General features: G+C 42.7%; 44 protein-coding genes (1 of these 44 running past the window's edge). 15 read left to right on the top strand and 29 right to left on the bottom strand.

Annotation, left to right across the window (positions count from 1 at the left end; genetic code table 11):
* The 5 genes from epsC to guaA form a co-directional block, all read right to left on the bottom strand.
* Positions 1 to 177, bottom strand: the 5' portion of a protein-coding gene (epsC, locus tag HFD85_RS19345) for a serine O-acetyltransferase EpsC (protein WP_167613592.1). The gene continues 750 nt to the left of window position 1, outside the view; 177 of the gene's 927 nt are visible here — the first part of the coding sequence; its start codon is at positions 175 to 177; the stop codon falls past the left edge of the window.
* A gap of 80 nt (positions 178 to 257) precedes the next feature.
* Positions 258 to 785 carry an AAA family ATPase gene (locus HFD85_RS19340; protein WP_167613590.1) on the bottom strand — a complete coding sequence of 176 codons (528 nt, stop codon included), beginning with the start codon at positions 783 to 785 and terminating at the stop codon, positions 258 to 260.
* Positions 782 to 1,378 carry a nicotinamide riboside transporter PnuC gene (pnuC, locus tag HFD85_RS19335; protein ID WP_240925081.1) on the bottom strand — a complete coding sequence of 199 codons (597 nt, stop codon included), beginning with the start codon at positions 1,376 to 1,378 and terminating at the stop codon, positions 782 to 784. Before pnuC ends, HFD85_RS19340 begins: the two co-directional genes overlap by 4 nt.
* A gap of 3 nt (positions 1,379 to 1,381) precedes the next feature.
* Positions 1,382 to 3,013, bottom strand: coding sequence for a S41 family peptidase (locus HFD85_RS19330; RefSeq protein WP_167613588.1), 1,632 nt, complete (start codon positions 3,011 to 3,013; stop codon positions 1,382 to 1,384).
* A gap of 58 nt (positions 3,014 to 3,071) precedes the next feature.
* On the bottom strand, positions 3,072 to 4,601 hold the full coding sequence (gene guaA, locus HFD85_RS19325) for a glutamine-hydrolyzing GMP synthase (RefSeq protein WP_167613586.1): 1,530 nt from the start codon (positions 4,599 to 4,601) through the stop codon (positions 3,072 to 3,074).
* Between the two features lie 211 nt (positions 4,602 to 4,812).
* Here guaA and HFD85_RS19320 point away from each other — a divergent pair, with 211 nt between their 5' ends.
* Positions 4,813 to 7,254: a LysM peptidoglycan-binding domain-containing protein gene (locus HFD85_RS19320; protein ID WP_167613584.1), complete on the top strand. Its 2,442-nt coding sequence runs from the start codon at positions 4,813 to 4,815 to the stop codon at positions 7,252 to 7,254.
* Between the two features lie 31 nt (positions 7,255 to 7,285).
* Here the strand turns inward: HFD85_RS19320 and HFD85_RS19315 are convergent, their stop codons facing one another.
* The 6 genes from HFD85_RS19315 to HFD85_RS19290 form a co-directional block, all read right to left on the bottom strand.
* Positions 7,286 to 9,277, bottom strand: coding sequence for a glucosidase family protein (locus HFD85_RS19315; RefSeq protein WP_167613582.1), 1,992 nt, complete (start codon positions 9,275 to 9,277; stop codon positions 7,286 to 7,288).
* 51 nt (positions 9,278 to 9,328) lie between these two features.
* Positions 9,329 to 10,804: a sulfatase family protein gene (locus HFD85_RS19310; RefSeq protein WP_167613580.1), complete on the bottom strand. Its 1,476-nt coding sequence runs from the start codon at positions 10,802 to 10,804 to the stop codon at positions 9,329 to 9,331.
* A gap of 14 nt (positions 10,805 to 10,818) precedes the next feature.
* Positions 10,819 to 13,362, bottom strand: coding sequence for a M14 family metallopeptidase (locus HFD85_RS19305; RefSeq protein ID WP_167613578.1), 2,544 nt, complete (start codon positions 13,360 to 13,362; stop codon positions 10,819 to 10,821).
* A 134-nt stretch (positions 13,363 to 13,496) separates the two neighbouring features.
* Positions 13,497 to 14,501 (bottom strand): YeeE/YedE thiosulfate transporter family protein, encoded by a 1,005-nt coding sequence (locus tag HFD85_RS19300; protein WP_167613576.1) that lies wholly within the window; start codon positions 14,499 to 14,501, stop codon positions 13,497 to 13,499.
* A gap of 219 nt (positions 14,502 to 14,720) precedes the next feature.
* Entirely contained in the window at positions 14,721 to 15,605 is an 885-nt protein-coding gene (locus HFD85_RS19295) for a carbon-nitrogen hydrolase (protein ID WP_167613573.1), read from the bottom strand.
* 210 nt (positions 15,606 to 15,815) lie between these two features.
* On the bottom strand, positions 15,816 to 16,859 hold the full coding sequence (locus HFD85_RS19290) for an agmatine deiminase family protein (RefSeq protein ID WP_167613571.1): 1,044 nt from the start codon (positions 16,857 to 16,859) through the stop codon (positions 15,816 to 15,818).
* 222 nt (positions 16,860 to 17,081) lie between these two features.
* Here HFD85_RS19290 and HFD85_RS19285 point away from each other — a divergent pair, with 222 nt between their 5' ends.
* On the top strand, positions 17,082 to 17,360 hold the full coding sequence (locus tag HFD85_RS19285) for a hypothetical protein (RefSeq protein WP_167613569.1): 279 nt from the start codon (positions 17,082 to 17,084) through the stop codon (positions 17,358 to 17,360).
* Positions 17,361 to 17,531: 171 nt separating this feature from the next.
* On the opposite strand, the gene HFD85_RS19280 is transcribed toward HFD85_RS19285, so the two are convergent.
* The 10 genes from HFD85_RS19280 to HFD85_RS19235 all read right to left on the bottom strand — a co-directional run bounded on the left by HFD85_RS19280 (position 17,532) and on the right by HFD85_RS19235 (position 33,778).
* On the bottom strand, positions 17,532 to 18,641 hold the full coding sequence (locus tag HFD85_RS19280; RefSeq protein ID WP_167613568.1) for an energy transducer TonB: 1,110 nt from the start codon (positions 18,639 to 18,641) through the stop codon (positions 17,532 to 17,534).
* A gap of 264 nt (positions 18,642 to 18,905) precedes the next feature.
* Positions 18,906 to 19,436: a flavodoxin family protein gene (locus HFD85_RS19275; protein ID WP_167613567.1), complete on the bottom strand. Its 531-nt coding sequence runs from the start codon at positions 19,434 to 19,436 to the stop codon at positions 18,906 to 18,908.
* Between the two features lie 110 nt (positions 19,437 to 19,546).
* A complete protein-coding gene (locus HFD85_RS19270; RefSeq protein WP_167613566.1) occupies positions 19,547 to 21,460 on the bottom strand; it encodes a caspase, EACC1-associated type in 1,914 nt (637 codons plus the stop codon).
* A complete protein-coding gene (locus HFD85_RS19265; RefSeq protein ID WP_167613565.1) occupies positions 21,453 to 21,839 on the bottom strand; it encodes a hypothetical protein in 387 nt (128 codons plus the stop codon). Before HFD85_RS19265 ends, HFD85_RS19270 begins: the two co-directional genes overlap by 8 nt.
* Before the next feature lie 289 nt (positions 21,840 to 22,128).
* Entirely contained in the window at positions 22,129 to 23,352 is a 1,224-nt protein-coding gene (gene rocD, locus HFD85_RS19260) for an ornithine--oxo-acid transaminase (protein WP_167613563.1), read from the bottom strand.
* A 545-nt stretch (positions 23,353 to 23,897) separates the two neighbouring features.
* Positions 23,898 to 25,955: a BatA domain-containing protein gene (locus HFD85_RS19255; RefSeq protein ID WP_167613561.1), complete on the bottom strand. Its 2,058-nt coding sequence runs from the start codon at positions 25,953 to 25,955 to the stop codon at positions 23,898 to 23,900.
* Positions 25,956 to 26,006: 51 nt separating this feature from the next.
* On the bottom strand, positions 26,007 to 26,990 hold the full coding sequence (locus HFD85_RS19250) for an isoaspartyl peptidase/L-asparaginase family protein (RefSeq protein WP_167613559.1): 984 nt from the start codon (positions 26,988 to 26,990) through the stop codon (positions 26,007 to 26,009).
* Positions 26,991 to 27,707: 717 nt separating this feature from the next.
* Positions 27,708 to 28,541, bottom strand: coding sequence for a YybH family protein (locus tag HFD85_RS19245; RefSeq protein ID WP_167613557.1), 834 nt, complete (start codon positions 28,539 to 28,541; stop codon positions 27,708 to 27,710).
* A gap of 388 nt (positions 28,542 to 28,929) precedes the next feature.
* The gene (locus tag HFD85_RS19240; protein ID WP_167613555.1) at positions 28,930 to 29,436 is read right to left on the bottom strand and encodes a hypothetical protein; all 507 of its coding nucleotides are present in this window, start codon (positions 29,434 to 29,436) and stop codon (positions 28,930 to 28,932) included.
* Positions 29,437 to 29,563: 127 nt separating this feature from the next.
* On the bottom strand, positions 29,564 to 33,778 hold the full coding sequence (locus HFD85_RS19235) for an acyl-CoA dehydratase activase (protein WP_167613553.1): 4,215 nt from the start codon (positions 33,776 to 33,778) through the stop codon (positions 29,564 to 29,566).
* 506 nt (positions 33,779 to 34,284) lie between these two features.
* Here HFD85_RS19235 and HFD85_RS19230 point away from each other — a divergent pair.
* Positions 34,285 to 34,872 (top strand): porin family protein, encoded by a 588-nt coding sequence (locus tag HFD85_RS19230; protein ID WP_167613551.1) that lies wholly within the window; start codon positions 34,285 to 34,287, stop codon positions 34,870 to 34,872.
* On the opposite strand, the gene HFD85_RS19225 is transcribed toward HFD85_RS19230, so the two are convergent.
* The 5 genes from HFD85_RS19225 to dapB all read right to left on the bottom strand — a co-directional run bounded on the left by HFD85_RS19225 (position 34,869) and on the right by dapB (position 38,577).
* A complete protein-coding gene (locus HFD85_RS19225; protein ID WP_167613549.1) occupies positions 34,869 to 35,141 on the bottom strand; it encodes a transporter suffix domain-containing protein in 273 nt (90 codons plus the stop codon). The two genes, HFD85_RS19230 and HFD85_RS19225, sit on opposite strands and share 4 nt — an antisense overlap.
* Positions 35,138 to 35,785, bottom strand: coding sequence for a WbqC family protein (locus HFD85_RS19220; RefSeq protein WP_240925080.1), 648 nt, complete (start codon positions 35,783 to 35,785; stop codon positions 35,138 to 35,140). Before HFD85_RS19220 ends, HFD85_RS19225 begins: the two co-directional genes overlap by 4 nt.
* 259 nt (positions 35,786 to 36,044) lie before the next feature.
* Positions 36,045 to 36,395 carry a LapA family protein gene (locus tag HFD85_RS19215; RefSeq protein WP_167613547.1) on the bottom strand — a complete coding sequence of 117 codons (351 nt, stop codon included), beginning with the start codon at positions 36,393 to 36,395 and terminating at the stop codon, positions 36,045 to 36,047.
* Positions 36,396 to 36,508: 113 nt separating this feature from the next.
* The gene (gene lepB, locus HFD85_RS19210; protein WP_167613545.1) at positions 36,509 to 37,849 is read right to left on the bottom strand and encodes a signal peptidase I; all 1,341 of its coding nucleotides are present in this window, start codon (positions 37,847 to 37,849) and stop codon (positions 36,509 to 36,511) included.
* Between the two features lie 11 nt (positions 37,850 to 37,860).
* The gene (gene dapB / locus HFD85_RS19205; protein WP_167613543.1) at positions 37,861 to 38,577 is read right to left on the bottom strand and encodes a 4-hydroxy-tetrahydrodipicolinate reductase; all 717 of its coding nucleotides are present in this window, start codon (positions 38,575 to 38,577) and stop codon (positions 37,861 to 37,863) included.
* A gap of 305 nt (positions 38,578 to 38,882) precedes the next feature.
* Here dapB and HFD85_RS19200 point away from each other — a divergent pair, with 305 nt between their 5' ends.
* The 4 genes from HFD85_RS19200 (at position 38,883) to HFD85_RS19185 (ending at position 44,255) form a co-directional block, all read left to right on the top strand.
* Positions 38,883 to 39,716 (top strand): HAD-IIB family hydrolase, encoded by an 834-nt coding sequence (locus tag HFD85_RS19200; protein ID WP_167613541.1) that lies wholly within the window; start codon positions 38,883 to 38,885, stop codon positions 39,714 to 39,716.
* A 157-nt stretch (positions 39,717 to 39,873) separates the two neighbouring features.
* Positions 39,874 to 42,675: a M16 family metallopeptidase gene (locus HFD85_RS19195; protein ID WP_167613539.1), complete on the top strand. Its 2,802-nt coding sequence runs from the start codon at positions 39,874 to 39,876 to the stop codon at positions 42,673 to 42,675.
* Between the two features lie 93 nt (positions 42,676 to 42,768).
* On the top strand, positions 42,769 to 43,380 hold the full coding sequence (locus tag HFD85_RS19190; RefSeq protein WP_167613537.1) for a hypothetical protein: 612 nt from the start codon (positions 42,769 to 42,771) through the stop codon (positions 43,378 to 43,380).
* Entirely contained in the window at positions 43,377 to 44,255 is an 879-nt protein-coding gene (locus HFD85_RS19185) for a glycosyltransferase family protein (RefSeq protein ID WP_167613535.1), read from the top strand. The genes HFD85_RS19190 and HFD85_RS19185 overlap by 4 nt, the downstream gene beginning before the upstream one ends.
* A 241-nt stretch (positions 44,256 to 44,496) precedes the next feature.
* Here the strand turns inward: HFD85_RS19185 and HFD85_RS19180 are convergent, their stop codons facing one another.
* Positions 44,497 to 45,219: a nucleotidyltransferase family protein gene (locus HFD85_RS19180; RefSeq protein ID WP_167613533.1), complete on the bottom strand. Its 723-nt coding sequence runs from the start codon at positions 45,217 to 45,219 to the stop codon at positions 44,497 to 44,499.
* 37 nt (positions 45,220 to 45,256) lie between these two features.
* Complete coding sequence (locus HFD85_RS19175; protein WP_167613531.1) at positions 45,257 to 45,700, bottom strand: DUF4293 domain-containing protein; 444 nt, start codon at positions 45,698 to 45,700, stop codon at positions 45,257 to 45,259.
* A gap of 180 nt (positions 45,701 to 45,880) precedes the next feature.
* Between HFD85_RS19175 and HFD85_RS19170 the strand changes: the two genes are divergently transcribed.
* The 4 genes from HFD85_RS19170 (at position 45,881) to HFD85_RS19155 (ending at position 51,927) form a co-directional block, all read left to right on the top strand.
* Positions 45,881 to 48,613, top strand: coding sequence for a 2-oxoglutarate dehydrogenase E1 component (locus tag HFD85_RS19170; RefSeq protein WP_167613529.1), 2,733 nt, complete (start codon positions 45,881 to 45,883; stop codon positions 48,611 to 48,613).
* Between the two features lie 49 nt (positions 48,614 to 48,662).
* Positions 48,663 to 49,910: a 2-oxoglutarate dehydrogenase complex dihydrolipoyllysine-residue succinyltransferase gene (gene odhB, locus HFD85_RS19165; RefSeq protein WP_167613527.1), complete on the top strand. Its 1,248-nt coding sequence runs from the start codon at positions 48,663 to 48,665 to the stop codon at positions 49,908 to 49,910.
* A gap of 209 nt (positions 49,911 to 50,119) precedes the next feature.
* The gene (locus tag HFD85_RS19160) at positions 50,120 to 51,346 is read left to right on the top strand and encodes a transaldolase family protein (RefSeq protein WP_167613525.1); all 1,227 of its coding nucleotides are present in this window, start codon (positions 50,120 to 50,122) and stop codon (positions 51,344 to 51,346) included.
* A 242-nt stretch (positions 51,347 to 51,588) separates the two neighbouring features.
* The gene (locus HFD85_RS19155; RefSeq protein WP_167613523.1) at positions 51,589 to 51,927 is read left to right on the top strand and encodes a cupin domain-containing protein; all 339 of its coding nucleotides are present in this window, start codon (positions 51,589 to 51,591) and stop codon (positions 51,925 to 51,927) included.
* Between the two features lie 233 nt (positions 51,928 to 52,160).
* On the opposite strand, the gene HFD85_RS19150 is transcribed toward HFD85_RS19155, so the two are convergent.
* Positions 52,161 to 52,961, bottom strand: a complete 801-nt coding sequence (locus HFD85_RS19150; RefSeq protein WP_167613521.1) for a phosphatase PAP2 family protein — start codon at positions 52,959 to 52,961, stop codon at positions 52,161 to 52,163.
* 124 nt (positions 52,962 to 53,085) lie between these two features.
* Between HFD85_RS19150 and HFD85_RS19145 the strand changes: the two genes are divergently transcribed.
* The 4 genes from HFD85_RS19145 to HFD85_RS19130 all read left to right on the top strand — a co-directional run.
* Positions 53,086 to 53,772 carry a porin family protein gene (locus HFD85_RS19145; protein WP_167613519.1) on the top strand — a complete coding sequence of 229 codons (687 nt, stop codon included), beginning with the start codon at positions 53,086 to 53,088 and terminating at the stop codon, positions 53,770 to 53,772.
* An 18-nt stretch (positions 53,773 to 53,790) separates the two neighbouring features.
* Positions 53,791 to 54,669 (top strand): AraC family transcriptional regulator, encoded by an 879-nt coding sequence (locus HFD85_RS19140; RefSeq protein ID WP_167613517.1) that lies wholly within the window; start codon positions 53,791 to 53,793, stop codon positions 54,667 to 54,669.
* A gap of 234 nt (positions 54,670 to 54,903) precedes the next feature.
* Entirely contained in the window at positions 54,904 to 56,379 is a 1,476-nt protein-coding gene (gene ilvC, locus HFD85_RS19135; protein ID WP_167613515.1) for a ketol-acid reductoisomerase, read from the top strand.
* 293 nt (positions 56,380 to 56,672) lie between these two features.
* Positions 56,673 to 57,671: fasciclin domain-containing protein (locus tag HFD85_RS19130; protein ID WP_167613513.1), on the top strand; the 999-nt coding region annotated here is incomplete at its 3' end.

Below are 57,671 nucleotides of genomic sequence, written 5' to 3'. Positions count from 1 at the left end.
TGCAAAATAACCGGGGAACAAAATCTCCCGAACCAGTTCAATGATTCTCGAGATGTTTTTGTTCGAAGGTAGTGGCTCACCTTTCATATGCTCGTGACAAACCAGCTTATATGAATCGGGATTACTTAACTGTTCAATAGTTTTGATTATTCTGGTATCAAAATCTTTTGTGGTCATAGTAGTAATGTGTTGTGCAAAGCTAAATACAATTGCTCGACAATTTAACCTTAGAACGAAATTATTTCTCTTTTGTTGATTTAACCGATCAATTGGTTCAAAATATGGATGGCATTTTTGATACGCTTTTCTCCAACTCCACTAATAATTTTATACTGAAAATTGTATTTTTCAATTTCCTCAATGTACCTTTTTTGAAGTTTGGCCCTGTTTTCTCCTCCATTTTCACGTACATTATCAGCAATCCAGGGAAGGTCGGTATCGCACACCAGGAATAAATCGATGTTCAGTTTTTGTATTTCCTGTTCAATCCAGGCAGGTACTTTATTGTAAACCACTTCAAACCAGATTTTCGTAATTAACAGCCAGGTATCCAGAATTACGAAAGGATAATCCGAACGAATTAGACTGTTATACCCTTCAACCTGTTTTTTTGCGATGAATTCAACATCTTCAAAAGTATAAGGCCTGCCCAGCTCCAGTATATATTCGCGGGCAAATTCAGCTTCGAAAGGCACCTTGTAATGCTGCGCAAGTGCTTCGGTAAGTGAACTCTTTCCTGTTGATTCGGCTCCCGTTATTGCTATTATTTTGGGTGAAGTTCTCAATCGGTTTTTAAATCTTTTTTCCATTCAAGGTAACCCAGCACGGCCATCACAGTGTAAATTACAAATAAGATTACGGTTGGCCAAAGTCCTTTATAAACGTACAATCCGGCAGAGAATGCATCCACAAAAATCCAGATGAGCCAGTGCCCAATGTATTTTTTTGCCAGCATCCAGGTTGCCACAATGCTTAATGCAGTGGTCATTGCGTCCATATGCGGAACATCGGAATCGGTAAAGTTTATGAGAATGTAAAGGATAATAGCATACAAAACAACTGAGGCCAGAATCAGGATGTACCGAAGTCGTTTTGAACTGAGACGTACCGGAACCTGTTCTTGTTCCTGTGGTTTTTTCCCTTTCAGCCAGAAATACCAACCGTATAAACTGATGACGACATAATAGGCCTGCAGCCCCATGTCGGCATAAAGTTTGGCTTGAAAAAACACCACGACATACAATGCCGAGGTCAGCAATCCGGTAGGCCAGGTGAGGATGTTCTGCCTGATTGAAAAGTAAATGTATATAATACCAAGAATGGCTCCGAGTAATTCAATTTTGTTACTGAGGAGCCATTCCTGTATGATGTCGATCATTGATTAATATTCGGTTGTTACTAACAGGTTGTTGTATTCATTCTGGTTTTTCAAAACATCAAGGGCTTTGTTAATGGCATCGTCATCGCGGTTCAAAATTTTAAACATATCGTTTCGTGAATACATGTCTCGTGCAATGTATGCCTTTAATTCCTCTTTTAATTTCGAAATTCCCCATTCCAGGCTTTTCTCATCCTTTTCAACATCTTCTTTTTCTCCACGCGCCACTATTTCTTCAATGGCTTCATCCGAAACCTTAAATTTCGAATTGAATGCCTCAAAATCAGGATATTCTTTTTGAAGCGACTCACGGTTACTGTCAACATAATCGAGCACATAATTGTAAGTCACATTTTTTCTGCGCAATTTATTGAGGTAGGCGTAATGACTTGACGTATCGAGCGGAACAAAAATATCAGGCATAATACCACCGCCACCATAAACATTTCTGCCATTCACGAGTGTGTGGTGTTTTAGTTTATCGTCGAAATGAATGCTGTCGGCGCTAAACATTTCACCATTTGATAAACGGCTCGCATAATCTTTTCTGTATTCGCTTAATCCTTCTTCATAAGGTTTCTGAATGCAGCGGCCACTTGGTGTATAATAATGAGCTGTTGTTAAACGCACCATCGATCCATCGGTTAAAAAGAATGGTTTCTGAACCAGTCCTTTTCCAAACGAACGGCGACCAATAATTAATCCACGATCCCAGTCCTGAATAGCTCCTGAAACAATTTCACTGGCCGATGCCGAACCTTCATCCACCAGAACAATCAGGTTACCCTTTTCGAAATAACCTTTGGCTGTGGCCTTGTAATCCCTTTTAGGATCGTTTAGTCCATCGGTATACACAACCATCTGATCGTCTTTTAAAAACTGGTCAGAAAGCTCTATGGCCGTTCTCAGGTAACCTCCGCCATTTCCTCTCAAATCGAGAATAAGATTTTGAAGATTGTCTTGCTTCAGCTCTTTTATTGCTGTTTCGAATTCCTCGTTGGTAGTCGCCGCAAATTTATTCAGTTTGATGTAACCTGTAGATTCATTAATCATGTACGAAGCATCAAGACTGAAGATAGGTATCTTGTCTCGAATAATCTTAAAATCCAGTAACTCCGGTTCCGATTTGCGATACACTTTAAGGTTAACTTCAGTTCCCTTATCGCCACGGAGCATGTCAAAAACATCCGAATTTTTCAGTCCGATTCCGGCAATGTTTTTTTCGTCAACATCAACAATCCGGTCCCCGGCACGCAAACCAACTTTTTCCGACGGTCCTCCTGGAATGGTTGTGGTAACCATCAAAGTATCTTTGTAAATGGTGAATGAAATCCCGATCCCCTCGAAGTTACCTTTCAATGGTTCGTTCATTTTATCCACTTCTTCCTTCGAAATGTAGGTAGAGTGTGGGTCTAACTCACCCAAAAGATGAACGATGGCATCTTCAGTTAATTTGCTAACATTAGCCGAATCAACGTAGTAGCCGTCGATCAGGCGCAACAAACGCGCAAATTTGAGCTGGCTTTCCTGCACCGATTCCTGCGCGGAGGTATTTATGGTAGGAATTATCAGCACAAGCGCCAATAAAATATTTAATCCTGATCTTCTGAGTTGTCTTACTGTAATCTGTCTCATGATTCGTTTTTTTATGCTGAAGACTGCCACTTTACAGCCTGCGTGTAAATCGTAACAATTATTCCCACTCGATTGTTGCCGGCGGTTTCGAACTGATATCGTAAACTACGCGATTGATCCCGCGAACTTTATTGATAATTTCGTTCGACATTTTTGCCAGAAAATCATAAGGAAGGTGCACCCAGTCTGCAGTCATACCGTCAGTTGAAGTTACTGCACGCAAGGCAACGGTGTTTTCGTAAGTTCGTTCGTCGCCCATAACACCTACCGATTGAACCGGTAAAAGCATTACACCGGCTTGCCATACTTCGTCGTACAAGCCCCAGTTTTTTAGTCCGTTGATAAAAATAGCATCGGCTTCCTGCAGCATCGTCACTTTTTCAGGAGTGATATCACCCAAAATCCGGATACCCAAACCGGGACCGGGGAAAGGATGACGCCCCAGAAGTTCCTGCTTGATGTTCATGGCTTTACCAACACGACGTACTTCATCTTTAAATAAAAGTTTGAGTGGTTCCACCACTTTTAACTTCATTTTTTCAGGAAGACCACCAACGTTGTGGTGCGATTTAATGGTAGCCGACGGACCATTTACAGAAACCGACTCGATAACATCGGGATAAATTGTTCCCTGAGCCAGCCATTTAACGTCCTGTATTTTGTGCGCTTCTTCGTCGAAAACTTCAATGAAATTCCGGCCGATAATTTTTCTTTTTGTTTCAGGATCGGTAACACCGGCCAAATCGTCCCAGAATTTTTTCCGGGCGTCAACGCCAATTACATTCAGTCCCATGTCTTTGTAAGAATGCAGTACGTCTTCGAACTCATTTTTGCGGAGCAATCCGTTATCCACAAAAATACAGGTTAGGTTTTTGCCAATTGCCTTATTCAGCAAAACACCTGCAACCGATGAGTCAACACCGCCCGACAAGCCAAGTACCACTTTATCGTTACCCAATTGTGCTTTTAATTCGTTAACAGTAGTTTCTACAAACGAAGCGGGTGTCCAGTTTTGTTCGCAACCGCAAATGTCGGAAACAAAATTTTGCAGCAATTGCTTTCCTTCGGTGGTGTGGTAAACCTCGGGGTGGAACTGAATGGCCCAGGTAGCTTCGTCATCTACTTTATAAGCGGCATAATTCACGTCTTCGGTTGACGCGATCACCTTATAATTTTTTGGTAGACGAACGATGGTATCGCCATGCGACATCCAAACCTGCGAATGCAAACTAATATCCTTAAATAAAATGTTGTCGTGATCGATAAATCCAAGATTGGCGCGGCCATATTCACGGGTATTCGACGGAGCCACTTCACCTCCATAAAAATGAGCCATGTACTGTGCGCCGTAGCAAACTCCCAATACCGGCATTTTTCCTTTTATTGCGGTAAGGTCGGGGCGTGGTGCATCTTCATCGCGGACAGAGTACGGACTACCCGAAAGCACAACTCCTTTTACACTTTCGTCGATTTCCGGGTAATGGTTGAACGGATGAATTTCGCAATAAACATTTAACTCGCGGATTTTGCGTCCGATCAACTGAGTATATTGAGATCCAAAGTCAAGGATCAAAATCTTTTCTTGCATCTAAATTTCCTTTAAAGTGGTGAAACGACAAAAGTATAAATATAGTCTCAAAAAAGGTGCTTTTTAGTACAAAAAGAGGGCGTTATTAACGCGTAGCTAAGTTTTTTGGATGGCTTACGGTATTTGGCGAAATTAATTTCAAAATGGCTCGTTTACCTTTTGTGTTGGGTATTATTTGTTAATTTTGGCCAATTATTTAAGTACTTAGTTCATGAAGTTTATTCTTAGCGTCCTATTCGTTTCGTTACTCTTCGTCGGAATTGAACCGCTCTCCGGGCAAAACCTGCACGAAAACGAGATTGTAGTTATTAGTGGCGAAAAATTTATCCTGCACGAGGTAAAAACGGGTGAAACCATTTATTCGCTCTCCAAAAAATATAAGCTGGAACGTGCGGAGTTGGAAAAGTACAATCCGAAAGCGGCCGATGGTCTTAGCATTGGCGAGATTTTGAAAATTCCATTTAAAGAAGGTGCCGATCTTTCAGTGGATGAACCGCAGGTAAAAGGAGAGCCTGACGGATTTAAACCATACAAAATTCAATCGAAAAAAGAGACCGCCTATTTTATTGCTAGAGAAAATGGAATTACCGTAGAAGAATTATACGCCTACAATTCAGATAAAAAGAAATTTAAACGCGGCACCATTCTGAAAATTCCATATTGGAATAAACCGGTTGAAGCGGTAGCAGAAACCACCCCAAAAGATGAAACCCCGGAAGTAATAGCCCATCAGGTGGTTTCGGGTGAAACACTTTATTCCTTATCAAAAAAATACAAAGTTTCTGAAAGTGAGATACTGAGTTTAAATCCCAACGCCAATAATTTAAAGGCGGGGTCGGTGTTATATATTCCGAAAGCTAAGGAAGAAAACGTTAGTGACGCAATTACGCCGGCTACCAACGATTTTTCGGATAAATATTTTGAACACATCATCGAATCGGGCGAAACCTTGTGGGGAACCACCCGTCGCTATGGTGTTTCAGAAGAGCAGTTGAAAGCGCTCAACCCGATCCTGAATACCGGTTTCCCGGCAGGGGCGGTTATTAGAATTCCTGTCAGAGAAGAAGAAATAGCAGTTGTTAAGCCGGTTAACGAAGAGGCTTTCGACAAGCATTACGTGGAGAAAGGCGAAACTTTATACGGTTTGTCGCATAAATTTTCAGTAACGATTCTTGACCTGAAAAAATACAATCCGGTTTTGGAACAGCGTGGTTTGGTTGAAGGAGAAACGATTTTGATTCCGCATAAAGAAGAAGAACCACAAACCGAAAGTGATAATGTTGTGATTTCGGACCAGCCGGTGGTTGAAGCAAAACCTGCTGACGATTTCTATAAAGTGGACATGGTTCTGGAGATTCCGGAAGGTTGTCAGCCTGATCACAGCGGACTTTTCGATCAGCAAACCTATAATGTTGTGCTGTTTCTGCCATTATTCCTCGAAGCAAATGACACGCTGAACCAGGAAGCAGCCGTAGTGGATTCAACACTTCTTGCTGAAGGCAGCGATGTAATTCCTGAGAATCCGGACTTCCTGAATGATACTTCGTTGCAGGATACTACCATTGAGGTGGAGAAAATTGAAGTATTTAAAAAGTTTTATGGCAACACCGAGAATTTTGTTCAGTTTTACGAAGGAGTGTTGCTGGCGCTCGATCGTCTCCAACGCGAAGGAATGGATATAAAGTTGAAAGTGTTCGATACCCAGCATAACGCCGACTCTGTTCGTCAATATATTTATAATCCCGACTTCTTAAGTACCGACCTGATTATCGGCCCGATTTACCCTGATGTTCAGGCCGAAGTTTCTCAATTGTCGGCAAAAAACGGCATTCCGATGGTTTCGCCGCTGGCTTCTCAATCGGCACTTATTCAGTCGAATCCTTATTACTTTCAGGTAAATCCCTCGAGAGAATACCTGGCCGCTGAAACTGCGGAAATGGTTGCCGAGGAATATTACAACAGTAATTTTATTATTCTGAAAACGGAAGATTACAGCCGTACTCCCGAAGGACGTTTGGTAGAATTGTTACAGGAAAAATTTGTTAATGCTGGTTTGATGAGCCAGCGTGAAGGCGTGAATTTTACGATTTACGATTTCAAAGCAGAAGGCCCCTTTGGCTTACGTCGCATCATGTCGAAAGCCAAAGAAAATGTGGTTTATATTCCGTCTTCCGACGAAGGTAGTTTAAGCATTGCCATTTCAAACGTTAATAACCTGGCAAGCGATTATTCCATTACGCTCATCGGAACGCATCGTTTTCCGAATTATCAGAGTATTCAGATCGATCATTTTCATAACCTGAAATTGAAATACATTGCTCCATACTGGGTGGATTATTCAGCTCCTCCGACCATTAATTTTGTGGAAGATTTTAGAACCAACTTTGGCACCGAGCCTGATAATTTCGGATTTCAGGGTTACGATGTTTCCTTGTATTTTCTAAAAGCCATTTCAGGTTTTGGTAAGAACTTTACTGATTGCCTGTCCTATTTCCACATCGATCTGATACAGGGGAATTATCATTTCGAAAAATTCTCGCAATTTGGCGGATACATGAACCAGGGAGTTTCGGTGATCAGTTACACCCGCGATTACGAAGTAAAGCGCGAACGTGTAAAAGGTCAGCCCAAACTGATACTGGCCGGCAATTAAATTTTAGAGTTGAAATCCTTTTGTCCCCTGGCTAAAGTTTCACGGATATTGATTCACCATTTTCGATGAGTGACTCAATAAACACTTTTTCGCTGTTTGAAACTTTGACAGCCAGTTTGGATCCTTTCCTAATCACTTCAATGTTAAAATCCTGATTAAAGGCTTTTATATTTTTCAGTGCCATCGAATTCCAATCTTCAGGTAATTGTGGTGTCAGTTTAAACTCCGAGAATCCTGTTGGACGAATTCCAAAAACGCCTTCAGTAATAATACGGCAGTAAAGCGCACTTTCGGCCGATAAATGCCTCTGATTTCCTTCGGGATAAGCCTCAACCGGATAGGGAACATGTTCGCCAAGCAAACGACGCTTGGAATAGTAGCTCAGAAATGGCATCGCTTTTTTAGTTTCTCCGGCAGCAAATACTCCACGCAGCGCATACAAAGTAGCTCTGTCCCAGAATGTAGTGCTTCCCGAGGCCGAGGCCAGTCCATCATCGGTCCATAGTTTATCTGAAAAAAGTGCATCAATTGTTCCTTCACTTCGGTTGAAAATATCAACGGTTAAAGGCGTGCAAATCCAGGCACGTAGTACGTCGTTTTCCTTGTAGTAGCGGTAGGTTTCAAATCCGTCAAGCTTACTTCCGAAATAATTCTCTATGGCAACTTCAAGCCTTTCAGCCTGATTCGCGTATTCGTTTAATTGGTCTTCATCAATGTTCAATTCCTTCCCGAGTAAAACGGCTGATTTCAGTGCGTCGTAATACAACGATGAAGTATTCAGGTTGGCTTTCCCGGCAGGGAAGCGACCTTCAAGCTCGTCGCTGTCGGAGCTAACAACACCGTCGCTGTTAATCTTTCTCCTGCTATATTCGAGGCACCATTCAATAAGCGGCCACAATTCTTTTGCATCGGTTTTATTACCACATGCCAGCGCAAACCGGCCGGCGCCATAGGCGATCATCGCCATATCTCCGCGGTCGCCGGCACCGTTCCAGTAATCAGTACCTTCGGCAATTATTGAACTCGGAATTGGTTTGAAATCGTCATTTATGTAACGGGCAAAATGCCTGAATGAATTCATTGCCGACTCATTCCCGGCCAGGTTGCCTAAAAAGGGAAAGAAAGGATTGGCATATTCTGCCTGATCGTTTGCCCAAATGGCTGCATAATAACGTCCACCGCCCGGAGCATGCAATAAGCCGCCTTTGGTGTGGAAAATACTTTCCACGGCCCTTAATTTGGCAAAAGCAAAAGTTTGGTTCAATACCTTATCCGGAGATTCGAAATGCAAATCGGCAAAGGTTTCTTTGATCAGTTTTTCTCTTTTGTTCAACTCATATTCAGGTGAAATATAAATTTCCTCAAAGCCGGCTTTTCGGCCGGTGTAAACCAAAGCATAGTTCAACGATTCGTTCGGTTTTAACTGAAATTGACCACTTTTAGTCGACCGGACACTTATTTTATACGCTCCGTAAACACCCTTGTCTGCATCGGTAATATGCGAGTATTCAACCTTTGGTATTTCAACTGAAACAGCTTGAGCGCCTGAATTGCTGATCTCAATTTTATCCAGAAAAACAGCATCATCTGTTGAAGGGAACAGAACATGCTTGATCTCAATACCACCCGGTGTTTTTGAATGGTAGCCCAATAATCCATCGATATAGAAATGGTCGGGTTTTTCTTCAATACCCTGTCCGTTTATTTTTATCTGGCCCAGATTTTTATAATCGATTTCATGGGCAAGACTGGCATGCGTGTCATTTGGGATGGTGCGTAACATTGGAAATACCAGATGCACTTTTTGAGTCAACGATCCGTTTGTTACTCCGTAATGCACAATCGAGGATACATAGAATCCGCTCATTTCAATGTGGTCCATGTGTGAATCATTTGCTTCCACCTTCCACACGATTCCTCCATTGTCATTCAAGTTCCACCTCGGGGATTGTTGTGCTGTTGCCCGACCGAACCCGGCACTCAATATCGTAAGAATTAATAATCCGTTTAGAATCGTTCTCATTTTAACTGTCTTATTGTTTATTGTTTAGTCCTCTTGGATATGGTAATTTTTTTACTTGACTTCTTTTGTATTCAGCTTGTAAGATGCCCTGTAAGGGAATTTATCAAAATCGATCCCGTTATTCAGAATCCTTGGATCTTCTGTCCGCTTGAGTTCATTAATCAGCAGTGTTGCTAAACTGTCCTTAAGATTTTGGTAATCGGGATCAGCGGCCAGATTATGCATCTGATAGGGATCGGCAATTACATCGAATAATTCTTCCTGTGGCCTTTTCGCGAAACAAAGGTCATAATAAAGATGGTACTTTGGATTGCTGTAATTATCCATCAAAAACGATTTGGTTGGACCGTTGTCGCAGTCGGAAAAGTTGGTCATCGGATGGGTAGCTCCGTCAGCAACTCCGGCCGGCCAGCGATCTGGGAACAGATTAATGATGTAAAGAAACTCCTCTGTCCGGATTGCCCTGCCCGGGTAACCATCCATCGAAGGAATGGCCTGTGCCGGAGTGTGTCTTTCACGACCATACACCACAAACGAATCCTCCTGGTTATTTCGGTTTTGCTCCAACAATAAGGGTTTCAATGATTTTCCAGTCATTTCAGTTGGAACTTCCACTCCTGCAAAATCCAGAAAGGTTGGAGCGAGATCAACCAGTGTGACGGGTTGTTTAGCCACACCATGTTTGATGTGTTTCCCCCATCTTACCGCTAATGGAACGTGGGCCCCCATGTCGTAGAGGTTGGCCTTGCAACGCGGAAATGGAGTCCCGTTGTCACCGGTCATCACAATGATGGTATTCTCCAGTTCTCCAATGCTGTCGAGCAAGCGGATGGCCTCTGCAACATCAGCGTCAAAGCGTTGTACTTCGTAATAATAATCGGCAAAGTCACTTCGTATTTCATCCACATCAGGCAGAAAAGGAGGAACTGAAATGCTGTTCGGATCGATTCCCGATTCCCGGCCACTGTCTTTTTTGTAAGGCCGGTGCGGATCTGATGCTCCAAGCCAGAAGCAAAACGGACTGCCGGCGGGCCGGTCATCAAGAAAGGCTTTAAATCCTTTGTTGTATACTTTCCCTGCAGGGTGAATGGTATCGTAACCTCCGGCTGAAAGATCGCCGGGCCCCCATGATTTACGCCACGATCCTGTAAAATATCCGGCTTGCTGCAAAAGGAGCGGATAGACAGGTATATCTTTGTCGAGGGTTGACCATAAATTGGCGCCCTCATCCAACCTCCAGATGTGCTGTCCGGTCAGGATTGCATTTCTGCTGGGCGTGCACGACGGACTTGCCACAAAGGCATTCTCGAAAACCACTCCCTCATTGACCAGCCTGTCGAATGCCGGTGTTTTTACCACCTGGTCGCCGTAAAACGAGGCATGCGGCCAGCCCCAGTCGTCGGCAATACAGAAAAGGATATTTGGTCTTTCAGGTTCTTTTGTTTGATTACAGCTACTTAAAGTTGTGCCGGATAAAGCGACAAAACAAATTAAGCAGATCAGTTGGTTTAGTTTAGTAGTTTTCATTTTATTAGTTGAACTTATTCAATTAGATTTCCAAAGAAAACAGCGTTGGTAAACAACTTCGAGGTGCCCAACCAAATGCCCCGGAAATTCATGTTGTCCTCGTAGCTGATCAGTTTTCCACGTCCCAGCGACTCAACACTTACCACGGGTGCATCCTTTATACGTTCGATATTTGGTTCCGAAGCCCATCCGCTTTTATAAGGAGATGCGGTGTATTTAACCGGTTCTGCAAATTTCTTTTCGAGTGAATTGGCTACCGAGTTATCCGATTTGAAAATTGAAATTTCACCATCGGTATAACCGTAACACAGCGGATGTGTGATATCCATTTGGGCATTAAAGATCGCTCCGCTAACAAGATTTAAGGTGCGCTCTTTTCCGCGCTCGGCATAACTTTGGTATTTTGTTGTGTCGGGATCAACTTGTTTTTTATAGGTATTTTTTCCAAATCCACTTTTTGCAGCCCACTGTGCTCCGCTTTTGTAGCCAATTAAAGTACCACCCTGCTCTGCCCAGGTTTTTAGTTTCTGTTCTTCAGTATTATCCCACGAGCGGAAATTACCGGCCAAAATAATGGTAGTGTAGCGGTTTAAATTGGTACGCGATAAAATTCCTGATTCCACCAGTGTAACAGGAATATGGAACCTTTGATCGAAGAGGTGCCAGATCTCGCCGGCATCGCTGCTGCGCACATCACCGCCAACAAATAATAAAACTTCGGGCCTGGTCAACAGTGCAAAATTGTTACTTCCCGCATCTATTCCTTCCGGTGACAATCCGGTGGAAAGTCCGTAGAAATCAACTCCCGTATTTTTTGCAACACTTGTAATCAGCTTGAAAATATCGGCCTCGCTTAGTTTTTGGTCGCTGACAGGAACAAGGATGGAGCCGTAGGTAAAAGCTTCGTTCTTATTATCAATGTTGAATGAAAATTTCTCGGTAGCCACTCTCGTACGCAAACCGGCTGCCTGAAGCGAATACAAAGCAGTGGGGCAGGAGTATTCATTCCAGCGGAAAACATAAGCCAGCGAGCTTTTTCCTCCGATTACCTGACCTTCAATTTTTTCTGCCTCTACCGCATCGCCTTGCGCCATTTGTTTGGCATTGGTCAGTTTGGCATAGTTCAGGTCGAAAGCCAGTGGCATGGTCCAGGTAGAAACATCGTAAAATGTGGTATCGGAAAAGGAAGTAACTTCTTCAAATAGTGATAGGATCAAACGTGCCTGCTTTTGTTTTACCGGTACAATGTAGCTGCTTTCGCTTCTAAATTCTTTACCGTCACAAGTTAGATCCTTTTCGTTTTTATAAACTTCAATCTGGTGACGTCGTAAGAGATCAATAAACAGTTGGGTTTTTACTTTGTCGGTTTCACTGCCAAAAACATAGGCTTTTACCGTACTTGCATCAGCAACATCGGCTGCAGTAGCATAAAACTCTTTCTGCATATCGAGTAAATCATCGTGCAGATTCATGGCTGCTTCAAGTGTTGAGAGCGATGTTGTAAACTGGTTTTTAATACCAAAAGCCAACTTTCGCACACCGTTTTCCGTTTGCCTGATCCGTCCTCTGAAACCGGCTTGTTCAAAAAGAATACCGACTGAACCGTTTATGTCGGGATAGGAAGAGCCTTTTCCGAAGTAATAATCATCAAACGATTCCTCACTGAAATAGAATGAACCAATTTTATCGAGGAACTGTGCATGATATTTTGCAATCTCGTGCGTGAGCTCGTAGTTTTTTTCAGGGGTAAGCGGATTGTTCCGGCTTGGTACACCGGGTTGAAAGAAGAAAGATGAATTGGCACCCATTTCGTGATGATCGGTTACAATATTGGGTTTCCACTCATGAAACTTTTCTACACGACCCTTGCTTTCGGGATGTACCAACAGTAAATAGTCGCGGTTCAGGTCGAACCAGTAATGGTTGGTACGTCCGCCGGGCCACACTTCATCAAACTGGCGCGAATCGGGATTACCGTTGGCTGCTGCACTCTGGTGCATGTTTGCCCAGGTACTGTGGCGGGTAAATCCGTCGGGATTCAGACAAGGATCAACAATGATAATCGTGTTGGCTAAAAGCTTGTCGATTTTTTCGCCTTCAGCGGCTGCCAGGTAATACGCAGTGAGCACCGATGAGTTTGTACCGCTCGATTCGTTACCGTGCACACCGTACGTGAGACTTACCACCAGCGGAACACCATCTTTTGCAAGCTCGCTGCCGGGTTCCGAGTAGTCATAATGTTTTTTCTTCAGTTCATCGAGGTTTTGCTGATTTTCAACCGAAGTAAAAACCAGGTGCACCAGCGGCCGGTTTTCATAAGTTCGGGCATATTCGTACATGATGGCACGGTCCGACAATTCATTAATTGTTTTTATATAGTTCAGAACCTGGTCATGTGTGAGGTGCCATTCGCCCATTTGTTGATTAAAAAAGGCTTCAGGCGTTGGTATCTCCGGGTTGTAGCTAACATCGCCCGGTAGAAAATAATCCATTTTCTCCTGTGCCGAGCTCACAAAAAACAACAGTAATACAATCAGACTTGCAGTAATTTTTCTCATGCTTCAACTATTAATTTGAAAATTAGCAGGATCTCAGGTTTTATTGGTGCTCCTAATTTGGCAAATATTCAGGGATTAACAATAAAAATGGCTACGATTTTATTAAGTGAGTTATTCGAACTTCAGAAAATGGATTAGCTTTTATAGAATAATTTTCCGGTTAGTAAGAGGCTGCCAAAAACAACCACGGCAAAGAGCAAGCTGCTGACAGCCATTTGCATCCCGCCTGAAATCACGTGTCCGCTGGTACATCCTCCGGCCATGCGTGCACCAAAGATCAGGATAAAGCCGCCGATAAATGCCCAGATTGCACGTTGTACATTCGAGGCTCCGCGGTATTTTTCCCAGTTCTCGTACACCATTTTTAGTTTGAATGTTTTAGTGACCAGCGATCCGATCAATCCGGCCAGAAAAGCCCCCCCCAGGAAGATCAGTTCCCAGTGTCCCGGCTTTTGTATTTTGGCGAAATAATCGTTTTGGGTAAGTCCGGCCAGTACATCCGAGAGATAGGGATAAGTAGTGGAAGCGCCGATGGGGCGGTCGGAACCAAACTGTGAGAAAACGATGGTATTCAGAATGGCGAGTAGTGCACCGGCAATCAGCCAACGGTAGTTTTTTTGTTTTTCGAAACCGTGCAGCCAGAAAGCTGCGGCGATAAACACCACTCCAATAATGATCAATACAACGTAAAAAGCTACTTTCGAAGGAATCAGTGTTTGCAGTGAAATAGCTCCAAGATCGGGACCCAGAATACTTTTAATCGAAGGTAGTACCAGTGTAAAAACCAATCCCCCCAATAATCCGCCGATAATTCCGGCCAGTGCATCCAGCGATCCTTCTCCCAGCGAAATGGCAAGCGTACCGGGGCAGTAGCCTAAAATAGCCATTCCGGTACCAAACAGAATACCGCCTATCACTATTCCACCCAGAATCAACGGTTTTACATGAAATGAAGCAAAGCCGAGGCCAATTTCAATGTTGAGTAAAATGGCTCCCAAACCAATTGCAACGGCAATGGCTTTGGCAACTGTGAGGTCATCTAAAGTGGCCATGCCACCAATTGTATTGTACTTGTTCAGGCTGGCGTATTGCAAAATGAGCCCAAACAAAAATCCAAAAATCAGAATTGAAATAAACATACTAACTTAATTTACGGTTTATGGTTACGCTTCGGTAGCGTTGAGTTGGTTTGAGCCTAAAGTTAATAGCTATTCTTCTAAATTGTTATTTAGAATCCGCTTTTTTTCTGCAGACGTTTATTTAACCTGAAATCTTATTTTTTTCGTGACAATTAGTTGGGGTACAAAACAATTTTGCCATACTTTATTTATTTCATCGATGAACAGTGTGAAAAAGCCCTAATCGCGGTAACGTTTTAGCAGCTCGTCGTAGGCATCGATGCGGCGATCACGAAGGAAAGGCCAGATCCGGCGGACATCTTCCGTGCGTTTCCTGTCGATTTCAACTACCTCGATTTGCTCTTTGTCTGTATCAAATTTTTTGATGATCTCGCCCTGAGGCCCGGCAACAAAAGAGTTTCCCCAGAATTGTATTCCGGCAGAATGCCCCGAAGGATCGGCTTCAAAACCGATGCGGTTCACACTGATCACCGGCAAGCCATTGGCAACGGCATGACCGCGTTGAGAAATTGTCCAGGCATCCAATTGGCGGATTTGTTCATCTTCAGTATCGTTCGGGTCCCATCCAATAGCGGTAGGGTAGATCAGCATTTCAGCTCCGGCCAGTGCCATTAAACGGGCAGCTTCAGGATACCATTGGTCCCAGCAAACCAGCAGGCCAAGTTTACCGACAGAAGTCTCAATCGGCTCAAATCCCATGTCGCCGGGCGTGAAATAAAACTTTTCATAAAAACCGGGATCATCCGGAATGTGCATTTTCCGGTATTTCCCGGCCAGCGATCCGTCTTTTTCAAAAACTACGGCAGTGTTGTGGTACAAACCGGGAGCACGCTTTTCAAAAAGTGAGGTCACCAAAACAACACCTGCTTCTTTGGCCGCCCGGGCAAAAAAATCGGAATCAGGACCCGGAATCGGTTCAGCAAGATCGAACAACGAGGTATCTTCAATTTGGCAGAAATACAGGCTGGCATGCAGTTCCTGCAGTACCACCAACTCGGCTCCCTTAGAAGCTGCTTTAGCAATTGCTTCCAGACTTTTTTGCATGTTCTCAGCTTTGTTTGCTGAACGCTTTTGTTGTATGATTCCTACTTTTAGTTTGTCCATTTTGATACTGTTTTTGATAATTCAATCTTAGATGAATTTATCCTTTGCTCCGTTCTTTAGAGCGGTGTTGCTATCTTATCGAAGATAAGCCGTTTTTTAAGATTTTTGTAGTTTGGTAAATTACATAATTCTTAAAAAACACATTCTCCATGTTTGTTATGGTCACCGCCCTAAAGAACGGTGCAAAAATATTTTAAAAATTTCTTTTCCTTAACTTTTCAATTTTACAGCCTCAGGATACTGCATGGTCACACAATGCAGTGATCCGTGTTGCTCGATCAATACCCTGCAATTTACAGGTATTATTTTTCTTTCCGGGAAACAGCTTGCTAAAATTTCCAATGCATCTTCATCCTGCGACACCCCGTAAACAGGTACCAATACTGCTTTGTTGATGATGGTGAAATTGGCGTAAGTAGCCGGGAGCCGGTTTCCTTCGCTATCGAAACAAGCATCAGGGAAAGGCAGTTCCACCAAACGATAAGGTGTTCCGTCAGCCTTTTGGATTTGCTGCAATTCCTGTTTCATTTTATGGAGTGCGTGGTAATGCTCATCTTCAGGATGGTTACAGCCCACGTAAGCAATGGTATCCTCGTTGCACAAGCGTGCCAGTGTATCGATGTGTGAATCGGTATCATCGCCGACAAGGTATCCGTTATCGAGCCACAAAATACGTTCAGCGCCAAAATTGGTGAGCAGGATGTTTTCGATTTCCTGTTTCGAGTAGTGCGGATTTCGGTTTTTCTCCAGCAAACAATCAGAGGTGGTCAGGATCGTTCCTTTACCATCGCTTTCAATGGAGCCACCTTCCAGCACAAAATCGAAACTTTCAAGGCTGCAATTCTGCAACACCTTCTGTTCGAATAGTTGCGGAGTGATCTGGTTGTCGAGCCCGGCTTCAAATTTGTTTCCCCAACCGTTAAAAATATAATCCTGGACAATGGCTTTCCCGGCCTCCAAAACGGTGATGCCACCGTGATCGCGTGCCCAGGTGTCGTTTGAAGGGGCTTCAGTAAAATAGAGGTTTTCAGTAACGTTGAAAAAGGAACGTACACGCTTAATATCATCGCAAACCACCAGCACTTGCTGATAAGGTCGCGCAGCATTTATTATATCGACAAAACACCGGGTAGCTCCGTCGAGCATGTATTCCCAGTCGCTGTTGGCATGTGGAAAAGTGAGTTGCAAAAACGACTGCGGCTCCCATTCGGCAGGCAGACGGCGAGTAGCTTTTGCAGTTGAATCCTGTGTCATTTTCTTTTTTTGTTTTCGGCACAAAAATACAAGAAATGTGAGTGTTTTACATGAAGTTCGAAAAATTGATGATTTGCGATTCCCCGTTCTTTTAAAATTGTGTTCTTAGTTAGCGACACCTTCAAACTGATCTGCTGATCTTGCTCAAAATAAGTCACCTGAACATTGCATTGCTCCCGGGTGTTTAGTACTTGTACTTCACTAATAAGAAAGGAGACCGTTATGGCTAAAGTTATTGTTACAGCAAAGGTTAAGGATACAGCAGCGTGGGAAGCAGGATTTCGGTCCCTGACGGCCGTGTTAAGTTCTATTTTTGTCAGCCCGATAAATCTGGGAATAAACACCGGGGATAGCAGCTTTGCTTATTCAGCAGAGGTAAAAGATCTGGATCAGTTTCTGGCGACTATAAATTCAGAGCGGATTCAGCAACTACAAAAGGAAAATGGCGTCGTTGATGGGAGTGTCCGCGTTTATGTTTTGGATAAACCTGTTGAATTTTAGCTGTTCATCAAACGAAGCCGACACCTTAATTCAGACAGATTATTAGTTAGCGGACGATGTTACTTCTCCTTCTTCAATTCGTTTTACGTGGCAGAATAATAATTCTCTGCTGACAGATCGGGAGGCACGTGCGGGGAGAGCCAAACCCAGCCATGCCCTTGGGCAGGTGTTTTAACCGTAGTATTTTTCCCAATATTTGTTATTTCCGATTATTAACTTAAGTACAAAAGATTGTTTTGTCTTTTGTCTGGCTTGGGTTGCTGGTTTCCATTTCGGCATTTCGACAAAAATATTTCTTACAATGGTATCAATATCATAATTTAATGTCTTTGAAAGTACTATGTTTTTTAACGTTCCATCTTCAGCAATAGTAAATGAGATATCAACGGTATCAGTATAGTTATCTTCAGAAGCAGTTTTAGGCAATACAAATTCAAGTACAATATAATTGTCAAGACATTCATAACCACCATTGAAAACTGCCAACTCGGGAGCATAAAAATCTCCCATTCCAAGAATCATAAATTGATTTTGTTTCGTTTCGTGCCAACTTTCGAAACTGCAAGTGCTTTTCTTATATGGAAGTTTATTTGGGGAATATTTTGTTAAATCGACGGGTTCAAGTTCATATACAATATTTGTTAATTTAATCTGAAACGAACTTGCATTTTCAGGGGCACTAAAACTAAATGATTGATAATTTATATGAGAAATTTCTATTTCATCTTTTTCCTCACAATAAAATTCGACTTCTCCATATTGATTAGAAAAGTAGGAGCAATCATTGTATTTTGTTATTAACCGAACGTTTGAAACCGGAATTCCTGAGCTCTCATCTGTAATTTTACATTTAACCAATTCCCCCCTCACACCTTTAAAATTTATTGGGATATTCAATTTGTTATTTATCATTCTTACAGGAAGTATTGATTGAACAGTTACATTTTTAAAATTATGACGCGCTGGAATCCATTGAAGCTTGTTCAATTCATTTTCAAGTACATTATAAAACTGCGTCAATTCAGAATTTGTTGAAGTAATAACAGCTTCACCTTTGCATGTTATTTGGAAATTAACATTTGTGTTGTTATTCTTCAACAGGGAATTGGTTTCTGCGTCAATTTGATTAGATACATTCTCCAAAAATGTGTTGTAGTCACCAAGATATAATGGCATTTGTTCAACAACAAAATATACTACAGTATCACATCCCGTGTTTTCCTGACTATAAAGAGCATGTGAAATAAATAACAAAATTGTAATTGATATAATTTTACTCATAGTGGGTGTTTTTTCAAAATTGCAGCTTATGTATATGATTATTTCGTTTTTCGCAGCGCTTTTATTGTATATTAAACAAGTCTATTATCAGTGTGGTAGTTTGTAATTAATTGTATGCATGTAAAAACTGAATAAAACCTACAAATCCCAGGGTGAAAAATCATTCGCTGCTTTTCGTTTCGGGTGTCACCTAGATTAGTGCTTTAAAATTATATGTTAATCAGTAGAAAAACTAGTTCAGTGTGTAATTTGGAACCTGTTTAATTAAGCGATCTCCTCCATCAAAGCATCAAACTTCTCGAGAAACAGGCCATCGAAATTGGCTTCGCTCAGGCGGGTTTCCATCATGGCTTTTGTGTCTTCCTGCTGCTCGTCGGGCATGGTCATGGTAATGGGGAGCGCGGTACAGGTGATATTCAGATCGGGAAATGCCTCACGTACTTTTCTAAACACCATTTCGTGCCCGTATTTGTCTTCCTTCAATTTGTAACTGCTGCCGCAGCAGGTAACAAAAAGCCACTCTTTAACTTCGTTTTGGTGTTTTTCGATGAATTTCCGCAGTGGATAAATAAAGCTTCCCATCCACACCGGGCCGCAAAGAATTACCCGGTCGTAATCGGCCAGGTTCCTGGTTATGCTTTTGTTGCCGAAACCGATTCCTGATAAGAGCAGCAAATGCATGTTTAAAACAGGCTTAATTTCTTCGATCTCGCAGTTCAATCGTTTGGCGATCTCGTTTGCCAGGAAGCGGTTATTCCCGGTATTCGAGTAATAGGTAACCAGCGTTTTGGTCATGATATCAGGTTTTTTAGTTGGCTTGTTAAGTTACATTTTTCGGAATTTTTTTCAAAATGAATTTGAAGCGATTCGGAAACGAATGGACCTGAAACAGATTCAGCATCAGCTTACTGGCGGGACAGTATCATGTTCATTTGCTGGCCCAGAACAAAAAAGTAGCCACTCATCTGGTTGCCGGAATAAATAAATTCGCCCGACACCGGACCACTAAAAATATTCGAACCGTTAAAAAATACCCGGTTGTTGTCGAGCATCACATTTCCCTGGCCTACGGCAACTCCCATTAAGTTGAATTCCTGGTAGGTGTAGCCGCTTCCGAAGTTGCTGATCAGCAGGTAGCCCTGGTTCATGAGGTTCCAGTAGCCATTCAGGTCAACGGGTGGGGGAGCGGTTTTCTTTATCGGTTTGGGTTCAACCGTGCCTTTAATGTCGATGGTTTTGTCGCCGCCGTTACTTTTTATCACAACCGATCCGTGGTAGCTTCCCGGACGGGCATCGAGCGTGAGTTCAAGGCGGTTATTCTTTTTGTCGGTGTAAAAGAAAGCGCCCTGCTGTTCAAAATGCCAGATCAGGTCTGAACTTCCTTCGTTGCTGACATGAATCGTTTTAGTCAGGTTTTCGCCTTCGGTTACCGTTCCGAAATCGATCTGAGCGGGCTGAACACCCAGAATAGGCCCCTGCACAACTACTGCACTCAGGGGAATGTTTTCGTTTCCGCCGGCCGAACGAATAATAAGCTGGCCTTCGAGAACGGCTTCGCGGCTTACGTTTGGCAGCACCTCAACAAAATCGCCTGAACTTTGTACCTGGAAATCCGGGTTAGTACAGGAAATGTTGGCATTAAGTTGTCCATCGCCGGTATTGATCAGGCGGATCATTTTTTTCGGAACATCGGAGTTTACAACCAGCTGCCCGAAATCGATGCGGTATTCCGATAATTCAAGCCGCGGTTTTTCAATCTGCTCATTCATCTGAACCAAAACCTGGATGCGTTTGGTGCCGCCGCCATTTTGGTCGCGCACATAAATTCGGCCCCTGTTTTTGCCCGGTTTGGGCTCGAAATTTATTTTGAAGTAGGTGTTTGCTTTTTCAATTTTTATCCATTCGTCGCTGCACTCTACCAGCCAGTTCAGAATGCCGCCGCCCTGGTTGTACACATCGATGATCTCTTCGGGCAGCACCTCGTCAGGCGATACATCCTTTATTTCAATTTCGGATGATGAAATAGCCAGGATCGGTTTCTGAGCGCCCGGTTCCACTGAGCCGGGTGCAATGAGTTTCGAACCGGGTGCTGCTTCACTTGATCTTCCAATGGCCACTTCTCCGCCTGAACCGCTAAAGTTTCGTTTGGGCTTTTGTTTGGTTTCCTTTTCAAGTCTTGGAATAATATAATCGTACACTTCATTCAGCGAAATATAACCGTCCTTGTTGGTGTCAATTTCGTTCGACAGGAGCGCAAGAATCAGGTGCTTTGTGAATGCGCTGTAGCCGTCTTTTTCGTCGGCATCAACCGATAATTCTTTGGCGCGCGAACTGGTAATTACAAAACGGCCTTCACCCAAAAGGTGTTTCGGAATGTCCATGCTTCCCTTGAATTTACCGCTGTTACAGCAATCGAGGATAACAATCACGCGTTTACTGCTCGAGTTTTGGATGATGCTGTTGATCATGTAGTCGGGCACTGCTGTGCCGGTTAGCCGGTCGGTGTTCGAGTTTCGCGCACAGAGGTAGAGGTTGCCGTAGAGGTCGAGGTAGCCATGGCCGCTGTAATAAAACAACAACTGATCATCGGGAGTGGCGCTTAAAAAAAAGTCTTCCACTTTTTCAATGATCTCGGAGTGAGTGGCATTCAACAGCGTTGTAATGTCATCGGGATGATGCAGCCCAACCTGGGGATGTTTTAAGGCGTCTTCCATTCCCCGAATGTCGTTGGGCGGCCCTTTTAATTCGGGCAACTGATGCGGATCGACCTCGAAAACATTATTACCAATCAACAAAGCTTTATATTTGACTTCACCCATTTTTATCGGCTTGCATTTTCATGGCCATCATTAAATATTTTTCCAGTTCTTCTTTTTTATAGCCCTGGCCCGAAAGATCGAATTCAATCACTTCTTCGCCTTTTTTTACCTTAATGTTCAGGCTTCGTGTTTTATCCCTGAACAACCAGGTTTTGAACACATCGAAAGCCAGTTCGAGCGCTTTCGAAGAGCTGATCAACAGAAAAATCTCTTCAAACCCTCCTTTTTGTCCTTCAATTGCCGTTACTTCTTTGCGCACTTCGCCAACTTCGGCTTTACAATCTTCCAAAAGTTCATTTACCTGGTCCGACCATCGTTCGTCGTTCTCATCGAACCGGCTGCTTGCGGGTTCTATTATCAGGTCTAGTTTTTGTTCCATTGTTTAATTTTTATGTTGTGGTTTCATTTTTTATTTTGAAAAAATACTGTCTGCGTCCCGAATTAAGCGTTTAAAATGAGTGTGTTATAAGTAAATTTATGAACTTCAACAGACTTTGTCAAGCTAAAACAACAGATTTATTACTCTTTTTTTCGATGCACAATATCGAGTGACTTCTGGTTTGTACGGAAAACTTTGGAAAGGAGTTTGGTATGAAGATCACTTGCGGGCATAAAAAATGCCAGATGTTTTCACAAATGGCATTTATGTAAATACAAAACAAGGAGGTTTAAACCTCAAATTCTTTAATCGTCTTTTTGATGATATCAATTGCTTCCATCATTTGTTCTTCGGTGATCACCAGCGGCGGTGTAAAGCGGATAATGTGCTCGTGTGTGGGTTTGGCAATCAGTCCGTTTTCTTTTAGAGCCAGACAAACATCCCAGGCTGTTTTGCCATTGGTAGGGTTAATGGCCACGGCGTTCAACAGGCCTTTCCCACGTACGATCTCGATAAGTGGCGAATCGATCGCTTTCATTTCTTTCCGGAACAATTCACCCAGCCGCTCTGAATTTTCCACCAGCTTTTCTTCCTGCAAAACATCGAGGGCAGCAATGGCTACTTTTCCTGCAATCGGGTTTCCGCCATAGGTACTTCCGTGTTCACCGGGTTTAATGGTGAGCATGATCTCGTCGTCGGCAAGCACACACGACACCGGGTACATTCCGCCTGAAAGCGCTTTGCCCAACACCAATATATCAGGGCGAACTTCTTCGTGGTCGCAGGCCAGCATTTTGCCGGTGCGGGCCAAACCTGTTTGCACTTCGTCGGCAACAAACAACACATTGTATTTTTTGCACAGATCAGCAGCTTTTTTCAGGTAACCGTCTTCGGGAACATAAACACCTGCTTCGGCCTGAATCGGTTCGACCAGAAATCCTGCTACATTTTTATCCTGAAGTTCTTTTTCCAAACGATCGATATCGTTGTAGGGAATATTTACAAAACCCGGAGTGTACGGGCCGTAGTCGCTGTAAGCGTCAGGATCGGATGACATCGAAATAATGGTGATCGTGCGCCCGTGGAAATTACCGTCGCAGACTACTATTTTGGCCTGATTTTCAGGAATTCCTTTTACTTTGTAGGCCCATTTTCGAATGAGTTTTAAGGCTGTTTCATCGGCTTCGGCACCCGAATTCATCGGCAGCATTTTATCGTAACCAAACAGTTTGGTCATGTACTCTTCCCAATCGCCAAGCACGTTGTTGTAAAAGGCCCGCGACGTGAGGGTCAGCGTTGCAGCCTGATCGGTGAGCGCTTTTACTATTTTCGGGTGACAGTGTCCCTGGTTAACCGCAGAATAGGCAGCCAGAAAATCGAAATATTTTTTTCCTTCCACGTCCCAAACAAAAACACCTTCGCCCTTCGCCAGAACAACGGGTAGCGGATGGTAGTTATGTGCGCCAAACTGGTCCTCTTTGGCCATGAAATCCTTCGAAGTCAACTGTGTCATTTTTTCTGTTTTAAGTTTATGCAGAATTACAATTTTTAGGATGAAAAAACAACGGTGTTGTTAGTGTTAAAAAGCAGTGAGAAAGATCAGGGAAGTTAGTTCAGAGACCGCCTGAACGAATTCATTCGGGCAGGTTCAGAGTTTAGAGTTCAGAGATCAGTCGCAGTCACAGTTTGCAGTCGCAGTTTTCAGAAGCGATTTGAGCATTTTGGCATTAAAGTATTTACGCATTTTCGAATTCAGTCCTTCAATCCTTCAGTCCTTCAATTGGCAGTTGGCAAAGTTGCAGTTGGCAATCATGGTTGCAGTATTCGGTCTCAGTCTCAGTTTTTAGAATATCAGTATCGAGTATTAATAAAAGATTCCTCAGTCGTACCTCCTTCGGAATGACAGAAATATAATTCATCCGCGGCGCCAGGATGATTGTAATGCATAGGAGTATTATTCGGCGCCGCCAGATAAACCGATAAATTGTCATCCCGATCCGTCGACTGACGAAGAGGGATCTAATTCAAGTAACAAGGATCCAGCATCCAGAATCAAGTTCACTTCCAAAAACGTGCAATCAACACCTCACAAAGAATAAAGAACAATGCCAGCAGGAGCATCAGTTTCCAGAGTTGTTTGCCGTTTTGGAGTTCGTCCAGCACTTCTGAGAAGTTGCGTTCGATTCCGGAAACTACGGTGGCATTCTTTAGTTGCAGTTCCTCCAGTCGGTTTTTAAGTTCTTCTTCACTGAAATACCGAAGGTCGGATTCCTGACGGTTGTAATTAAAGGCCATCGATGCAATAACATTGCCGTCGTTTTCAATGAGGTAGTGTCCGTCGCTAACGATTTGTCCGGCAAAGTCGAGTCGGGTTTTTCGCCCTGCAGTGGTGTTATTCGGAACAATCTTTTCACCGGTTTTCAGGTTCTCAATTTCAAAATTAGCGCTGAGCCTGTAGTTGATATTTCCCGGAAGATCGTAAAAGTTGTTCTTACCCACAATAAATGAAATCTCCTGCTTGGGCAGACTGTTCAGCACAAAATTGTAAAGCGTGGGAACAAAGAGGACATCGTTGGCAAATGCCTCGTTGGCCGTGTTAAGCGGAAAGCTGAAGGTCCAGATCTTCCCGTCGCCAAAACTGAGCTGCGAAAGTGCCTTGTCGCCATTTTGAAAAGCCAGCAGCTTAGTTTCATCACTTCGCGTTGCAGTTTCAAAACGCAGGTGATTTTTTATTTCGGGCAGTATCGGATTTTGCTCCCGTTTTTTAAATACGTTTTTGTAGAAATCGTTGTCGTATTCTATTCCGGCAATTTTCTGGGTCGTGGAATCAATTCCGATCACACGATTTGCATTGAAACGTGAATAAAGATTATTGAGAAAGGATAAGTTGTTACCTGTTTCGGGGAAGATGACCACAGAAGTCCCTTCTTTTACAACCGTTTCCAGTTCATTCAGAAAACCGCTGGAGAAATTCTCGAGGTTCACCAGGAAAATGGTATTGTATTCGCTCAACCTGTTTACCTGCAGGTTCTGCTCGTTCATTTCGTCAAGCAAAACATAATCGTCGTTTTCGAACAAGGCGTCGATGTATTTCAGGCCTTCCTTCGAACTTTCGGAGTTGCTGTAAATGGCCAGCACTTTCAGGTTTTTATCCACTTTGTAGCTGATGTACCAGTTGTTGTCGTGTGTAAACGGGTAATCGGTAATTTCGAGCCGACCAAGTTGTAATCCGCTGGAATTGTTGTTGTATTTCAGTTCAGCCACAATATTTTTTTGAGCTTCCACCGAAAAGTTGGTGATTGATTTCAGCGAATCGTTCAGAAACATTTTAATGGGCAGGTTTTGGTAGTCCTGGTTCGAACTGTTCTTAATGCTCACATAAACCGTTTCTTCCTGACCAAGTCGGTGAGCCGGAACCTCCACCCAGCACGAATCGATATACAGATTCGCCACTTCGTTTGGAACCAGTGGCAGGTAGTAGCTAAAAATGTCGGCAGTCTCAAAATTATCGGGATCGGTAACGGCGCGTTGAAAATCGGAAATAAAGTACAGGTTTTTATCGGTGTTGTCGCCAATATCGGTTTGTCCGGCAAAACGGTTGTAGATGATCGAAAGCGGAACCACTGTGGGAGTCGCCTGTATTTCAGAGACCTGCTGAATAAACTGTTCCTTGTTCAGCTCATGCTGATGGATGGGTTTCAGGTCGTTGGTGAACAGCCGGAATTTTGTGCCAGCAGGGTAGGCCAGACAAATTTCAAGCGCTTTGTTTCGGGCCACTTCAAGCAATTGTCCCTGTTCCGACAGGGCGTTCATACTAAACGAATTATCAACATAAACCGCTACCAGTTGGTTGGCTTGCTTTTTTGTGTCGCTGTTGGTCGGAATGTAAGGCTGGGCAAAAGCGAAAACCAAAAATATGATGGTGAGAATTCGTGCGGCCAGAATGAGCAACTGTTTTAAGCGCGACTGTTTTTTCGATTCTTTTTTAATGTCTTTTAAAAACTCAACATTGCTAAAATACACGGTTTTATGCCGCTTGAAACTAAACAGGTGAATGATCACCGGAATGGCGATCGCAAAAAGTGCAAAAAGAAACGTTGGAAAAAGAAACTTCATAATGTTTTGTCTGAAGCTGGAAGTCCGAAGTCGGAAATCTTTCGCTATAAATTAGTTTTCGTCTTTAAAAATGGCAATATCTTTTTCGCCTGTTGATTTGATGTAGCCCCGGAACATTCCACTGGTGTTGAACTCCATGGCAATGTTTCCTTTTGCATCGAGCCCGATCACACCGCCGGTTCCGCCCATTTTCGAAAGTTTGTCGATTTCTGCGCGGCAGGCTTCATCAACACTCAGGTTTTTATATTCAACCAAAGCCGAAATATCGCGGGCAAAACCCAGCCGGATGTAATACTCGCCATGGCCCGTGCACGAAACTGCACAAGTTTTATTGTTGGCATAAGTTCCGGCGCCGATGATTGGAGAATCGCCGATTCGGCCATATTTTTTGTTGGTCATTCCTCCGGTGGATGTACCTGCACACAGGTTTCCTTTTGTATCGAGCACTACACAACCCACAGTTCCCATATTATCTTTTGATGTTCTTTCGCGTTCTTTTTTCAAAAGCTGTTGCAAGGATTCATACCTCCGCTCAGTATAAAAATATTTATTAGGAACAATTTCGAGGCCCTGAAGTTTTGCAAATTCCGAAGCACCGGTTCCGCTGAGCATCACATGCTCCGAATTTTCCATAACAGCACGCGCAGCACAAATCGGATTTTTGATGTCGCGAACACCTGAAACAGCTCCGGCGTTCAGGGTTTTTCCTTCCATGATCGATGCATCAAGTTCGTTAAATCCATCGTGCGTAAATACCGCACCTTTACCGGCATTAAACAGGGGAGAGTCTTCCATTACATTAATCACTTTTACAACCACCTCGGTAGCGTCGGCCCCGTCCTTTAAAAGCTGTTCGCCTAAAGTAAGCGCTTCATCGAGTTTGGCTTTGTATTCGGCCCGAAGTTCTTCATTCATTTTATCGCGCGACATTACACCCGCTCCACCGTGAATGACAATTACATACTTCTCCTGGGCAAATGTTGTGGTGGCAGTAAAAATCAATGCAAGAAAAAATAGTACGAGATTTTGTTTCATCGTGATAAAATTATTTCTACAAAAATGACATAATAATAGCGATAATAAAATAAAACGATCCGGAAATTAAGCGGAGAAACAGAAAGAAATGCTGAAATGAATAAGTATTACATTTCAGATAATGTGGAACGGGATTTATTCTCCTTTATCGATCTGGAAAACGTGAGCCTTTATAAGGAACAGCAGCAAAAGTAGTATTACACCGATTGACAGATAGATAATTGCCTTGTAAACTTCTTTGTTATCAAATGCCATCGGAAAAAATAAAACCGCAGTTACACACAATAGAATTATGGAAATAATGATCCAGATATTGTACCTCTGAGCTTTCATGATGTCAGTCCCCCCTCTACTCGTTTTTGTCCTCTAAACAATTTAAGGAATAAGTGGATACCAATCAATACATGGTAGTCAAATTGTTAATTAAAAAGTAGGTTATGAACAGGCAATTGACTCTGAATATGGATAACTGTTTTTGGTTCCTGTTGAAATGAAAAATAAAAGTCTGTATGATTGAGAATAACCTGAAAAGCAGAAGAATCGATGAAATTTAATTTGTACTTATATTTCTTTCGCAAAGCTATTTTTCGAAACGATCGGGAAGGAGTATTTGCCGTAAAACGTTGCAACCAACAAACCAGCGTGATGGTTTTAGGACGATCAACTGCTTTGTTGGCTGCTATTTTTATTTGCTTAATCTGACGCAAATCCTACACTTCAATCTAATCTTTCATATTTCTCGACAGAGTAATTATCTTCGTCATAGTTGCCCTGGTCGTCTGCCGGGTAAATTTGGGTAAGAATATTTCCCTGAACTTCTATCAACATTTTTACAGAAGTTCCAACCATTTGTTTCGCCGAATGATATTCAATGTTTTCTGAAAAGACATTTCCCGATTTCAGCGTGTAGCTTCCTCCACCATAATTATCGTTCAATTGATTATTCACGGTGTAGGTTCCGGAAAAAGCAAAATGACCGCTCGTCCAGATTTTAATCTGGTGCATTTCGAGTTGTCCATCAGGAAAATTATTAGCCACTGAACCGTTAGCGATGTTTTTGTAGCTAACGAGTTTCCAGGCTCCTTTCATTGGCGGCTCAGGTATGCTTGTATTCCAGATATCCTGGTGTAGTTTCCATTTTCCGTCAACCTTTGTCCAGTTTACCATATATTTTCCATGGTCAATCAATTGTCCGTTTTTGGCATACAGCTTATATTTTCCAATTTCTACAGCCATATTACCAATTGCATCGGCACTTTCGGTTTGCAGGTCGGCTTTTGCTATTCCCATTCCTAATGCACCGTTCCAAAAAGCTTCTATAGCTTCCTGACCTTCAATTGCTTCACTATTGGCTGGAAAGACTTTCCCATCAACAGTATAGCACATGGCCAAAGCGTGAGCATCGCCGTTGCTGTAGGCTTCCATAAAAGTAGCATTAGCTTGTTTAATTTGTTCGGTTACATCTTTTGGTTGCTGGTCACAGCTGCTTAAACAAAACATGGTCAACAACACAAGAGTTAGGATTCCGGATAAGTTTTTCACATTTTTCATAATATATGTTTTTTAGTACCTGATACATTTTTTTGTTGAGTGGTGACAGGGGATTCTTTAGTGTACTTTTCTGAATGTAGGATGTTCCGGTTTCGGTTCGCGATTTGCCTTTGGTATGCCTGCAAATCATCAATAAGATCAGAAAGACGGGAACATTTAGTTGATTTTCGTAATGGTGATCAATAAATCGGATGGTCCCGGGCAAATGCGATAAATTCTTGTTTCTTCATGATGTTGATTTTTTGATTTTTCTGCTCTGGTCATCACGAGAAACCGGGTTTTCGGCTGGTGGAGTTAATTAAAGTTATGAAAAAACGGCCTTAAAAGCAATGAATAAGGTCTTTAACAAGAGGTAAATAAAAGGTTTGTGAAGTAGTGCTCCGTTTCTTTAGTTATCATTTTCTCCAAGGATCGTCATGTTCGGTTTTAAGGAGATGCGTTTTATTTTTGTGGTGAAAATTTCCAGCATTTCATCGTCATCGCTTTGCGGAGTGTTACTGAAGTAGAGGTTGTAATTTGCATTCATTGGAACCAACACTTTGCATTCTTGCAAAGGAGGAATCCTGATGTCCATAAAATCACAGTAGTTCTCTTTATCCCAATACAGATCAGTTAACATGTTCACGTACATGGTATCCGCAGTAGGATTCACCAATTTGAGTTTTTTGAATTGTTGTTCACTCGGATAATATTCAACTTCGCCATCGAAGGCAGCTGCGACACAAACTGAAGATACTCCCATTAAGATTTCACCAAAAACATTTCCAGCCCGGGCGTTTTGCAAATCTTTCTGGCGTTCGAAACTGGAAGTGTCGTGGAAATATTGCGGAGATGAGCAGCTGAACAGCAGAAGCATCCCAACAATAAAAGCAGTATAGGTAAAATAAGGTTTCATGGCAATTCGTTTCAAAACTTTAAACAATTTTCATGCCTGAATTTTATCACACCAAGCCTTTTTTTCGCATTTAGAGTTTGTTGTAATATAAGCCAATAACTGAAATTGAGTACGTCAAATTTACGTATTAGTTCTGGTTTAGCTGCTTTTGCCTTTCGTGAAATTCTTTTACCTGAAACATAAAAGCCTCAAATCGGGTATCAACGCCAATGTTGTCGTTTCCGTCGTAGGCAAAATTCTCCCACGGAAGACCATGGTATTTTTGCCGGAGGTTTTGCGAAACGGTACAATTAATCGTTCCCGGCATGCAGGTAAATGGCAGAATATTTACAACACCCGAAATGCTTTTACCGGCCAGCAAAACTGCCGAACCAATGGCAAGTGGCGGATCACCGTCGTAATCCTTATGAATAAATTCGCCACAATTTTCGAGCATTTCTTCCACTTCCACTTCACGGGCCAGGTTGAAAATTCCACCCAAACTATCGGTGAGTTTTTTCTCCAGTGTTTTTTGAAAGAACAACTGGATTTTGGCTTTGATCAGGTTTTTCATGTTTCCTTTCCAGCGGCTGTCGCGAACAAAACGAATGGTGGAATAATTGATCCATTCGCCAAAAGGCGCCATCACGGTTTCTGCTCCGAGTTTTTCGAGGCGGTCGACCAGAAAGTTGGAACAATACGGATTATCGCGCATAAAAATCTCCCCAACAATGGCAACCAGCGGTTTACTCCCCGGATTATTGACAGGAATGGCTTTGAATGCTCTTGCTGCTTCTTCCAGTGTTTTGGTTAATCCATTACAGTTATTTTCAACCGAAGCAATGGCTTTCTGTAGGTATTTTTCATATACCCTATTGGTTTCACCTTTTTCAATTTCATAGGGACGGGTTTGTTCCTGCATTTTGCGCAGAAGATCGCCGGCTACGATTCCCTGCCAGGTATTTTTGCGCCAGCGGGTTGATTGTCCGGGTGCGATGCTGGCATAAGCATCTTCGTTACTCGGATGTACTATTTTTGCCTCAGTATATCCAAGTTTATCAAATACCTGCCGGTGTAGTTTATTGTATTCCCCAAAACGACAGGGACCGTTATGATCGGGCATGAAAAAGCTGCTTTTTGCCGGATCCAGGCCCGGTTGCTTCAGCTTTTTAAGAAAGCTTCCAAGTGTGCAGATAAATGGAAAACATTCCTGTCCATCGGTATATTTTCTTCCCAATTCCAGATCTTTTTTGTCGGCCATGGGGAGTACTTCGCTCGGAATATCGCAACTGCGACAGGCTGCCGATATAAAATGTACGGCATCCCGCGCATAAGGAAAGTAAATGGTTCGTTCGTTAAAGCTTACTTTTTTACTTGTGTCCTTCAGTTCCGACTGTTCTTCCACCGGCTTAGCTTCATTGTTTATTTTCCAGCCTTTCAAACTATCAACAAAAGCTTCAATTCGCGTGATCATTCCGGCATCGGCGCTGTGTTCGTCCACCTCGAGGTGCATAAATGGTTTCCCCTTCATTTCGTTTTTTACAAAGTGAAGGAGAAATGAATCGGGACCGCAACGGAAATTACTGAGGTAAATGGCAAACAGGTTTTTTGTACGGGCAATAATCCGGCTGGCCTGTAAAATTTTCTGTCCGTTTGGCCAGTACATCCCCGGATAATCTTCAAAAATGTTTTCTTCTTCCAAAGGCAGGAAATCCATAGGAATGGCCCGAACATTCATGTTCTGAAGCTTTTTAACCAGTCGAAGGTTTAACAGCGGATCGCCGGTGTTGTACGGCCGTCCGATGATGATAAAGTTCCAGGTGTTTTCATCCAGGTTACTGAGTACATCCCTGCCTTTTAATTTGATGTTCTTTTCGAATAATTTTTGCTTTTCATTTGCCTTATCAATTGCTTTGATTATTTTGGCTTTCGGAAGATCAAACTTTTCAGAAAAGAACTGCTGCAGTTCTTTTTTCAGCGCTCTTTCGAAATATCTGAAATGAAGCGATGGGATCAATAGTTTTTCCCTGATTTTTTCGTCGGTAAAAGCAGCTTTTACCAAATACGGATGCGATTGCACCCACGGGCAATTGCAATTATTGGTGGGATTATCCTGGTCGCCCTGCACATTCACAACAAAAGGCAGAAAAACGTAATCAACCTTTTTTTCTATCAGGTTCAACACATGCCCATGTACCATTTCCACAGGAAGACAGGTTTCGGAAACCATGGTTTCGAGCGCGTCAGTAATGATCTTTTTGTCAGATTCATCGGAAACGACTAGGTTAAAATTCAGTTCAGAGAAGAAGGTTTTCCAGAAGGCGAAAAGCTGGTAATAATTCATTAAGGCACGGGGGATTCCAATCGAGATCTTGTCAGTTTCCTTCTTATTTTGAAATCCTTCAGTGAGCAAAGCTTCGCGTTCTTCAAAATAATTAGGAAGGTCGGCGCCGGCTTTTTTACGTTCGTCAATTTCATATTTGTCGCAAATGCCGCCATAGAACAGCGGCTTTGTTTCTCCTTCAATTTTTACCCGTTTTATTTCGCAGTGATTGGCGCAGGATTTACAAACAAAATTGTCGGTTTCGTAGTTCGTTTTACTGATCTCGAATCCTTTGAAACGGCTGGCATCTCCGTTAATTGACTGGCGTGCCAGGATAGCAGCACCGATAGCACCGGTAATATCGAAGTGAGGTGGAACGTGGATCGCTTTCCCGGTAACTTCTTCGAAAGCCGCCAAAACAGCCTTGTTATTGGTTACGCCTCCCTGGAAAAAGATTTTATTCCCAACGGGCTTATCGCGAACAACACGGTTGAGGTAATTGTGAACGATGGAATAGGCCAACCCTGCAATCAGGTTGTCTTTTTGTGTGCCGTTTTGCTGATGCGAGTTCAGGTCGCTTTCCATAAACACGGTGCAACGTTCGCCCAGTTTTGCCGGGTGTTCGGCCGACAATCCTTTTTCTCCAAATTCATTAATGATATTAATTCCGAGTTTATCGGCCTGTTCTTCCAGAAAGGAACCCGTTCCGGCAGCGCAAACCTTATTCATTTCGAAATCGACAATTACACCGTTTGAAATGCTGATGTATTTTGAATCCTGTCCACCGATCTCGAAAATGGTATCAACTTCCGGGTCGATCTGAATGGCCGCAGTAGCCTGGGCCGTAATTTCATTCTGAATGGAATCGGCGCCTACAAAATCACCTGTCAGGTAGCGTCCTGATCCGGTTGTTCCCACGGCCCTGATCACTACTTTGCTTCCAATTTCTTCTCCAACTTCCGCTAATCCTCGTTTAATGGCTTCCAAAGGCCGGCTGGCAGTTGGCAGGTACCTGCGCGAAAGCACATTGTTGTTTTTATCGATAATCACAACATTTGTACTTAGCGAGCCTACATCGATTCCGAGATAAGCATCAATGTTTTTTTCGCCGTTTAGCGAGAAGGTATCTTTGATCAGTTCATGTTTTCTGTCGGCTAATTTCAGCAAGGTCTCCGAACCGTTTGAGCCGACTTCCAGGTAGTGTGTTAATTTCTGTAATGAAATTTTTCCTTGCGAAAAACTATTGGTTTCGAGGGCGAACAATACCGCGCCAATTGCACCCATCGATGCAAAATGTTTTGGGATAATCAGCTCACCGGGCTGAAGGTTGTAAGTTTCGGTAAATGCCCGAATCATGCCCTGATTGGCAGCAACTCCTCCCTGAAAAATGATTGGTTTTACAAGCGGTTTTCCTTTTCCAAGTGTGCTTTTGAAATTCCGGGCCACTGCAAAACACAGTCCGGCAACAATGTCGTGAACAGGTGTGGCAACTTGCTGCAGGTGGATCATATCACTTTTTGCAAACACCGAACAGCGTCCGGCAATACGAGGTGGTTTTTCCGATTGAAGTGCCATTTCGCCAAATTCCTTCTCGATAGAAACACCAATGCGTTTGGCCTGCTGATCGAGGAAAGAGCCCGTTCCTGCAGCACACAAACTGTTCATCGTAAAATCGGAAAGTTTCATTCCTTCCTTCACCTCATTCTTTTCAAGAAAAATCAGCTTCGAGTCTTCGCCGCCCATTTCTATCACGGTTCTTACTTCGGGGTAAAGTTCCATCACTGCTTTCGATTGGGCCACAATTTCGTTTACAGCAATACCGTTGAGCAGTTCCGAAGCCACTTTACTACCTGTGCCTGTCAGCGCAATTGTTCCTGAAATGTCGTCGTGTTTCTCCAGAATTTCCGACAGGCGGTTTTTCAATGTATTGAATGGACGACCACGACTGTAATCGTAAAATTCTTCAATTATTTCTTTGTTTTCATTGACTAGAACAGTGTTAACCGAGATGGAGCCGATATCAGAACCGAGGTACTTCATAATCGCTGAATTTTAGGTTAGTTATGCAATGAGGCGTATAAAATGGTTGTAGAAGGATCTTATCAGTTAATTGAGCTATTCGTATTTATTTACTAGAAGTTAAGAATAAAATAGGAAAGGTCATAGATTGAACAGCGCCCTTCAGGCCACGTGAACGCCTGAAGCAGCATTCAAAGTAAATCGGTGAACTCAGAATTGAAACGCTGAACTTCTTCGAAGAATGGTTAAGATATGTGTCTAACAGATAGATAATTAATGTTTTATGTGAAGTAGGATTCAGGGATTTGGCTTACTTCGGTATTTTGATTCAGTCAAAATAAAAATTGCGGGTTTAGCTTAAAAAAATCGAATGACGGGGTTTTGAGTTCAAAAATCCTGTCAATGTTGCGTAAATTGATACTCAAAATTTAAAATTGACGTTTATAACAAACAGGACTATGAAACGAGTCCCGGAAGTTTGGAACGTATTATATGCGAAATCATTGAAAACAATTTATTTAAATGGTATGAAACGGATTATTCTTATTGCAGTTTTAGGCTTTTTCGCACTTACTTCGAAAGCACAACTTATTTTCGATCTGGGATTGAAAGGCGGAGTAAACTTCTCGAAAGTGAGTCTGGACCTTGAAGATTACAACGAGGATGCAATCACGAAAATGCATATTGGTGCCTTTGGGCGAATAGGAGTGAGTAAGGTTTTTGTACAGCCCGAAGTGTATTTCACAAAAAAGGGTGGTGACTTTTCATATAATCCACTTAGCTTTGCCGGTGAGTTCGATTACAGCGCGGTTGATGTTCCGCTGCTTTTGGGCGTTCGTTTATTTGATGCGAAATTAATTGAAATGCACCTGCTGGCCGGACCGGTTTTCGGTTTTGTAACCGATAAAACTCTAAAAGGCGATATCGACGACGCACAGTTCAACAAGGAATATTTTAACGACCATTATGTTGGTTTGCAATATGGCGCCGGTATCGATGTTTTATTTATGACCGTGGATTTTAAGATGGAACATGCCAATAAAATCTACGAGGCACCAACTTTCAGTGGCAAAAATGCAACGTTCATGGTGTCGGTCGGATTTCGTATTCTTTAATCTGAAGTTGATTCTGTATCGTTTTTCTTTTTGAACCAGTTTCGCGGATCCAGCTTTTGTTTGTAGCGGGTAAATAATTCTTTTCCTACCAGCAATCCGCCCAGCCAGAAAACAACTTCCATTAAAATGAAACTGGTGGTTGAAGCAACTACCTTGGTTTTTGCAGGCAAATCGAAAAACGGAATGATGATAGTGGCAGCAAAGAACACTCCCGAGAAAACCATCAGAAAAATACCCAGCTTTATTTGTTTGTTGTCCCGATTTTTCATTTGATGTTACTGTTAATGCTCTGAATGAGCAAGGTAAATGCATTCGGCCCTTCGTTAAACAGCAGATCGAGAATACTTAAATCAGGCAGAAAGCCAAATTTATCGCTAAATACCTGCGTGTAAGTTTTGGGTTGAAATCCGGGATCCGGATTATCCTTAACTTTAGGTGAAATTCCTTCACGTAAATTGAACGTGTTTATAGGCACGGCTTCAAAATCATTGGTGAGTATCACTTTATTTTCAATATCCAGGGCATCGCAAATGGTGGCGTGGATTTTCTGGTTGTAATCGAGTAAGAACTGTGTTTTTTGCTGAAAAAACGGAACCAGATCATCCTGGTAATATTCGAAATAAGGCGACGAATTATAGGCGGAAACGATGGTTTGCCAGTGGTTTCGCTGCCATTCGGTATCATACGAAATCTGCAGGTCTTTCATCAGCACTTTCGGGCCACGACCTTTTACCACCGGAACCACCAGCGAAATGGGGCCGTTTCCTCCCGAAATGACGCAGCGGTTGCGATAGGTTTGTTTCGGAAAATGCTCGAATTGTTCAATGTAAACCGGCTCGTGCTGCAAATAACGCGCATAAAAATGAACAGGGGCAAAATAGGCCGTGCTTAAAAGTAATGGATTCAAATTCATTCAATAAAAATAACCGATTCAAAATTATTAAATGTACAAGAGCTACAATTATGCTGTAGCTTTTTTTTGCATCTTCTGAAATGAAGGGTTCAAATTGACTAACTCTGGCATTTATGCCCAGGATTTGGAAGTTAAGATATATCCGGGCTTTAGCCCTAATAAATTTGACAATTAAGGACTAAAGTCCAATAATCACAGAGATGGTAAGACCCCCCGGCATAAATGCCGTAGTTATTCACAGACTTGTGGTCTGGAAGTTTTAATCTTTAAAAAAAGAATCATCATCGTCGTCGTCATCGAATTCCATTCCTTCCGGGTCGATAATTTCATCTTTAGGTTTTTCCGGGTGATCAAGATCATGCAGCTTTTTTAGTTCGTCGTTAAAACGGATCAGTTTTTTGTAGTCCTTTTTCACTTTCCATATTCTGGGAAGGAAATAAATAGTGGCCAAAATGTAACCCAACAGAATGCAGGCCAGCAAAACCAAAACCAGCGGCGCTTCCTTTATTTCCCAAAAAAAGACCTGAATGGTAAGGTCGGTCTGATTTTGAAGCGTAAAGATAACCAGCAATACCGCAAGGATAAGAAGAAGGATGACGATGGCCTGCATAATTACATGTTTTTACAAATATAAGTAAAGGATAACAGTTGCCTATTATCCTTTAAACGAAGATCTTACAAGCCAATTGTGAGGCCTGCTTATTTTCTTAATGTCTTTTTTACTTATTTCACGCCACTGAACATTCTCCGCAGACGAATATTCGATGGGAAGCTTTTGTCTTTATCGAGTGATAGCCAAATAAATTTGGCTTTTCCAACCACGTGGTCTTCAGGAACAAAACCCCAGTAACGCGAGTCGGCCGAATTGTGGCGGTTGTCACCCATCATCCAGTAGTAATCCATTTTGAAGGTGTAGCTGGTGGCTACTTCTCCGTTAATTTTAATAACATCGCCGTCAACTTCAAGGTCGTTGTCTTCATAGATATCGATGACGCGGCGGTACAGTGGAAGATTGTCGACTGTGAGGTCAATCCTGGCTCCCTTGGCAGGAATCGTGATAGGCCCAAAATTATCGACATTCCAGGGGAAACGTTTGTCTGAAGGGAAAATATCAGGTTCCCATGCTTCGGGTTCTTCCAGAATTTTGGTAACCGATTTTACGTTCGCAAAACCACGCAGCGTTTCAGCAGCTTCGTCGGTAAGCGGGAACATGTAGCGTTCGCTGGAGAAAACTCCGCGGTCGGCCTCCGAGATATGGAGTTTATCAAGTGCTTTCGGATTAATCGAAGTTCCGTTGGTTTCAACAATGTAATTATACTGCATACCGTCGAAATGCTGCTGTGGTTTGTCGTTAACGAAAACCTGGCCTTTTTTGATCTCGATTTTATCTCCTGCAATCCCGATGCAGCGTTTAATGTAGTTTTCGCGTTTATCTACCGGGCGTGAAATAATGTCACCAAAATTTCGTGTGTCCGAGGTTACCCGTGCTTTTCCGTAATGACGCACTAACTGGTAGTAGCTTTGTGTTGGCATTCCCAGGGCAACAGTATCACCTTCGGGAAAATGAAATACCACCACATCGTTGTTCTTCACATGAGTAAAACCTGCCAACCGATGATATGGCCTTTCAATGGCTTCGGAATACGATTTTCCGCCAATTATCGGCATGGTATTGTGCACAAACGGAAACGAAAGCGGAGTATTTGGTGTTTTCGGGCCATAGGCCGTTTTGCTTACAAACAGATAGTCGCCAACCAACATCGATTTTTCCATCGATGAGGTAGGGATGGTATAAGCTTCGATAAAAAACATGCGGATGAATGTGGCTGCGATAACCGCAAAAATAATGGCATCCACCCATTCCACAACTTTGGTTTGTTTACCGTTTGGCGGGTTTTTCTTTTTCCAAAAAGCCCAATGTACTTTTCCGGTGATGTAAATATCAAAAATAACAGCAAGGCCCAGAAACCAAAGGTAGCTGCCCAGCCAGATCACCCACAAAGCATAAAGTGTTCCAACGGTAATAAACTTGAACCACTTGTTTGAAATTACAGAACGTATCATTTACTCTGATTTTAAATTTTAAGTAAGTCTTTCATACTAAGAATACCCTTGTTTTCTTTACTGAATTCGGCGGCCAGAACTGCCCCAAATGCAAAACCTTTCCGGCTTTTTGCACTGTGGGTAATTTCTATGTAATCCACATCCGATTCGTACTTAACGGTATGTATTCCCGGAACCTGTCCTTCGCGTTCCGATTTAATATTCAATTCGTTTTCAGCCGGAGTTATGTCGTTTACCCAGGCATTTTTCGAAGGCAACACTTCCAAAATATCGTCAGCAAGGCTGATTGCTGTTCCGCTTGGTGCATCCAGCTTTTGCGTGTGATGTACTTCGGTCATCTCAACGCCGTATTCACTGCGCCCGGCCATTAAGGTGGCCAGTTTTCGGTTCAGTTCGAAAAACAGGTTTACACCTACCGAGAAATTACTGGCGTAGAAAAAAGTGCCATCTTTCGCGAGGCAGCTGTTGTAAACTTCTTCTTTCCGGTCGAGCCAGCCGGTTGTTCCGCTAACTACAGGCACACCGGCTTCGAAACACAAATTATAGTTGTTAATAGCTGATGTTGGAATCGTAAATTCGATGGCCACATCACATTTTTTTAAGTTTTCCAGGGTAAGATCCGACTGATTGTCGACATCGATTTTTAAGCTGATCTCATGGCCGCGGTCGAGGGCGATTTTTTCGATTTCCTTTCCCATTCTTCCGTAACCAATTAGTGCAATTTTCATTTTAAATTCTGATTGTGAGTTGTGAGTACAGCGTATTGAGAAGAATAACGGTGCTATCTGTCCGTCCACTTTTTCCTGTCACTTCGAATTTTTGTCTCAATACCTGATACTAATAATCTCTTGTCTTTTTTAAAAATAAGTCACAAAGATATAATAATACACAAATCTAAGAACCTCGGTTTCAAACTTAAAAAGATTTCGATAAACACAGCGTTTTTTCTGTCAAACACCTTAACTCTAAATTTATCCAATACGCATTCAGAATGGTTGTAAAAAAGCTATTTTTGCAGCGAATTCAGACAGACATGGAAAACGTTAAACTGGTAGCAACCGATTTGGACGGTACTTTTCTGCGCGACGACCGTAGTGTTAGCAAGGCAAATTTACTCGCTTTGGAACAACTCGGTGAACAACAAATAATACGGGTAGCAGCAACCGGAAGAAACCTTAAAAAGGTAATGGATGTCTTGAATCCGGAGGTACCTTTCGATTACATCGTTTTTTCATCAGGAGCCGGAGTTTATAATTGGCAAAAACAGGAACACATTTACAGCCAGAATATCATTGAATCATCGGCCACTAAATTGCTTAACTATTTCGTTCAGGAGCAGTTGAATTTTCACGCTTTTTACCCTGTACCTGATAACCACAAGCATTTTTATTTCAGGGGTGCACAGCCTTGTGAAGAATTCGAACGTTATTTCGAGTTTAATAAGGCCCATGCCACCGAACTGGAAGTGAACACTTTGCCCAACGGACAATTGTGCCAGTTTCTGGTAATTCTGAAAGAGAATGAAGATCATTTCCGGCAACTAAAAAGCAATATTGAAGCGCTTTGTCCCGAGATCCGGGTGATTCGCGCTTCATCGCCCATCACAAAAGGCTACATCTGGCTCGAAGTTTTTCATCGTTCAGTTTCAAAAGGGAATGGTGTTTTGGAAATTTGCCGGCGTCATGGCATTACTTCGGAGCAAACTTTGGGAGTTGGGAACGACTACAACGATTTCGATCTGCTCGAAACAACACGCCATTCGTTTCTTACCGCCAATTCGCCCGAAGAAATAAAAGACCGTTATCCGTTGGTTCCGAGTAACCAAAAGGATGCATTTGCAATACTAGTTCAATCATTACTAAAATAAATTGTAACTTTCGATAAGAATTCAGACACATTATTAAATTTCAATAGAACCATCTACAATGAAAAGTGTTTGTGAATTAAAACTCACATTATGTCGTAAGATTTTATTCTCAATCGGTTTTCACATTACACAATACAAAATTTACAATTATAGAAACATGAAATTTTTATTTAGCACATTTTTACTGCTGAGTTCGCTGATGCTGGCTGCTCAGCCTGATTTTAAATTAAGTGACAAGCTGCCTGAAGATCCGGCAGTTAGTACAGGTGTTCTTGACAATGGGATGACCTATTATGTTCGTGCCAACAGCGAACCGGAAAACCGCGCAGAGCTGATGCTGGTGGTTAAGGCCGGTTCGGTAGATGAAGATGACGACCAGCAGGGACTGGCGCACTTTTGCGAGCACATGTCGTTTAATGGTACAAAAAACTTCCCGAAACATGAGTTGATCAACTATTTCGAATCGATCGGAATGGAATTTGGTCCGGAAATTAATGCTTACACCAGTTTCGACGAAACGGTTTACATGCTGAAAGTGCCTCTCGACGAGCCTGAATATATTGAAAAGGGACTGCAGGTTTTGTATGATTGGTCCTGTCAGGTAACTGATTCAGATGAAGAAATTAACGCCGAACGCGGTGTTATTATAGAAGAAGAACGTTTGGGAAGAGGTGCGAACGACCGAATGCGTAAAGAATGGTTGCCCGTATTTCTGAAAGATTCGAAATATGCCAACCGTTTACCCATTGGTCAGCTTGATATTCTTAAAAACTTTGAGCCTGAAGTTTTAAGAAGGTTCAGAAACGATTGGTATCGTCCGGATTTGCAGGCGTTGATCGTGGTTGGTGATTTCGACCAGGAAGCTATGGTAGCTGAAATAAAGGAAAAGTTTTCGGCAATTCCTCCAAAAGAAAATCCAAGGCAAAAGAAATATTTTGACATTCCGGGTAATGAAGAAGATTTGGTAAGCATTGTTACCGATAAAGAAGCACAGTATCCGATTGCCTATGTGTATTATAAACACAAGCTTGAAACTGCAAGTACCCTGGCTGATTATCGTAAACGAATCATGGAGAACCTTTATACAGGCATGATTAACAATCGACTGGCGGAAAAAACACAGCAGGCAGATCCTCCATTTTTGGCCGGACAGTCGGCCTATTCACATCAGATTGGCCCATTGAGCACCTATACTTCGGTTGCTGTAACACAAGGCGATAAAATTACTACCGGCATAAAAGAAGTTTTACTTGAAAACGAGCGCGTGAAAAAATTCGGATTTACCGAAACAGAGCTTGAGCGTCAGAAAACGGCCGTTTTGAATAATATTGAAAAAGCCTATAACGAGCGTAACAATACCAAATCGATTAGTTATGCCAACGAATATTTGCGCAATTTCCTGATGACCAAAGAATATTTTCCGGGCATGGAAAATGAGTATGCCTATTACAAGGAATTTGTTCCGGGCATTACAGTTGAAGAGATCAATCAACTGGCAAAAGACTGGGTAACCAAGGACAATCGGGTGGTGGTTATCACTGCTCCTGATAACGAAAAAACAATTGTTCCGACTAAAGAAGAGGTTCTTGCCTTACTCGATGAAGTTGAAAATACAGCGGTTGAGCCTTATGTTGATGCAGTTGCCAATGTTCCGTTGTTATCCGACGAGCCATTTGGAAGTAAAGTTACAGCTGAGAACAAACTGGATAAGGTGGATGCTGTTGAATGGAAACTGGAAAATGGTGCAACAATCGTTGTAAAAACCACCGATTTTAAAGACGACGAAATTCTGTTCAACGCCTGGAGTTTGGGTGGAAGTTCCTTGTATCCGAACAATGATGTTGTATCGGTTGATTTTACCACCGATGTGATGGGTGAGAGTGGAATTGCCGATTTCGATGAGATCACACTGAATAAAATGCTTTCGGATAAAGTGTTCAGTTTGTCGCCCTATATCAGCGAATTGCGCGAAGGATTTAACGGTTCATCTTCAGTAAAAGATGCCGAAACGCTTTTGCAGATGTTGTACCTTTACTTTACAGAACCACGTTTCGACGATGTGAGCTTTCAATCATTGATGACACAATATGCTACTGTTCTTGAGAACAAATCCATGTCGCCTGAAGCCAATTTCCGCGACACCTTAAATGTGGTTATGTCAAACTACAACGAACGGGAAAAACCGTTATCGGTTGAACGTTTGGATGAAGTATCGTTCGATCGTATCAAGCAAATTGGTAAAGAGCGTTTTAAGAATGCATCCGATTTTAAATTCTTCTTCGTAGGAAATATCGATTTGGAAACTTTTAAACCGCTGGTTGAAAAATACATCGGAGGAATTCCAACATTGAATACGCAGGAGAACTGGGTGGATCTTGGAATCGAAAAACCTGAAGGAGTTGTAAACAAAGTAGTTCACAAAGGGCAGGAAGACAAAGGTATTCAGTATATCATATTTCATGGCGATTTCGATTACAATGCTCAGAACCAGATTCAATTGAATGCAGTGAATAAAATTATGGAAGCCAAATTGAATGAAGTAATTCGGGAAGAAATGAGTAGCGTTTATAGTCCTGGAGCATCGGCTTCAACTGCAAAATTCCCTGATTCAGAATATACTTTCTCGATCTTTTATGGAACTGCTCCCGATAGGTTAGATGAAGTAAAGCAGGCGGTATTCAAAATCATCCAAGATTATGCTAAAAACGGGCCTACTGAAAAGGAAATTGCCACGGCTAAGGAAAAATTACTTCGCGAGCGTGAAGTGCAATTACGCGAGAACAGGTTTTGGATGAATATTTTAAGTAACACCTATTACATAAAGAATGGTGATTTTTCGCAATTTGGAAACTATAATCAACTCGTTGAAAATTTAAGTGTTGAGTCGACAATAAAAGCGTTTAACGAGTATTTCGATTTTAAAAACGTTATCAGTGTTGCACTGGCACCTGCTGAGTAAAATAGTTTGAAAGATAGTAAAGCCGGAGAATTCAGGTTCTCCGGCTTTTTTTGTGCTATAAAAATTATAATTTAGGTGCTCGAAATCGAACATATGAAGATCTATTCACCATTTTTTGTTGTCTTACGAATTCTCGTTTACGGACTTCTTTTGTATGGCATGGCACAAGGAATTTATTTCGATGCCATCCATCCCATGGAAGAAGGTTTCTTCGGCGAACTTACTTTTACCGAGATCGGGCAGGAAACCTTACTATTCCTGCTTTTCGTGATTTATATTTTTATTGGTTATAAATGGACCGAGATTCGCGTGACCAGCAATTTTGTATCCCTGTTTTTTCTGATGGCTTTTATCCGCGAATTCAACTTTCTTATCGATAAATGGATCTATCCGGTATTAATGGTGCTGGTAATTTTTGTCCTCTTGTTTATTCGCGATTTCAAAAAGATAAAGCAGTCGTGTATCGCTTTTTTCAGGAACCCGGCGGCACATTGGTTTTTATCGGGATTACTGATAACACTGGTCTTTAGTCGTTTGATGGGGCGTTCCAAATTCTGGCGCATTTTGTACAACGACGAAAATTACCGCCTGGCAAAAGCTGCTACCGAAGAAGGACTCGAACTTTTGGGCGATACCCTGATGTTTATTTCCGCCATCGAGTTTCTTCTCTACTATTATTTAGTGAAGAAAAAAGCGCAAGCATGAAGGTCTGTGGATTTACTTTTATAAGAAATGCCGTTAAATTTGATTTCCCGGTTGTGGAAGCCATTTCATCGGTGCTTCCTGTGTGCGACCATTTTGTGGTGGCTGTTGGTAAATCCGACGATGAAACCCGCCAGCTGATTGGGTCGATTGCTCCCGAAAAAATTTCGATTGTTGATACTATTTGGGATGAAACTTTAAAAGAAGGCGGCCGTGTTTATGCCGACGAAACCAACAAGGCTCTGGACGCAATCCCTGCTGAATACGACTGGTGTTTTTACATTCAGGGCGATGAAGTTCTGCATGAAAAATACCTGCCCGCTGTACAAAAAGCCATGGAGGATAACCTGGGGCGAAATGAAGTGGAAGGACTGCTTTTTGATTACCGTCACTTCTTTGGCTCGTATGATTATGTTGGCGATTGCCGGCACTGGTACAGAAAAGAAATTCGCGTGATCAGAAATGATAAAACCATTCGTTCATATAAAGATGCCCAGGGATTTCGAAAAGCAGGTGAGAAACTGAGTGTTGTTCAGGTGCCTGCCGAAATTTACCACTATGGTTGGGTACGCCATCCGCGAGAAATGCAACAAAAAGTAGCAGCAGTTAAGGCATTCTACGATGGTATTTCGGAGGAAGAAGCCCGTAAAAAAGCGGCCGAGCAGGAATTTGATTACGGAGCTGAATACGATGCATTGGCGCGCTTCGAAGGCGCACATCCTGAAATCATGCAAGAACGTATTAAGCGTTTAAACTGGGACTTTCAACCCGAACTCAGTAAAATAAATATGAAATTGAAATACCGGATTTTATACCGCATTGAAAAGTGGTTTGGAGTGCGCTTGTTTGAGTACAGGAATTACAGATTGATTGACTGAGGGATTGACGGTTTGAGTGCTAGAATGCGTAAATGCTGTATTGCCGCAATGCTTAACTCCCTTCTGCCAACTGTGACTGAAAACTGCGACTGCGATTGCCAACTGCAACTTTGCCAACTGCCAACTGAAGGACTGACGGATTGAAGGACTGAATGCGAAAATGCTTTAACGCTTAAATCGATTCTGTCAGCTGCGACTGCAAACTATGACTGCAACTGTGACTGCGACTGATCACTGAACTCTAAACGCTAAACAACCTTCTCGCTGCCTCCAGCTCTGCTGGTTTACCAACGTCCATCCACAGTTTCGATTGGTCGAAATAACCTTTAATCGTTTTGGTTTTTGCCAGTTCCAGGTACCAGTCAATAATTGAAAAACGCTCTTCCTGGGGGATGTAATTAAAAATTTCGGGCTGCACAATGTGGATACCACTAAATGCCAGTTCTCTTGATGCTGAAAAAGCTTCTGGCCTTGAAACTTTGGTTTCTCCGCTTTTTTTATTGATCCAACCCGACAATTGCATTTCATCGTCGAATTTCAGGTAGCGGCTGGTTTCCCGTTCCCTGACCACTAAAGTAGCCAGTGACTCATTTTCCAGATGCGTTTTCAGAACCTGCTTCAAATCCAGATCGCTCAGGATGTCCACATTATAAATCAGTATGGGATCATTCCCCGAAAAAAGCGGAGCTGCTTTTTTCAGTCCGCCACCGGTTTCCAGTAAACGTCCGGTTTCGTCCGATATCAAAACCTCAACCCCAAAATCCTCACTTTTCAGGTAGTCGCTCACCAATTCCGCAAAATGGTGCACATTCACCACAATTTTTGTTGCCCCGGCATTCACCACTTTTTCTATGGCATGCCTGATCAACGGTTTTCCACCTACTTCAACCAGCGCTTTGGGCTTATCGGAAGTCTCGCTTTGTAAGCGGGTGCCAAGTCCTGCAGCAAAAATCATGGCTTCCATGGTGTAGGTTTTAATGAGTTGAAATTTCGAATCCGGATTATCGAATGCGGTTAAGGCTTCTGATCAATGCTTCGTCTTTACCAATTGCGCGGATGGCCATCCAATCGAGGACAACTGCTACCAGCGGAAATGCCACCGGAATCTTAAAAGCTACTTTGGGGCTGTCGAAACCCGTATAGGTAAAGTAAAAGAACATCCCAAATAGTCCGAGTAAAAGAATAATAGTGAATACCAGTATCCTGATTTGCAGAATTCTTTTTTTGTATAGAAACAGCACGGCCAGGTGCAGAACAGTAATAAGTGCGATAAATATCAGGATGGGGAGGCCACTGAATACAATTTCCTCTCCTTTTGTAATGCCTTTCGCGAAAAACTGCATGAGCTCGTCATTCACTGAAATATCTGCCAATTTCAATTTTAAAAGTGTAGCTACCAGGATGCCGGCAAGCAAAATATAAACAGTTTGAATTCTTTGTATCATGTTTTCAAATTTTGAGCAAAAATAGCCAATCCAAATCTTTCTCAAAACCAAATAATATGCCGATTAGAAAAAAAGCGAATAAACCGCTATTTTAGCTGTAAAATTTGATTATTCGGCTAAACAATAAAAACCAAGCTTTGTTTTTCTCAATATCAATCAAATGTTAATTGAAAATCAATAATGGATAAATTTTCTTCTTTGGGAAATCAGGAATTAGAGGCGGTCGAGGACCTTTACCAATCGTATTTGGCAGACCCGAATTCGGTTGACATTAGCTGGCAGCATTTTTTCCAAGGCTTTGAACTCGCCCGTAAAAATTATCCCGAAAAACCTACCGCAGTAAAACTCGATAATATCGACAAAGAATTTGCAATTCTTAATCTGATACTTGGTTACCGTCAACGCGGGCACCTGTTTACCAAAACAAACCCTGTTCGTGCGCGAAGGCAATACCTGCCAACGCTGGCAATTGAGAACTTTGGCCTCGAAGAAAAGGATTTGGAAACCACTTTTCAGGCAGGTAACGAGATTGGCATTGGTCCGGCTAAATTGAAAGATATTCTAGCGCATCTCGAAGAAACCTATTGTGAATCGGTGGGTGTGGAGTACGTTTACATGCGTCACCCCGAAGTGGTTCAGTGGTTGCGCGAAAAGATGGAGAGCACCAAAAATAAGGAATCGTATACCGACGAAAAGCGGAAGCACTTTTTTTACCACCTGAAACTGGCTGTTGGGTTCGAGAACTTCATTCATAAAAAGTTTGTGGGACAAAAACGATTTTCGCTCGAAGGTGCCGAAGCACTGATTCCTGCTCTTGATTCGGTGATCGAACGTGGTTCGGAACTTGGAATTGAAGAGTTTGTGATCGGGATGGCTCACCGTGGCCGCTTAAATGTACTGGCCAATATTCTGGAAAAACCTTACGAGAATATTTTTAAGGAATTCTATGGAAAAGAATTTGAAGACGATATCGCTCAGGGCGATGTGAAATACCATTTGGGCTACGAAAATGTGGTTACCACCGACTTTAAAAAACAGGTGAAACTGAAAATGTTGCCCAATCCGTCGCACCTCGAAACTGTTGGCCCGATTGTGGAAGGCATGGTGCGTTCGCAGATTGAAGCCACTTTTAAAGGAGATTACGATAAGGCAGCGGCCATCATCATTCATGGCGATGCTGCAATTGCTGCGCAGGGAGTGGTTTACGAAACCATCCAAATGTCGCAGCTACCGGGCTACAAAACCGGAGGAACAATTCACCTGGTGATTAACAACCAGGTTGGATTTACCACGCCCTACCTCGAAGCACGATCGAGTACCTATTGTACCGACGTTGCCAAAGTTACCCGTTCACCCGTTTTTCATGTGAACGGCGACGATGTGGAAGCCCTGGTTTTCACGATAAAACTGGCCATGGAATTCCGTCAGAAGTTTCATTCTGATGTATTTATCGATATTTTATGTTACCGTAAATACGGACACAACGAAGGCGACGAGCCCCGTTTCACACAACCCATGTTGTACAAAGCCATCGCAAAGCATAAAAATCCGCGTGATATTTATGCCGATAAACTCGCAAAAATGGGTGTGATGACACAGGAAGAATCGAAGCAAAAAGTAAAAGAATTCGATCAGTTTCTGGAAGAAAAATACAAGGCTTCTGAAAAGATCGATAAATTGAAAATTCGACAATTCCTTGTCAGCGAATATGATAAATATCAAATGCCATCAAAGGCATTATTTGCTGAAACGATTGAAACAGGTGTCGATAAAAAGTTCCTGAAAGCCATCGCAGAGAAGATTTATACCCTGCCGAATGATCTGCCTTTCTTTAAAAAAGTAGACCGCATAATTTCCGATCGTAAAATGATGATCCACGATGATCGGCTGGATTGGGCAATGGGTGAGTTGCTGGCTTACGGAACGCTGGTAGCCGAGGGTCATCCGGTTCGTGTGAGCGGGCAGGATAGCGAACGTGGTACTTTTGCACACCGGCACGCAGCATTTGTAATTGAAGGAACCGAAGAAAAATATTATCCGTTAAAACATGTTTCCGAAGATCAGGCAGCTTTTAATGTTTACAATTCGCTGCTTTCGGAATATGGTGTGATGGGCTTTGAATATGGTTATGCACTGGCACAGCCAAACGGTTTAACCATTTGGGAGGCACAGTTTGGCGATTTCCACAATGTGGCGCAGGTAATTATCGACCAGTACATCACTTCGGCTTTCGAAAAGTGGGGACTGATGAACGGGCTGACTTTGTTCCTGCCACATGGTTACGAAGGACAGGGACCTGAGCACTCGAGTGCACGAATTGAACGTTTCCTCGAACTTTCCACCAATACAAATATCCAGGTGGTAGTGCCTTCTACACCGGCAAATATGTTCCACCTGCTGCGCCGCCAGGTAAAAATGGATGTGCGTTTGCCACTGGTTGTATTCACCCCAAAAAGTTTGTTGCGACACCCGATGGTGGTTTCAAAACTCAGTGAATTTGCCGAAGGTGGTTTCCGCCAGGTGATAGATGATGCTACTGCTGAACCCGATTTGGTTGAAAAGGTTGTGTTTACCAGTGGCCGCTTGTATTACGATCTGGCCAAACATCAAACCGAAAATGCGATAAATAATATTGCCATTGTGCGAATTGAGCAGATCAATCCGGTTCCGGTTACAGAGATTGAAAATATCCTGAAAAAATACAAGAAAGCCGATGAGTTGATATGGGCGCAGGACGAACCACAAAATATGGGAGCCTGGCCGTTTATCAACAGAAAACTTCCGGAGCTTGGTTTAAAAGTGGTTTCCCGACCTGAAAGTGCCAGTCCGGCAGCAGGTTTAATGGAAAAACACAAACAAAGCCTGGATAAAATCATCGAAAGCATTTTTATTCCAAAGGAAGTCGTTATTTAATCGAGCTCAGTTTTTTAGACAAAAACGCTTATAGCGAAAAAATAAAACCATGATCGTTGAAATTAAAGTTCCCAGTCCGGGAGAATCAATAACCGAAGTAGAAATAGGCAGCTGGCTTGTTGAAGACGGTGCTGTTGTTAGAAAAGACCAGGAAATTGCCGAGGTTGAATCGGATAAGGCCACACTTACCATTGTTGCCAGCGAAGCCGGAAAAATTGCTCACAAAGCGGCCGAAGGCGAGAGTGTTGAAGTAGGTGCCGTTGTTTGTACCATCGATACCAGCGTTGCTCCGGCACCTAAAAAGGAAGCGGCACAGGCTGAGGCGAAGGCTGAGGAAGAGGCACAGCCAGAGGAAAAGAAAGAAGTTGCACCTGCAACTGAAGTAAAAGCTTCGGAAGAGTTTGACAAAGTGAAAGTCACTTCAGTGGCCAAAGAAATGATGAAGGAGCACGGTCTTTCGGTCGACGATGTGATCAGTGGCCTGAAACGTTTGGGTAAGAAAGAGGTGGAAGCTGCGATGGAAGCACCAAAATCGGCTGAAACTTTTATGCCGAAGAAAGTGGCGAGCCGCGATGAAGACCGTGAACGGATGTCGAGCCTGCGAAGGAAACTGAGTGCCCGTTTGGTTTCGGTGAAGAATGAAACAGCGATGCTCACAACCTTCAACGAAATCGATATGAGTTTTGTGATGGACATGCGCAAAACCTATCAGCAGAAATTCATCGATAAGCACGGTTTCAAACTCGGTTTTATGTCTTTCTTTACCAAAGCCGTTGCTGTTGCTGCTGAATTTCACCCGATGGTAAATGCACAGATCGATGGCGACGAAATTGTAATGCCGCAGTTTGTTGACGTTGGTATCGCGGTTTCTACACCAAAAGGATTAATGGTGCCGATCGTTCGTAATGCCGAAAGTAAATCGATTCCGGAAATTGAACTTGAAATAAAAGAACTGGCTGAAAAAGCCCGAACAAAAAAAATATCAGTGGACGAATTGTCTGGCGGAACATTTACCATCACAAACGGTGGCGTGTTTGGTTCGCTGCTTTCAACTCCAATTATCAACCCGCCGCAATCCGCTATTTTGGGCATGCACAACATTGTTGAGCGCCCGGTAGCCGTAAACGGCCAGGTGGTCATCCGCCCGATGATGTACGTGGCACTTTCTTACGATCACCGCATTATCGATGGTAAAGATTCGGTAGGCTTCCTGGTAAAAGTGAAGGAAATGATCGAAAACCCGGAACGCATGTTTACCAACGGAAAAGATGCCGGCGAGTTGTTGCTTGGAATTTAAAACTATTCTGACATAATATTAGAGAACCGTTCCTTTCCCAGGGAACGGTTCTTTTTTTTGGATGGCATCCATATGAGTTGATTCAATTACAGATGCCATCCTTTTTCAATGCTTACGATGAATTTAAGTTCCGTGCTATAAAATTCTCATCCTTTCTTGGAGTAGCATTTTGAATTCAGTAAATTCAAAAGAAATTAAAAACAGGCATCATGAACGATTCGTTGAAACAAAAAATCAAACAATTTGTGCTGACCGGAATTAATGAAGAGAAAGCAGCTGCTGTGCCTGATCCGTTTTGGCAGGGACTTCGCAATGCAGGTACCGAACTCTGGCTCGATACCGGAGATATGGACGAAGCAGAGAAAAACTGGTCGGTTGAAATGACGGCGTTGACAACGAATAATACGCTCGTTAACAAAGAAATCCAAAAAGGTATTTACGACGATTTTATTGAGAAGGCGAAAGTCATCGTAAGTGAATTGCCACTGGAAGAACAGATCGTTGAAATTGCTTTTATCCTGAATGCGCGCCACGGAATGCGGCTGGCAAAGAAATTTGGAGGCAAGGTTAGCGTGGAGTTGCACACCAATACTGCCCATAATTTTGATGCGATCATCGATTATGGCCTGCGGTATCACGATATTAATCCGGAGCAATTTATTGTGAAGGTGCCTTACACCGCAGTTGGATTGCTGGGAGCGCGCCGTTTGCGCGAACTGGGTGTAAAAATCAATTTTACGCTCGAATTTTCAGCGCGGCAAAATGTGATGGTGGCGGCGATAACCAAACCCAATTACTGCAATGTTTTTCTTGGGAGGATCGGAGCCTACATAAAAGATAATAGCCTTGGAAGTGGTGAAGGCGGTGGTGAACGTGCCGTAATCTCATCACAACGTTATATTACCGAATTAACCAAAACGAACGCCGAACCTACAAAACTGATCGCAGCAAGTTTGCGCAATTTCGATCAGCTGGATGCCCTGGCCGGAACCGATGTTTTTACTATGCCAACAAAAGTGGCATCGGAAGGTAAATTGAATCTCAGCGGTAAGTTTTCGTCAAAGGTGGGTGTGGTTTACCCGGTTGATTTAACAGATGAGGCAGTGGTTTATGCTCCCGAAAAGATATGGAATGTGACTGACAAGGAACTTGAACTGGCTAAAAGTCTGGACAAGGATTGTCCTAAATCAGGCAATGAACTCATCGATCGGGTTCATCAGGCTGGATGCGGCGACATGTTCCCGTATCTTAGCGAGCGCGACTTGAAGTTTATTGCCGATGATGGTAAAATACCAAAACACGAACGCTGGGCACACCGGATAGAAAGTGGTGAACTGGCGATTGATACATTGCTGAACTTAGCCGGACTGGCAAGTTTTACTGCCGATCAGGCTGAACTGGATGAACGGATCAGAAAAATAATTACCACTTCTTAGACAATATCATTGCATCGGTTTTAACAAGATTGTAAAGAATTGTTTTAATAAGGTTGGATTCATTTCTTTTTAGCATTACTAAGGTTTTCTTTGAAAATAAGGTTTTGTGAAGGATGCTTCAAAACCTTATTTTTCCTTTTAACCTTAGTAGAATTTCTTTACTGCTAACACCAACCTTATTTAAATGGCTTTGAAGATTTAGATTCCCTTCCATTTTCATATTTTAGCCGAAAACAACAAATATGTCGATTTTGAAATTTGATGAAGTACCCTACGAACACGTGAACGAGCGGGTTAAACGCAAGCTTATTCACACCGAAAATTTAATGACGGTGATCGTAGATTTTGAAGGTGGACCATGGCCTGATGCCGATCCGCCACATAATCATCCGCACGAACAAACCAGTTACATTGCCGAAGGTGAAATCGTTTTTTATTGCGAAGGTGAGCCCGATCAAGCTATGAAAGCCGGCGATATGTTTGCGGTTCCTCCCTATAAAATGCACAGCATTAAGTTGCTGAGCAAAACCGCGCGTTTGGTTGATAGTTTTAATCCTGTCCGCGAAGATTTTTTGAAGTAGCGGTAAAGGCACAGTTTTAAAAAAGGATTGAGGGATTGAAGGATTGAATGCTTTAATGCAAGAATGCTTAAATCGCTTTTGCCTACTGCAATTTTGCCTACTGCCAACTTCTAACTGAAAGATTGATTTTGCAAGAAAACATCTGCAATCAAAAATTCCTGCCCGTGCGTTCATGCGAGCTTATTCATCATTCATCATCCACCTGCTAGAAGCTCGTGGCTAATAGCTCGCGGCTAAAAATTATAAACCACCGTCAATCCTTTTTGCGGCCCAACTGAAAACGGGAAAATATCGAACTGTTTTATGTGTGCCCAGTCCCATTTGTACTGATGGGTGAGGTAAACGAGTTCGGTTGATAACATGCCGATTCCGGCACCTGCCAGCACGTCTGACGCCCAGTGGGCACCTTTGGCAATTCGCATTACGCCAACAGTTGCGGCACAGGAATAAGCACCAACGCTGTACCAGACACTCTGTTCGCCATATTCGTGATGCATAATCTGCGCAAAAGCAAATACCACCGAAGTGTGTCCTGACGGGAAGGAGTGTGTCCCTCCTGATGGTCGCTCCTCATTTACTGCCTTTTTCAAACTGTACACGATCAGGTCATTCAATACAAAACTTTTTATTGAAATTGCCGTCAGGTTACCAAAATTATTTTTCCCTTTTACTCCGACTGCATTCAACGAATAAACCGCAGCCAGCGGTGCAAAACGCAGGTAATCATCCAAACTACCCTCGTAGCGAAAGTTTTCCTGCACCCAGTCGTTAAACTGGTACTTGGCATCTGAAAAATGAAGAGCCGTTCCACTTGCAATCAAAACGGTGGGAGCAATGTATGGCTTAAATCCCCGCTTTCGGTCGGTGTATTTGAAATTCAGGTTATGAATAGAATCGTTATGAAACAAACTCACTTTTTCCAGCGAACAATTCAAGGCAGGATCCAGCGTTCGAAGCGGATTCCCGGCGTACGTGGATAGGCTGAAAATCATCGAAAATATGGTGATTGTAACAAATCCGGTTTTTTGTTTCATGCATCAAAAATAAGAAAATAGAGCTATGCCGCTACCCGTAATTTTCTTGCCCGTTTTTTTCGGTAAAGATTAAATTTTACAAATTATGATTATCTTGGCTGAACAACTAAAAATATGACCAACAATGCAAATCCAATTCAAACTCCTCACTGTTATTTTGTTACTTTTATTCTCAGGAACCATTTTCGCACAAAGTTTAAGTATTGTAGGTGGTGGTAATTACACCGAAGTCGATTACAAACAGGGCAGCGTAGCTTCGGCAGCCGAAGATACTTATTCAGGTAAATTTGGTTTTCATGTAGGCGCTTACCTCGATTATGTGCTTTCGAAAGACAAAAGCAATGAACTTGTTGTTGAAACCGGCCTGCTTTTCGACACGAAAGGCGCAAAACAGGAAGTTGCGGTATCAACACTTTCGGTAGAAAACAACATTAATTTGTATTACGCTGATATTCCATTATACCTGAAATACCGTTACCGTTTTCGCTCTTTGAATAAGGTTTACATTGGTGTAGGGCCTTTTGTTGGAGTCGGACTTTTCGGTAACAGGACAACGATGCAAACCATCGAAGGCGCTTCTGCTGAAGAAAAAGCTAAAATCAGATGGGGAAGCGACGAAACTCAACACGATATGAAACGACTGGATTACGGCTTAACCGGCCGGCTTGGTTTCTTGTCGCCTGGAGGACTTGACATCTCAGTTTCATACGATTACGGTATTCCAAACATCGCGTCAATGGGCGATAACATTGAAATGAAAAGCCGCGTGATGCGTTTATCGGTTGGCTACCACTTTAGTTTAGTGGATTAGACCTCACCACAAAGTAGAATGAAATCAGCTGAGAACATACCGGTTTACAGCCTTCGCAGCTTTAGCAGCGGCGATCGCGAAAGCCAGCAGTTCCAGGTTGAAGTTTTTGATGCTAACCGGCATTTTGCTGTGCAGTATCCGCACCGTCACGATTTTTTTGAAGTCTTGTACCTGGCGCGCGGTTCGGGTTTTCATGTAATCGACGGAAATAAATACGAGATTAAACCGCCGTGTGTGTTTTTTATGTCGCCGGGGCAGGCACATAAAATAGAGGTTTCGCACGATATCGAAGGTTTCATTTTTATATTTACTCCCGAGTTTTACCTCATCGATTACAACAACCAGAACCGGCTGATCGAGTTTCCGTTTTTCTTCACCATTCGACAGGATAATCCACCACTATTGCTGAGCGATAAAAATGATGTGGAATTTCTTGAAAGCCTTTTTAAAAGCGGAATTGCTGAACTGCAAAAAGGGGAGAACTACTCGATCAATTTTTTGCGATCGCTGCTTAATCTGATTTTAGCGTACTGTGCCGCCCGCTATAAAAGTGAGGAGAATGTGTTGAGCGGAAAAGGACACATGATTGTTAAACAGTTTTATCAGAAAGTGGAAGAGAATTACGAGAAGAACCTGAGTGTGGCGCAATACGCCGATTTGATGGCCATTACTCCCAATCACCTTACCCAAACAGTGTCACGGCTTACCGGAAAGTCTTCGTCGCAAATCATAAAGGCCAAACAGATTTTGGAGATCAAACGCCTCTTGGTGCACACAAACCTCAGTGTAACAGAGATCGCTTCCCGCCTGAATTTCCCCGACCAAAGTTATTTCGCCAAATTCTTTAAACGCGAAACCGGCATTTCTCCGCTTCAATACCGTTCGAAAGCAGTATGATCCTTAAAAATGTGCTAATTTGTTATGGATTTAACGCATTGAAAAACAGTCGTCTGTTTTGAATGATGTAATACAGGCTTAAAGTTGAATCCATGAAAATTACCTAAAAAACACGTAATTTTACACTTCGTTTTATCAGGAATTTTGTTGCTTTGTAAAATACTTCTTCATCCGCTATAATATTTCATTGGATGGAGTTCATATAAAGTTTATTTTCAATTAAAAATAGATCAGATGGCAAATTATTTTAATTCTCTCCCTTTGCGTCTTCAGCTGGAGCAACTGGGAAAATGCGATTTCATGGAAGAAACTGAATTCGCAAACGGTGTTGAAAAACTGAAAGGAAAACAAATAGTAGTGTTGGGTTGTGGTGCCCAGGGATTAAACCAGGGACTGAACCTGCGCGACAGTGGATTGAATGTGGCCTATGCCCTTCGTCAGGAAGCCATCGAGCAAAAACGTGCATCGTATGTAAATGCAACTTCAAACGGTTTTGAAGTAGGTACTTTTGAGGAGCTGGTTCCAAAAGCTGATCTGGTGTTAAACCTTACTCCCGATAAACAACATACTCCGGTAGTAAATAAAGTAGTGCCATTGATGAAAAAAGGTGCTTGCCTGGCTTATTCACACGGTTTCAATATTGTGGAAGAAGGCATGCAAATCCGCGATGATATTACCGTTGTTATGGTAGCTCCAAAATCTCCGGGATCGGAAGTGCGTGCAGAATACGAACGTGGTTTTGGTGTTCCAACCCTAATTGCTGTTCACCGCGAAAACGACCCGAATGGCGACGGACTTGAAATTGCAAAAGCTTATGCTGCCGGAACAGGTGGTCACAAAGCAGGTGTTTTGCATTCGTCGTTTATTGCCGAGGTGAAATCGGATTTGATGGGCGAGCAAACCATTCTTTGCGGATTGCTGCAAACCGGCTCAATCCTGAGTTTCGATAAAATGGTGGAAAAAGGAATCGATGCAGGTTATGCTTCAAAACTGGTTCAATACGGATGGGAAACCATTACCGAAGCTTTGAAACTGGGAGGTATCACGCATATGATGGACCGTTTGTCGAATCCTGCAAAAGTTGAAGCGTATAAACTGGCAGCTGAGTTGAAAGAAATTATGCGTCCGCTTTTCGAAAAGCACATGGATGATATTATGAGTGGTGCATTCTCGTCGACCATGATGGAAGACTGGGGAAATGACGACGTAAAACTGCTGACATGGCGAGCTGCAACCGGTGAGACTGCCTTTGAAAAAACTCCTGCCGGCGATGTTGAAATCAGTGAACAGGAATACTTCGACAACGGAACACTGATGGTAGCTTTTGTTAAGGCAGGTGTTGAACTGGCTTTCGAAGTGATGACCGAATCAGGAATTAAAGAAGAATCGGCTTACTACGAATCGTTGCACGAAACGCCACTTATCGCCAATACCATTGCACGTAAAAAACTGTTTGAAATGAACCGTACCATTTCGGATACTGCCGAATATGGTTGTTATTTGTTCGATCATGCATGCAAACCTTTACTGGCCGATTTTATGGCAAAAATTGAAACCAATGTGATCGGTAAAAACTTTAACGAAGGTAAAGATGCGCATGTGGATAACAAAGAGTTGATTGACATCAACGACGAGATTCGCTACCACGACGTGGAAATCATTGGAGCCGAATTGCGTGAAGCGATGGGTGCAATGAAGTCGATCATTTAAATAAGAACGAAGAACGTTTGTTTTCTGCGTTCAAGTTTCATTCTTCGATTCTCCGTCTCAGGTGAGCCGGAGGCGTGAAAAAGTAGAAGAAAAAACAGACTTACATATAACTACTCTTGAAGCCTGTTCCATTTAAGGAGCGGGCTTTTTTTTGTAAGAGATATATTTTTTTAAGTGTCATAAAATGAGTTTATTATGATATGATAATTCAAAAATGTTTAATAAATAAATCAAAAGAATAAACAAAAAATATTTTTTAGTGTTTAATGTTTAAACGATAAAAGTTAAACACTATGAAGCAGAATTTACTCAAATTTACTTTTGGAATTTTATTTATGTTACTGGCCTGGACTAATGGTAAGGCACAGACCAATGATTCAATTCCTGAAACGGTTGTAGATATTGCAACCGGCGACAGCACTTTCTCAAGTCTTGTTGCAGCATTAATCCGCAGCGACCTTACGACTGATTTTGTAGGCATTTTAAGTGGCGAAGGCCCCTTTACAGTATTTGCACCAACCAACGATGCATTTGCTGCCTTGCTCAACGAACTGGGATTAGCTTCGTTAAACGACATTCCGGTTGAAACTTTGGATGCCGTGCTTAAAATGCACGTAGTAGCAGGCAAGGTAATGAGTACCGACCTAAGTGACGGAATGATGGCCCCAACAGTTTTGGGCGAAGAAATTACCTTCCACCTCGATGGCGGAGCCTCAATCAGCGATCCGAACGGACGGATGAGCAACATTACAGCTGTTGATGTTGAAGCGCAAAACGGAGTGGTACACGTAATCGACACGGTGATACTTCCCGACCTGCGTCCTGAAACAGTTGTAGATATTGCAACCGGCGACAGCACTTTCTCAAGTCTTGTTGCAGCATTAACCCGCAGCGACCTTACTACTGATTTTGTAGGCATTTTAAGTGGCGAAGGCCCCTTTACAGTATTTGCACCAACCAACGATGCATTCGCTGCCTTACTCAACGAACTGGGATTAGCTTCGTTAAACGACATTCCGGTTGAAACTTTGGATGCCGTGCTTAAAATGCACGTGGTAGCAGGCGAGGTAATGAGCACCGATTTAAGTGACGGAATGATGGCCCCGACAGTTTTGGGCGAAGAAATTACTTTCCATCTCGTTGGCGGAGCCTCAATCAGCGATCCGAACGGACGAATGAGCAACATTACAGCTGTTGATGTTGAAGCGCAAAACGGAGTGGTACACGTTATCGACACGGTGATACTTCCCGACCTGCGTCCTGAAACAGTTGTAGATATTGCAACCGGCGAC

The sequence above is a fragment of the Maribellus sediminis genome (assembly GCF_011799805.1).
Lineage (GTDB): Bacteria > Bacteroidota > Bacteroidia > Bacteroidales > Prolixibacteraceae > Draconibacterium > Draconibacterium sediminis_A.
This window is presented reverse-complemented; position numbering and strand designations above follow the sequence as displayed.

Coding starts and splice junctions, on each gene's coding strand:
- HFD85_RS19185 (WP_167613535.1), top strand. CDS start 43,377: ATGAAGGTCTGTGGATTTACTTTTATAAGAAATGCCGTTAAATTTGAT.
- HFD85_RS19145 (WP_167613519.1), top strand. CDS start 53,086: ATGCAAATCCAATTCAAACTCCTCACTGTTATTTTGTTACTTTTATTC.
- HFD85_RS19190 (WP_167613537.1), top strand. CDS start 42,769: ATGAAGATCTATTCACCATTTTTTGTTGTCTTACGAATTCTCGTTTAC.
- HFD85_RS19230 (WP_167613551.1), top strand. CDS start 34,285: ATGAAACGGATTATTCTTATTGCAGTTTTAGGCTTTTTCGCACTTACT.
- HFD85_RS19170 (WP_167613529.1), top strand. CDS start 45,881: ATGGATAAATTTTCTTCTTTGGGAAATCAGGAATTAGAGGCGGTCGAG.
- HFD85_RS19305 (WP_167613578.1), bottom strand. CDS start 13,362: ATGAGAAAAATTACTGCAAGTCTGATTGTATTACTGTTGTTTTTTGTG.
- dapB (WP_167613543.1), bottom strand. CDS start 38,577: ATGAAAATTGCACTAATTGGTTACGGAAGAATGGGAAAGGAAATCGAA.
- HFD85_RS19320 (WP_167613584.1), top strand. CDS start 4,813: ATGAAGTTTATTCTTAGCGTCCTATTCGTTTCGTTACTCTTCGTCGGA.
- HFD85_RS19235 (WP_167613553.1), bottom strand. CDS start 33,778: ATGAAGTACCTCGGTTCTGATATCGGCTCCATCTCGGTTAACACTGTT.
- HFD85_RS19265 (WP_167613565.1), bottom strand. CDS start 21,839: ATGGAACAAAAACTAGACCTGATAATAGAACCCGCAAGCAGCCGGTTC.
- HFD85_RS19285 (WP_167613569.1), top strand. CDS start 17,082: ATGGCTAAAGTTATTGTTACAGCAAAGGTTAAGGATACAGCAGCGTGG.
- HFD85_RS19280 (WP_167613568.1), bottom strand. CDS start 18,641: ATGAGTAAAATTATATCAATTACAATTTTGTTATTTATTTCACATGCT.
- HFD85_RS19200 (WP_167613541.1), top strand. CDS start 38,883: ATGGAAAACGTTAAACTGGTAGCAACCGATTTGGACGGTACTTTTCTG.
- HFD85_RS19195 (WP_167613539.1), top strand. CDS start 39,874: ATGAAATTTTTATTTAGCACATTTTTACTGCTGAGTTCGCTGATGCTG.
- HFD85_RS19250 (WP_167613559.1), bottom strand. CDS start 26,990: ATGAAACAAAATCTCGTACTATTTTTTCTTGCATTGATTTTTACTGCC.
- HFD85_RS19150 (WP_167613521.1), bottom strand. CDS start 52,961: ATGAAACAAAAAACCGGATTTGTTACAATCACCATATTTTCGATGATT.
- HFD85_RS19295 (WP_167613573.1), bottom strand. CDS start 15,605: ATGGACAAACTAAAAGTAGGAATCATACAACAAAAGCGTTCAGCAAAC.
- HFD85_RS19310 (WP_167613580.1), bottom strand. CDS start 10,804: ATGAAAACTACTAAACTAAACCAACTGATCTGCTTAATTTGTTTTGTC.
- HFD85_RS19330 (WP_167613588.1), bottom strand. CDS start 3,013: ATGAGACAGATTACAGTAAGACAACTCAGAAGATCAGGATTAAATATT.
- HFD85_RS19225 (WP_167613549.1), bottom strand. CDS start 35,141: ATGAAAAATCGGGACAACAAACAAATAAAGCTGGGTATTTTTCTGATG.
- HFD85_RS19220 (WP_240925080.1), bottom strand. CDS start 35,785: ATGAATTTGAATCCATTACTTTTAAGCACGGCCTATTTTGCCCCTGTT.
- HFD85_RS19270 (WP_167613566.1), bottom strand. CDS start 21,460: ATGGGTGAAGTCAAATATAAAGCTTTGTTGATTGGTAATAATGTTTTC.
- HFD85_RS19175 (WP_167613531.1), bottom strand. CDS start 45,700: ATGATACAAAGAATTCAAACTGTTTATATTTTGCTTGCCGGCATCCTG.
- HFD85_RS19155 (WP_167613523.1), top strand. CDS start 51,589: ATGTCGATTTTGAAATTTGATGAAGTACCCTACGAACACGTGAACGAG.
- rocD (WP_167613563.1), bottom strand. CDS start 23,352: ATGACACAGTTGACTTCGAAGGATTTCATGGCCAAAGAGGACCAGTTT.
- HFD85_RS19315 (WP_167613582.1), bottom strand. CDS start 9,277: ATGAGAACGATTCTAAACGGATTATTAATTCTTACGATATTGAGTGCC.
- HFD85_RS19180 (WP_167613533.1), bottom strand. CDS start 45,219: ATGGAAGCCATGATTTTTGCTGCAGGACTTGGCACCCGCTTACAAAGC.
- odhB (WP_167613527.1), top strand. CDS start 48,663: ATGATCGTTGAAATTAAAGTTCCCAGTCCGGGAGAATCAATAACCGAA.
- HFD85_RS19160 (WP_167613525.1), top strand. CDS start 50,120: ATGAACGATTCGTTGAAACAAAAAATCAAACAATTTGTGCTGACCGGA.
- pnuC (WP_240925081.1), bottom strand. CDS start 1,378: ATGATCGACATCATACAGGAATGGCTCCTCAGTAACAAAATTGAATTA.
- HFD85_RS19140 (WP_167613517.1), top strand. CDS start 53,791: ATGAAATCAGCTGAGAACATACCGGTTTACAGCCTTCGCAGCTTTAGC.
- HFD85_RS19215 (WP_167613547.1), bottom strand. CDS start 36,395: ATGCAGGCCATCGTCATCCTTCTTCTTATCCTTGCGGTATTGCTGGTT.
- HFD85_RS19290 (WP_167613571.1), bottom strand. CDS start 16,859: ATGACACAGGATTCAACTGCAAAAGCTACTCGCCGTCTGCCTGCCGAA.
- lepB (WP_167613545.1), bottom strand. CDS start 37,849: ATGATACGTTCTGTAATTTCAAACAAGTGGTTCAAGTTTATTACCGTT.
- HFD85_RS19275 (WP_167613567.1), bottom strand. CDS start 19,436: ATGACCAAAACGCTGGTTACCTATTACTCGAATACCGGGAATAACCGC.
- guaA (WP_167613586.1), bottom strand. CDS start 4,601: ATGCAAGAAAAGATTTTGATCCTTGACTTTGGATCTCAATATACTCAG.
- HFD85_RS19245 (WP_167613557.1), bottom strand. CDS start 28,541: ATGAAAAATGTGAAAAACTTATCCGGAATCCTAACTCTTGTGTTGTTG.
- HFD85_RS19300 (WP_167613576.1), bottom strand. CDS start 14,501: ATGTTTATTTCAATTCTGATTTTTGGATTTTTGTTTGGGCTCATTTTG.
- HFD85_RS19255 (WP_167613561.1), bottom strand. CDS start 25,955: ATGAAGTTTCTTTTTCCAACGTTTCTTTTTGCACTTTTTGCGATCGCC.
- ilvC (WP_167613515.1), top strand. CDS start 54,904: ATGGCAAATTATTTTAATTCTCTCCCTTTGCGTCTTCAGCTGGAGCAA.
- HFD85_RS19240 (WP_167613555.1), bottom strand. CDS start 29,436: ATGAAACCTTATTTTACCTATACTGCTTTTATTGTTGGGATGCTTCTG.